Annotated in this window: 69 protein-coding genes (2 of these 69 only partly in view); 16 read left to right on the top strand and 53 right to left on the bottom strand. The window is 38.8% G+C overall.

Annotated elements, in window-relative coordinates; all coding sequences use genetic code 11:
- The 5 genes from odhB to AUO94_RS16405 all read right to left on the bottom strand — a co-directional run.
- On the bottom strand, positions 1–414 hold the 5' portion of the coding sequence (gene odhB / locus AUO94_RS16425) for a 2-oxoglutarate dehydrogenase complex dihydrolipoyllysine-residue succinyltransferase (protein ID WP_058385248.1). Its footprint begins 846 nt before the window's first position; 414 of the gene's 1,260 nt are visible here — the first part of the coding sequence; the start codon lies at positions 412–414; its stop codon lies beyond the left edge, outside the window.
- A gap of 24 nt (positions 415–438) precedes the next feature.
- Entirely contained in the window at positions 439–3,249 is a 2,811-nt protein-coding gene (locus AUO94_RS16420) for a 2-oxoglutarate dehydrogenase E1 component (RefSeq protein WP_058385247.1), read from the bottom strand.
- Positions 3,250–3,701: 452 nt separating this feature from the next.
- Positions 3,702–3,857: a PAS domain S-box protein gene (locus AUO94_RS17650; protein ID WP_237150223.1), complete on the bottom strand. Its 156-nt coding sequence runs from the start codon at positions 3,855–3,857 to the stop codon at positions 3,702–3,704.
- Between the two features lie 395 nt (positions 3,858–4,252).
- On the bottom strand, positions 4,253–5,206 hold the full coding sequence (gene dapF, locus AUO94_RS16410) for a diaminopimelate epimerase (protein WP_058385245.1): 954 nt from the start codon (positions 5,204–5,206) through the stop codon (positions 4,253–4,255).
- Between the two features lie 29 nt (positions 5,207–5,235).
- Entirely contained in the window at positions 5,236–6,312 is a 1,077-nt protein-coding gene (locus tag AUO94_RS16405; protein WP_058385244.1) for an undecaprenyldiphospho-muramoylpentapeptide beta-N-acetylglucosaminyltransferase, read from the bottom strand.
- Positions 6,313–6,585: 273 nt separating this feature from the next.
- Here AUO94_RS16405 and AUO94_RS16400 point away from each other — a divergent pair, with 273 nt between their 5' ends.
- Positions 6,586–7,962, top strand: a complete 1,377-nt coding sequence (locus AUO94_RS16400; protein WP_058385243.1) for an MATE family efflux transporter — start codon at positions 6,586–6,588, stop codon at positions 7,960–7,962.
- A gap of 60 nt (positions 7,963–8,022) precedes the next feature.
- Here the strand turns inward: AUO94_RS16400 and AUO94_RS16395 are convergent, their stop codons facing one another.
- From AUO94_RS16395 to AUO94_RS16285, 23 genes are all read right to left on the bottom strand, one after another.
- A complete protein-coding gene (locus tag AUO94_RS16395) occupies positions 8,023–8,262 on the bottom strand; it encodes a hypothetical protein (protein WP_058385242.1) in 240 nt (79 codons plus the stop codon).
- On the bottom strand, positions 8,259–9,140 hold the full coding sequence (locus tag AUO94_RS16390; protein WP_058385241.1) for a CobW family GTP-binding protein: 882 nt from the start codon (positions 9,138–9,140) through the stop codon (positions 8,259–8,261). The genes AUO94_RS16395 and AUO94_RS16390 overlap by 4 nt, the downstream gene beginning before the upstream one ends.
- Positions 9,141–9,195: 55 nt before the next feature.
- Positions 9,196–10,710, bottom strand: coding sequence for a lmo1851 family serine protease (locus AUO94_RS16385; RefSeq protein ID WP_058385240.1), 1,515 nt, complete (start codon positions 10,708–10,710; stop codon positions 9,196–9,198).
- 101 nt (positions 10,711–10,811) lie between these two features.
- The gene (gene deoD / locus AUO94_RS16380) at positions 10,812–11,516 is read right to left on the bottom strand and encodes a purine-nucleoside phosphorylase (RefSeq protein WP_058385239.1); all 705 of its coding nucleotides are present in this window, start codon (positions 11,514–11,516) and stop codon (positions 10,812–10,814) included.
- 69 nt (positions 11,517–11,585) lie between these two features.
- Positions 11,586–11,801, bottom strand: coding sequence for a YozE family protein (locus AUO94_RS16375; RefSeq protein WP_058385238.1), 216 nt, complete (start codon positions 11,799–11,801; stop codon positions 11,586–11,588).
- Between the two features lie 59 nt (positions 11,802–11,860).
- On the bottom strand, positions 11,861–12,286 hold the full coding sequence (gene msrB, locus AUO94_RS16370) for a peptide-methionine (R)-S-oxide reductase MsrB (protein ID WP_058385237.1): 426 nt from the start codon (positions 12,284–12,286) through the stop codon (positions 11,861–11,863).
- Positions 12,283–12,813, bottom strand: a complete 531-nt coding sequence (gene msrA, locus AUO94_RS16365; protein ID WP_058385236.1) for a peptide-methionine (S)-S-oxide reductase MsrA — start codon at positions 12,811–12,813, stop codon at positions 12,283–12,285. The genes msrB and msrA overlap by 4 nt, the downstream gene beginning before the upstream one ends.
- Before the next feature lie 16 nt (positions 12,814–12,829).
- The gene (locus AUO94_RS16360; protein ID WP_058385235.1) at positions 12,830–13,405 is read right to left on the bottom strand and encodes a YpmS family protein; all 576 of its coding nucleotides are present in this window, start codon (positions 13,403–13,405) and stop codon (positions 12,830–12,832) included.
- An 11-nt stretch (positions 13,406–13,416) separates the two neighbouring features.
- Positions 13,417–14,214 carry a GDSL-type esterase/lipase family protein gene (locus tag AUO94_RS16355; RefSeq protein ID WP_058385234.1) on the bottom strand — a complete coding sequence of 266 codons (798 nt, stop codon included), beginning with the start codon at positions 14,212–14,214 and terminating at the stop codon, positions 13,417–13,419.
- Between the two features lie 39 nt (positions 14,215–14,253).
- Positions 14,254–15,093, bottom strand: coding sequence for a DegV family protein (locus AUO94_RS16350; RefSeq protein WP_058385233.1), 840 nt, complete (start codon positions 15,091–15,093; stop codon positions 14,254–14,256).
- A 75-nt stretch (positions 15,094–15,168) separates the two neighbouring features.
- Positions 15,169–15,972: a lysophospholipid acyltransferase family protein gene (locus tag AUO94_RS16345; RefSeq protein WP_237150142.1), complete on the bottom strand. Its 804-nt coding sequence runs from the start codon at positions 15,970–15,972 to the stop codon at positions 15,169–15,171.
- Entirely contained in the window at positions 15,911–16,408 is a 498-nt protein-coding gene (locus AUO94_RS16340) for a dihydrofolate reductase (RefSeq protein WP_058385231.1), read from the bottom strand. Before AUO94_RS16340 ends, AUO94_RS16345 begins: the two co-directional genes overlap by 62 nt.
- 103 nt (positions 16,409–16,511) lie before the next feature.
- Positions 16,512–17,456: a thymidylate synthase gene (locus tag AUO94_RS16335; protein WP_058385230.1), complete on the bottom strand. Its 945-nt coding sequence runs from the start codon at positions 17,454–17,456 to the stop codon at positions 16,512–16,514.
- Positions 17,457–17,692: 236 nt separating this feature from the next.
- Positions 17,693–18,286, bottom strand: coding sequence for a YpjP family protein (locus tag AUO94_RS16330; RefSeq protein ID WP_058385229.1), 594 nt, complete (start codon positions 18,284–18,286; stop codon positions 17,693–17,695).
- A gap of 451 nt (positions 18,287–18,737) precedes the next feature.
- Positions 18,738–19,046 (bottom strand): rhodanese-like domain-containing protein, encoded by a 309-nt coding sequence (locus AUO94_RS16325; protein WP_058385228.1) that lies wholly within the window; start codon positions 19,044–19,046, stop codon positions 18,738–18,740.
- A gap of 78 nt (positions 19,047–19,124) precedes the next feature.
- Entirely contained in the window at positions 19,125–19,307 is a 183-nt protein-coding gene (locus AUO94_RS16320) for a glutaredoxin family protein (protein ID WP_237150141.1), read from the bottom strand.
- A gap of 244 nt (positions 19,308–19,551) precedes the next feature.
- Positions 19,552–20,340: a class I SAM-dependent methyltransferase gene (locus AUO94_RS16315; RefSeq protein WP_058385227.1), complete on the bottom strand. Its 789-nt coding sequence runs from the start codon at positions 20,338–20,340 to the stop codon at positions 19,552–19,554.
- A complete protein-coding gene (locus tag AUO94_RS16310) occupies positions 20,337–20,774 on the bottom strand; it encodes a BrxA/BrxB family bacilliredoxin (protein ID WP_058385226.1) in 438 nt (145 codons plus the stop codon). The genes AUO94_RS16315 and AUO94_RS16310 overlap by 4 nt, the downstream gene beginning before the upstream one ends.
- Positions 20,775–21,971: 1,197 nt before the next feature.
- A complete protein-coding gene (locus tag AUO94_RS16305) occupies positions 21,972–22,178 on the bottom strand; it encodes a hypothetical protein (protein ID WP_058385225.1) in 207 nt (68 codons plus the stop codon).
- A 426-nt stretch (positions 22,179–22,604) separates the two neighbouring features.
- The gene (locus AUO94_RS16300) at positions 22,605–22,907 is read right to left on the bottom strand and encodes a hypothetical protein (RefSeq protein WP_058385224.1); all 303 of its coding nucleotides are present in this window, start codon (positions 22,905–22,907) and stop codon (positions 22,605–22,607) included.
- Positions 22,908–23,058: 151 nt separating this feature from the next.
- Complete coding sequence (locus AUO94_RS16295; protein WP_058385223.1) at positions 23,059–24,189, bottom strand: conserved virulence factor C family protein; 1,131 nt, start codon at positions 24,187–24,189, stop codon at positions 23,059–23,061.
- Positions 24,190–24,214: 25 nt separating this feature from the next.
- Positions 24,215–26,092, bottom strand: coding sequence for an ABC-F family ATP-binding cassette domain-containing protein (locus AUO94_RS16290; protein WP_058385222.1), 1,878 nt, complete (start codon positions 26,090–26,092; stop codon positions 24,215–24,217).
- Positions 26,089–26,724: an HD domain-containing protein gene (locus AUO94_RS16285; RefSeq protein ID WP_058386891.1), complete on the bottom strand. Its 636-nt coding sequence runs from the start codon at positions 26,722–26,724 to the stop codon at positions 26,089–26,091. The genes AUO94_RS16290 and AUO94_RS16285 overlap by 4 nt, the downstream gene beginning before the upstream one ends.
- Positions 26,725–26,889: 165 nt before the next feature.
- Between AUO94_RS16285 and AUO94_RS16280 the strand changes: the two genes are divergently transcribed.
- Positions 26,890–27,099 (top strand): cold-shock protein, encoded by a 210-nt coding sequence (locus tag AUO94_RS16280; RefSeq protein ID WP_058385221.1) that lies wholly within the window; start codon positions 26,890–26,892, stop codon positions 27,097–27,099.
- Between the two features lie 68 nt (positions 27,100–27,167).
- Here the strand turns inward: AUO94_RS16280 and AUO94_RS16275 are convergent, their stop codons facing one another.
- Positions 27,168–27,359 carry a zinc-finger domain-containing protein gene (locus AUO94_RS16275; protein ID WP_410477408.1) on the bottom strand — a complete coding sequence of 64 codons (192 nt, stop codon included), beginning with the start codon at positions 27,357–27,359 and terminating at the stop codon, positions 27,168–27,170.
- A gap of 155 nt (positions 27,360–27,514) precedes the next feature.
- On the opposite strand from AUO94_RS16275, the gene AUO94_RS16270 reads away from it, so the two are divergent.
- The 4 genes from AUO94_RS16270 (at position 27,515) to AUO94_RS16255 (ending at position 29,259) form a co-directional block, all read left to right on the top strand.
- Positions 27,515–28,198: a queuosine precursor transporter gene (locus AUO94_RS16270; protein WP_058385219.1), complete on the top strand. Its 684-nt coding sequence runs from the start codon at positions 27,515–27,517 to the stop codon at positions 28,196–28,198.
- 8 nt (positions 28,199–28,206) lie between these two features.
- Positions 28,207–28,596, top strand: a complete 390-nt coding sequence (locus tag AUO94_RS16265; RefSeq protein ID WP_058385218.1) for a ribonuclease HI family protein — start codon at positions 28,207–28,209, stop codon at positions 28,594–28,596.
- 118 nt (positions 28,597–28,714) lie between these two features.
- Entirely contained in the window at positions 28,715–28,924 is a 210-nt protein-coding gene (locus tag AUO94_RS16260) for a hypothetical protein (protein WP_058385217.1), read from the top strand.
- Positions 28,925–28,944: 20 nt separating this feature from the next.
- Complete coding sequence (locus tag AUO94_RS16255) at positions 28,945–29,259, top strand: hypothetical protein (RefSeq protein ID WP_058385216.1); 315 nt, start codon at positions 28,945–28,947, stop codon at positions 29,257–29,259.
- Positions 29,260–29,341: 82 nt separating this feature from the next.
- On the opposite strand, the gene AUO94_RS17720 is transcribed toward AUO94_RS16255, so the two are convergent.
- Entirely contained in the window at positions 29,342–29,464 is a 123-nt protein-coding gene (locus AUO94_RS17720) for a hypothetical protein (RefSeq protein WP_257721244.1), read from the bottom strand.
- 75 nt (positions 29,465–29,539) lie between these two features.
- On the opposite strand from AUO94_RS17720, the gene AUO94_RS16250 reads away from it, so the two are divergent.
- The gene (locus AUO94_RS16250) at positions 29,540–30,550 is read left to right on the top strand and encodes a PQQ-dependent sugar dehydrogenase (RefSeq protein ID WP_058385215.1); all 1,011 of its coding nucleotides are present in this window, start codon (positions 29,540–29,542) and stop codon (positions 30,548–30,550) included.
- A 52-nt stretch (positions 30,551–30,602) separates the two neighbouring features.
- Here the strand turns inward: AUO94_RS16250 and AUO94_RS16245 are convergent, their stop codons facing one another.
- The 4 genes from AUO94_RS16245 to AUO94_RS16230 form a co-directional block, all read right to left on the bottom strand.
- Positions 30,603–31,100, bottom strand: a complete 498-nt coding sequence (locus AUO94_RS16245) for a GNAT family N-acetyltransferase (protein WP_058385214.1) — start codon at positions 31,098–31,100, stop codon at positions 30,603–30,605.
- A gap of 17 nt (positions 31,101–31,117) precedes the next feature.
- Positions 31,118–31,459: a hypothetical protein gene (locus AUO94_RS16240; RefSeq protein WP_058385213.1), complete on the bottom strand. Its 342-nt coding sequence runs from the start codon at positions 31,457–31,459 to the stop codon at positions 31,118–31,120.
- Between the two features lie 70 nt (positions 31,460–31,529).
- The gene (locus AUO94_RS16235) at positions 31,530–32,540 is read right to left on the bottom strand and encodes a S66 family peptidase (protein ID WP_058385212.1); all 1,011 of its coding nucleotides are present in this window, start codon (positions 32,538–32,540) and stop codon (positions 31,530–31,532) included.
- Positions 32,541–32,560: 20 nt separating this feature from the next.
- Positions 32,561–32,767 (bottom strand): hypothetical protein, encoded by a 207-nt coding sequence (locus AUO94_RS16230; RefSeq protein WP_058385211.1) that lies wholly within the window; start codon positions 32,765–32,767, stop codon positions 32,561–32,563.
- A gap of 193 nt (positions 32,768–32,960) precedes the next feature.
- On the opposite strand from AUO94_RS16230, the gene AUO94_RS16225 reads away from it, so the two are divergent.
- The gene (locus tag AUO94_RS16225) at positions 32,961–33,605 is read left to right on the top strand and encodes an SDR family oxidoreductase (RefSeq protein WP_058385210.1); all 645 of its coding nucleotides are present in this window, start codon (positions 32,961–32,963) and stop codon (positions 33,603–33,605) included.
- A gap of 61 nt (positions 33,606–33,666) precedes the next feature.
- On the opposite strand, the gene AUO94_RS16220 is transcribed toward AUO94_RS16225, so the two are convergent.
- Complete coding sequence (locus AUO94_RS16220) at positions 33,667–33,912, bottom strand: hypothetical protein (protein WP_058385209.1); 246 nt, start codon at positions 33,910–33,912, stop codon at positions 33,667–33,669.
- A 68-nt stretch (positions 33,913–33,980) separates the two neighbouring features.
- Positions 33,981–34,490 carry a cupin domain-containing protein gene (locus tag AUO94_RS16215; protein WP_058385208.1) on the bottom strand — a complete coding sequence of 170 codons (510 nt, stop codon included), beginning with the start codon at positions 34,488–34,490 and terminating at the stop codon, positions 33,981–33,983.
- 98 nt (positions 34,491–34,588) lie between these two features.
- On the opposite strand from AUO94_RS16215, the gene AUO94_RS16210 reads away from it, so the two are divergent.
- From AUO94_RS16210 to AUO94_RS16200, 3 genes are all read left to right on the top strand, one after another.
- Entirely contained in the window at positions 34,589–35,389 is an 801-nt protein-coding gene (locus AUO94_RS16210; RefSeq protein WP_058385207.1) for a TIGR00266 family protein, read from the top strand.
- A gap of 164 nt (positions 35,390–35,553) precedes the next feature.
- Complete coding sequence (locus tag AUO94_RS16205; RefSeq protein ID WP_058385206.1) at positions 35,554–36,132, top strand: TetR/AcrR family transcriptional regulator; 579 nt, start codon at positions 35,554–35,556, stop codon at positions 36,130–36,132.
- Positions 36,133–36,194: 62 nt separating this feature from the next.
- A complete protein-coding gene (locus AUO94_RS16200) occupies positions 36,195–37,373 on the top strand; it encodes an MFS transporter (protein WP_058385205.1) in 1,179 nt (392 codons plus the stop codon).
- Positions 37,374–37,492: 119 nt separating this feature from the next.
- Here AUO94_RS16200 and AUO94_RS16195 read toward each other — a convergent pair whose 3' ends face one another.
- The 6 genes from AUO94_RS16195 to AUO94_RS16175 all read right to left on the bottom strand — a co-directional run bounded on the left by AUO94_RS16195 (position 37,493) and on the right by AUO94_RS16175 (position 43,656).
- Positions 37,493–38,209, bottom strand: coding sequence for a MurR/RpiR family transcriptional regulator (locus AUO94_RS16195; protein WP_058385204.1), 717 nt, complete (start codon positions 38,207–38,209; stop codon positions 37,493–37,495).
- Between the two features lie 255 nt (positions 38,210–38,464).
- Positions 38,465–38,944 carry an MFS transporter gene (locus AUO94_RS17560; protein ID WP_218916862.1) on the bottom strand — a complete coding sequence of 160 codons (480 nt, stop codon included), beginning with the start codon at positions 38,942–38,944 and terminating at the stop codon, positions 38,465–38,467.
- 2 nt (positions 38,945–38,946) lie between these two features.
- Positions 38,947–39,762, bottom strand: a complete 816-nt coding sequence (locus tag AUO94_RS17555) for an MFS transporter (protein WP_218916861.1) — start codon at positions 39,760–39,762, stop codon at positions 38,947–38,949.
- Between the two features lie 16 nt (positions 39,763–39,778).
- Positions 39,779–41,212: an FGGY-family carbohydrate kinase gene (locus AUO94_RS16185; protein WP_058385202.1), complete on the bottom strand. Its 1,434-nt coding sequence runs from the start codon at positions 41,210–41,212 to the stop codon at positions 39,779–39,781.
- A gap of 135 nt (positions 41,213–41,347) precedes the next feature.
- The gene (locus tag AUO94_RS16180; protein WP_058385201.1) at positions 41,348–42,832 is read right to left on the bottom strand and encodes an FAD-binding oxidoreductase; all 1,485 of its coding nucleotides are present in this window, start codon (positions 42,830–42,832) and stop codon (positions 41,348–41,350) included.
- Between the two features lie 29 nt (positions 42,833–42,861).
- Positions 42,862–43,656 (bottom strand): SDR family oxidoreductase, encoded by a 795-nt coding sequence (locus tag AUO94_RS16175; RefSeq protein ID WP_316834440.1) that lies wholly within the window; start codon positions 43,654–43,656, stop codon positions 42,862–42,864.
- 252 nt (positions 43,657–43,908) lie between these two features.
- On the opposite strand from AUO94_RS16175, the gene AUO94_RS16170 reads away from it, so the two are divergent.
- Positions 43,909–44,430, top strand: coding sequence for a GNAT family N-acetyltransferase (locus tag AUO94_RS16170; RefSeq protein WP_058385200.1), 522 nt, complete (start codon positions 43,909–43,911; stop codon positions 44,428–44,430).
- A gap of 78 nt (positions 44,431–44,508) precedes the next feature.
- Here AUO94_RS16170 and AUO94_RS16165 read toward each other — a convergent pair whose 3' ends face one another.
- From AUO94_RS16165 to AUO94_RS16140, 6 genes are all read right to left on the bottom strand, one after another.
- Positions 44,509–44,961, bottom strand: coding sequence for a GNAT family N-acetyltransferase (locus tag AUO94_RS16165; protein WP_058385199.1), 453 nt, complete (start codon positions 44,959–44,961; stop codon positions 44,509–44,511).
- Between the two features lie 39 nt (positions 44,962–45,000).
- Entirely contained in the window at positions 45,001–46,263 is a 1,263-nt protein-coding gene (locus tag AUO94_RS16160) for an MFS transporter (RefSeq protein WP_156423952.1), read from the bottom strand.
- A 271-nt stretch (positions 46,264–46,534) separates the two neighbouring features.
- Positions 46,535–46,942 (bottom strand): HIT family protein, encoded by a 408-nt coding sequence (locus tag AUO94_RS16155; protein WP_058385197.1) that lies wholly within the window; start codon positions 46,940–46,942, stop codon positions 46,535–46,537.
- Between the two features lie 392 nt (positions 46,943–47,334).
- Positions 47,335–47,874: a PadR family transcriptional regulator gene (locus AUO94_RS16150; RefSeq protein WP_058385196.1), complete on the bottom strand. Its 540-nt coding sequence runs from the start codon at positions 47,872–47,874 to the stop codon at positions 47,335–47,337.
- A gap of 45 nt (positions 47,875–47,919) precedes the next feature.
- Complete coding sequence (locus tag AUO94_RS16145; protein ID WP_058385195.1) at positions 47,920–49,113, bottom strand: YhgE/Pip domain-containing protein; 1,194 nt, start codon at positions 49,111–49,113, stop codon at positions 47,920–47,922.
- Between the two features lie 186 nt (positions 49,114–49,299).
- Positions 49,300–50,685, bottom strand: coding sequence for a M1 family metallopeptidase (locus AUO94_RS16140; protein WP_237150140.1), 1,386 nt, complete (start codon positions 50,683–50,685; stop codon positions 49,300–49,302).
- A gap of 320 nt (positions 50,686–51,005) precedes the next feature.
- On the opposite strand from AUO94_RS16140, the gene AUO94_RS16135 reads away from it, so the two are divergent.
- The 3 genes from AUO94_RS16135 (at position 51,006) to AUO94_RS17835 (ending at position 51,921) form a co-directional block, all read left to right on the top strand.
- Complete coding sequence (locus AUO94_RS16135) at positions 51,006–51,212, top strand: helix-turn-helix transcriptional regulator (protein ID WP_058385193.1); 207 nt, start codon at positions 51,006–51,008, stop codon at positions 51,210–51,212.
- Positions 51,209–51,472, top strand: coding sequence for a hypothetical protein (locus AUO94_RS16130; RefSeq protein ID WP_058385192.1), 264 nt, complete (start codon positions 51,209–51,211; stop codon positions 51,470–51,472). Before AUO94_RS16135 ends, AUO94_RS16130 begins: the two co-directional genes overlap by 4 nt.
- Positions 51,473–51,555: 83 nt before the next feature.
- Complete coding sequence (locus AUO94_RS17835; RefSeq protein ID WP_082707563.1) at positions 51,556–51,921, top strand: DUF3169 family protein; 366 nt, start codon at positions 51,556–51,558, stop codon at positions 51,919–51,921.
- 33 nt (positions 51,922–51,954) lie between these two features.
- On the opposite strand, the gene AUO94_RS16125 is transcribed toward AUO94_RS17835, so the two are convergent.
- The 5 genes from AUO94_RS16125 to AUO94_RS16105 form a co-directional block, all read right to left on the bottom strand.
- Positions 51,955–52,170, bottom strand: a complete 216-nt coding sequence (locus tag AUO94_RS16125; RefSeq protein WP_058385191.1) for a hypothetical protein — start codon at positions 52,168–52,170, stop codon at positions 51,955–51,957.
- A gap of 295 nt (positions 52,171–52,465) precedes the next feature.
- On the bottom strand, positions 52,466–53,404 hold the full coding sequence (locus AUO94_RS16120; RefSeq protein WP_058385190.1) for a metal ABC transporter substrate-binding protein: 939 nt from the start codon (positions 53,402–53,404) through the stop codon (positions 52,466–52,468).
- Positions 53,405–53,430: 26 nt separating this feature from the next.
- The gene (locus tag AUO94_RS16115; RefSeq protein ID WP_058385189.1) at positions 53,431–54,288 is read right to left on the bottom strand and encodes a metal ABC transporter permease; all 858 of its coding nucleotides are present in this window, start codon (positions 54,286–54,288) and stop codon (positions 53,431–53,433) included.
- A gap of 2 nt (positions 54,289–54,290) precedes the next feature.
- Entirely contained in the window at positions 54,291–55,031 is a 741-nt protein-coding gene (locus tag AUO94_RS16110; RefSeq protein ID WP_058385188.1) for a metal ABC transporter ATP-binding protein, read from the bottom strand.
- A 300-nt stretch (positions 55,032–55,331) separates the two neighbouring features.
- Entirely contained in the window at positions 55,332–55,880 is a 549-nt protein-coding gene (locus AUO94_RS16105; protein ID WP_237150139.1) for a CGNR zinc finger domain-containing protein, read from the bottom strand.
- 126 nt (positions 55,881–56,006) lie between these two features.
- Here AUO94_RS16105 and trxA point away from each other — a divergent pair, with 126 nt between their 5' ends.
- Positions 56,007–56,182: the 5' portion of a thioredoxin gene (gene trxA, locus AUO94_RS16100; RefSeq protein WP_058385186.1), read on the top strand. 142 nt of this gene lie beyond the right edge of the window; 176 of the gene's 318 nt are visible here — the first part of the coding sequence; its start codon is at positions 56,007–56,009; the stop codon falls past the right edge of the window.

The raw sequence follows: 56,182 nt of genomic DNA, 5'->3' as shown, positions 1-56,182 counted from the left end.
GATTCCTTTTTCACGTGCCAATTTGCGAGCTGCTGGGCTTGCAATGGTACGGTCAGAAGAAGATTGCTCTTCAGCTGCTGGATCTTTTTCTACAGGTTCTTGAGTTGCAGGAGCTACTGTTTTAGCTGGCTCTTCCGATTTAGGAGCTTCTTCAGTTTTAGGTGCTGCAGCTTCGCCAGAACCTTCACCAACGATCGCGATCACTTGTCCAACTTCAACCGTATCGCCTTCTTGTGCTAAAAGTTCTTGAACCACTCCAGCTTCTTCAGAAATAACTTCAACGTTAACTTTATCTGTTTCTAGCTCAACGATGAATTCTCCTTTTTCAACTGTTTCGCCTGGCTGTTTAAGCCACTGAGCGATTGTTCCTTCTGTAATCGATTCTGCTAATTCTGGTACTTTGATCTCTGCCACAAAAAATTCCTCCTTAGATTATCCTTACAATTTAGCTAATGCTTCGTCAATAATACGTGTTTGTTCTACTTTATGCGCTTCTCCGTCACCTTCTGCCGGACTTTGACGCTGCGTGCGCCCGAAGTATTTCACTTCTTTACCGTCTGACAGTTCGCGTAAATACGGATCTGCAAATGTCCACGAACCCATGTTTTGTGGCTCTTCTTGTACCCAAGCTAATTCTTTAGCATTTGGATAACGATCGATAACCGCTTTAATCTTCTCAGCTGGGAATGGATACAATTGTTCTACGCGGACGATATGTGCCCATTCATAATCCGTTCCGTCTTTCACTCGTTCTGCTAAGTCAATCGCCATTTTACCGCTTGCAAAAAGAATACGTTCCACTTTTTTCACAGCTTTGCCCATATTCGGCTGTTCGATGATGGTCTCAAAATGACCTTCTGTTAAATCATCTACTGACGCACCTACTAGTGGATGACGCAGCAGTGATTTTGGTGAAACGATGATCAATGGACGTATCGAATCTTCCTCAAGCATTTTAGCCTGACGGCGCAAAATATGAAAATAGTTTGCTGCACTAGAAAGATTCGCGACTGTCCAGTTATTCTCAGCAGCCATTTGAAGATGTCTTTCTAGGCGTGCACTTGAGTGTTCTGGTCCTTGGCCTTCATAACCATGAGGCAGTAACATAACAAGGCCCGATTTCTGTCCCCATTTCGCGCGTCCCGCAGAAATGAATTGATCAAACATCATTTGTGCCATATTCGCGAAGTCGCCATATTGAGCTTCCCAAATAACTAATGCTTTATTATTTTCAACATTGTAACCATACTCAAAGCCTAATACAGATGCTTCACTGAGTGGACTGTTGTAAACGACAAATGATGCTTTAGCATCTGAAATGTGATGCAATGGAACGAGTTCATTGCCGTTTTTATCATCATGCAGAACAAGGTGACGATGAGCAAATGTGCCTCGCTGTGCATCTTGACCAGTCAATCGAATGGGGTTGCCGTCTTGCAAAATCGTACCGAATGCAAGTGTTTCAGCATGCGCCCAATCAATTTTCCCTTTTCCTTTAAAAGGCTCTTCACGACGCTTTAAAATTTTAGCTAATTTACCAAAAGTTGAAAAGTCGGTTGGCCAAGTCAATAATTCTTCGTTCATTTTAGTTAAGACAGCTTTATCAACGCCCGTTGGCACTTCAGGATAACCGTTTAAAACAGCTTCCGGAATTTCAAGTTTCGGGAATTCTGCAGACTTGTTTTCTTTCACTTTGTCATAAGCTTCTTGCATTTCTTTTTGAGTATCAGTATCAAGTTTCTTCACATCAGCCTCAGATAACACTTTTTCAGCTGCTAATTGTTTACCATACAGTTCACGAACTGTATCATGCTGATGAATGCCATGATACATGGTTGGATTCGTCACTAATGGCTCATCCATTTCGTTGTGTCCGTATCGACGATAACCGATTAAATCAATTAGTATATCTTTGCCAAATTTCGCACGGTATTCAAAGGCCAAACGAGCAACTGCAACTACTGCCTCAGGCTCATCCGCATTAACATGAATGACAGGCACTTCAAAACCTTTTGCAGGATCAGAAGAATAATGTGTTGATCTCGAATCAAATTGCTCTGTCGTGAAGCCGATCAAGTTATTGGCAATAATATGAATAGAACCACCTGTTTGATAGGCTTTAACACGACTGAAATTTAATGTTTCGGTTACGATACCTTGTCCTGGGAATGCCGCATCCCCGTGTACAAGTATCGCGTAGGATTTTTTAGGATCCATTTTTGCGATACCGGTTTCATCCGTTACTTCCTGCGCAGCACGTGTTTGCCCGACTACAACGGGACCGACAATTTCCAAATGAGAAGGGTTATACGCGAGTTTTACGCTTGTTCCATTTACAGACTTATAAGCTGCACCCATATGGTATTTCACATCGCCAAACCAACCTTTAGTGATTTGAAGTGAACCGTCTTCTGGTAGAAAAGCATCGTCTCCTACGTGCGCGAAACCGGCAAACATCATCTCATATGGTTTATTCAAAATATGCGTAAGCACATTTAAACGACCGCGATGCGCCATCCCGATCATGATGTCTTTCGTGCCTGCTGATTCAGATAACTGAACTAGCTCATCCATTAAGACAACTAATGAATCGACACCTTCAATAGAAAAGCGTTTTTGTCCGACGAATGTGCGGTGAACGAATTTTTCAAAACCTTCAACGCGAGTTAACAAATCAAGAACTTGTTTTTTCTTATCTGCATCGAGTGTTGGTTTAACTTCTCCTGCTTCGATTTTCTCCTGCAACCAGCTGCGTTCTTGTGGCTGAATTACGTGTGAAAATTCAAAAGCAACTTTATCTGTATAAAGAGATTTCAAATAATTAATCGCTTCCAAGCCATTTGTTACATTGCTTGGTGCATTATTTAAAATTAACGCTACAGGTACTTCTGTTAAATCTTGTTCGTTCAAGCCATATGTTGATGGTTCCATACGACTCGTATCTTTTGGTTGATCATTTAACGGATAAATATCTGATGCCAAATGACCATGTGCACGAATTGCTTCTGCTAGATGAACAGTAGCCAAAACCTTTTCAAAATTATTCGGATCTACAGCTGTTGTAGCTGAAGATTGGTGGCCTACAGTAACTTCAATAGGTGATCCGTATTGCTTAAAAAGTTCAACGTATTCTGGATCAAGCAATTCCGGGGATTCTTGATACAGGTCATACATTTCCATTATGTATCCCAAGTTAGGACCCGTAATGGAGCTCCACGGTGATTTTGCATCTGAATAATTGCTAGACATTAAAAAACCTCCAACTAGTTGTTTGACGGCAGTCACTTTATTTGTATATGTCTTGCCTATTTTATCACGCATCCCATTAGACTTAAAGCAGAAGGCGCTTAGGCAGGACAAGTTTAAAATTCCCTATCAATCTTACTACTTCCTCGTTGAAAAACAAAGCATTTTCGTGAAAAGATTCACATAACAGGATTTAAAGTGATTTTATCCATTTTCTTACTCTCGTCTGACCAATTTACAGGGATTTAGTCAGTAGTTTGAATAGAAATGACAAGTTCCCTTGCCTTTGGCTTTCGCCATATAATGAAGCTGCTCTTCTAGCAGTTTTCGATCTGTCACATCGAATAAGATTGATAAACTTGATAAATCTTTCCGTCTGCATTCACTAAAGGAATGATTGTACTATCTACCCAAAAAAAGTTACCGCTTTTCTTCAAGCTTTTAATTTGTCCAGGCTAAATCACTTTGTGAATTTCGTCGTATTGTTCTGCAGAAATTTTTGTATTTCCTATTTTAGAGATAGTTAAGCCACTTAATTCTTCAGACTCATAGCCCGTTAATTCATTAAAATCATCATTGACGAATTCTATCGTACCAGAGACGTCCCATATTGCGACAAGCGCTGCGTAATTAAGAGTATCCTCGTAGCTTTCCAGAATATTCTCCGTTTTTTCAGCTCATTTTTTACTAACAGTTCGCTCGTTAATTCCCTAAAGACCCTATTTTTGGACCAAGGACTCATAAAACAAATAGTCTTCTTCTGAGCGGCGACGTTTTTCGTTACCGCTAGCACAAATGTTTCACCTTCAAACACGATTGGCGTCAATTCGGTTTCTATTGCCACACCCAGGTCACTAAACAAATTATAATCACGGTAAGTATGTGTCATACCTACTTTTAAGGCAATTAGATATTACTTTTTACATTTCCTTCTAAAGCTCAATTTGTAAAGCGAATCCAGTTGTTCTGTAGTAAAAGGCAATCGCATCTAACGCACCGCTTTCCGTTACACAAATTGACTTGAAAGCGTTGTAACTTGTTCGATAAATTCTTTGTAATCTGTTTGCTCATCCAAAGGTTCAGTAGATAAAATGCAGCTATTTTCCCCACTGCTAGACCAGTTAAATTTAACAACTGATAAATACGTCGCATTACCAGTTAGTTGAAGACGAATAGTATCTTCTGTTTTAGAGACAGCACATTTCACCATGCCACCTGGATTGTATACAGTTACGTCGCCATAAGGCACGAGCCCTGCTAGACAGCTGATTAGTGCCGAAGCTGTCATTGCTGTACCACAAGCATTTGTAAACCCAACACCCCGCTCATACGTCCGTACGAAGATTCCGTTTTCTATTGGCGTTACATAGCTAACGTTAACACCATCTGAAAAATAATTGTTTTCTTCATTAAAATAGTGTGCCCATTTTTGCTGATGGCTTGTATCTTTCTGTAATGCTGCTGGAACGATGCCAATTAAATGTGGATTGGGGACAGATACCGCTGAAAATGGAATTTCTTCCGATATAAAAGGCAATGGTTTGTGAAGCCATTCACTGTTACTTAAGTAACTCATTGGTAAACTGTTTAATGCAAATGATATCGGGGAGATTTCCACGGCGTAAGTTTCGATTTTATCGTTCAAGGTTTCTTCTTTTTTAACATGAAGAGAAGCTTTCATCGTTTCGATCACCGCTTCGGTCACACCGTCACGTTCACACACAAACCGAGCAACGCAACGGAGACCATTTCCACACATGGAAGCTTCCGAACCGTCAGTATTGAAAACTCGCATTTTTGCATGAGCAATCGTTGATGGCAAAATCACTAAAATTCCATCGATGTCTTGATCTATTGAAGAAAGCTGAATTGCCAATTGTGCATAATCCTCATGTTCCTCACCTTCAAACATATAAAAAGTGTTCATAGAGCCGTGGACTTTTAGCAACGTCATTTCCATTTTGATCACCTCTTTAAATTAGTTAGGTATTATTTTGTATGAACTGCTACTAATTTAGCCATTTCTGCCGCCGTAATCGGGGCTTCTGCTTGTGTCATTGCTGTAATTAGCTGCTCTTTATCCGTTTGTAAACGCTCTAGTTCTTCCATGAAACGATCTGCAGACAGCTGTCCTTCTTCCACAACATGTGCAAATCCTTGTTTTTCAAATAAATTCGCATTCAGAATTTGATCGCCGCGGCTTTTTTGCATAGATAATGGAACGAGTAGCATTGGTTTTTTCAAAGCCAAAAATTCAAATATGGAATTAGAACCAGCTCGCGATACGACAAAATCTGTCAGATGTAATAGATGTGGCAATTCATGCGTGACATACTCAAATTGACGATAATTTGAATGATGATCTAATTCTGTCATGTAATTTCCTTTACCACATAGGTGGATGATATTAACTTGCTTTAGCAAACGCTCTAGGTTGTTGCGGACGGCCGAGTTAATCATAGCCGATCCTTGACTACCTCCCATGATCAGTAGAACCGGTAAGTCGTTGTCGAGTGAACAAATTTCCTGTCCTTTTATTGCAGAGCCTTCCATAAGTTCACTACGAATAAGTGATCCCGTGCAAGTCGATTTGCTGCTTGGCACATGCGCCAAAGTTTCCTTGAATACAGTAAAGATATGATCAGCAAAAGGTAAGGCAATTTTATTTGCCAATCCAGGTGTAACGTCCGATTCGTGAATAATGACCGGAATTGACATCATACGCCCTGCCATTACGACTGGTACAGAAACAAATCCACCTTTAGAAAAGATAGCTACTGGCTTAGTTTTACGAATAATAGCAACTGCTTGCATAAGTCCCGCTCCTACGCGAAATGGATCCGAGAAATTTTTAGTTGAAAAATAGCGTCTCAATTTACCACTAGAAATTGCATGGTAAGGAACGGAAGGGAAGGACTCCCGGATTAGCTCATTTTCGATACCGTCTTTAGAACCGATATATTCAACGTTAAAGCCTAAATTTTTTAATTCTGGAATCAATGCCTGATTCAAGGAAACATGTCCTGCTGTTCCGCCTCCGGTTAATAAAATTGTTTTGTTGTTCATTTCTTGTCCTACTCTCATCTGTTAATTTGGCTTAGAGGATATGCCTGAAGCATACTTATCTATGCTATACTGGATTTTATTTGCTAAATTGTAATTGAGTAAGTTTATCTCATGATAACGTTTTCTGGGCAGTTGGCGCTGTAACGTTTTTACATCCCGACTGTGTGCTAGAAATCGTCCGTCCAAAATAGTATAAAATTTGCTGCGCTTTGATCGATAACATTTGATGCATAAGTTTGACTTACTAAAGGTAAATTGCGGGAGGAACGAGATATGTACCAGACAAGAACCAAAAAAGAAAAGCTACTGCTTTTAGTGAAAATTGTTTTCCCGATTCTCGTCACACAAATAGCGATGTACATGGTGACGTTTTTTGATATTTATATGACTTCCCGCTACGGAACAGAAGACTTAGCCGGCGTTTCCATCGGGTCCTCATTTTGGGTTCCCGTCTACATCGGACTTGCCGGTATCCTCATGTCCATTACTCCAATTGTAGCACAATTGATGGGAGCTAAGAAAAAAGATCAAGTAAAACAAGCTGTTCAACAAGGGATTTATTTGGCTATTTTGTTGGCTGCTATTGTCTTCGCTTTCTTCTATCTTGGCATTGATTACTTGATTGCCTTTATGGATCTCGAACCGACTGTTGCCGACGTTGCGAGCCGCTATATTTTCGCAATGACGATTGGGTTACTTCCGCTCTTTGTCTATAACGCTTTGCGTTCTTATATCGATGCACTTGGAGCTACACGCGTAACGATGGTTATTTCGCTTTTATCAGCACCTATCAATATTTTCTTTAACTACTTACTAATTTTCGGACACTTTGGTTTCCCAGAACTCGGAGGTCCGGGCGCTGGACTTGCATCAGCTATTACCTACTGGCTGATTTTAGTTATTGCAGTCTGGATCATCCACGCGAGAAGCCCGTTCAACTCCTATAATATCTTCCGGACTTGGCCGAAATTGTCATTAACTCGCTGGATGGAGATTAGTCGCATTGGCGTGCCGATTGGTATATCCATATTCGTAGAAACTAGTATTTTCTCTGCCGTCACGTTTATGCTGGCTGTTTACGGCACTGTCACTATTGCCGCACATCAAATTGCGTTAAATTTTGCATCTTTGCTATACATGTTACCGCTCAGCATTTCCATGGGTGCCACAATTCTTGTAGGCTATGAAGTCGGTGCCAAGCGTTTGCAGGATGCGAAGCAGTATAGCTGGCTGAGTGTTGGCACGGCTGTTTCGTTAAGTTTCCTGTCAGCTTGCGTATTGTTCTTTATGCGTAGTGAAATTGCAGCCTTGTATTCGGCAGATCCTGTAGTGGTCGAACTGGCTGTTCAGTTCCTACTGTTTGCTGCTTTGTTTCAATTGTCAGATGCTATTCAAGCGCCCGTCCAAGGGGCACTTAGAGGTTATAAAGACGTCAACATTACCTTCGTCATGGCGTTAATTTCTTACTGGGTTATTGGGCTACCTACAGGTTACTTACTCGCAAACTTCACTGATTATGGAGCTTTCGGTTATTGGATCGGCTTGATTGTTGGTTTAACAGCAGGAGCGATTACGTTATCACTCCGTTTACTACTGATCCAAAAAAAATTGCAGCATGTTCAACCTAAGATTATTAATTCCAAACCATAAAAAAGCAGGAGACGAAAAATCATTGATTTTTCGTCTCCTGCTTTTTTAATAGCGTTCTCTTTATGGGTTCGCAAGCTTATTATACAGTGTGATTAATTCACTTTTTTCTGAATCTGACAAATCCGATTGCTCGATTCGCTCTAAAGCCAACGCCAGCTTTTGCTGCTTGGTTTTGCGAACACGTGGATGAGTCAGTTCGTCATTCAGTTCGATAAGTACGTATTTTTCGAGTTCTTGTTGAGTGGTGATTTGTTGTACAGCTACTCGTTGTGGCCAGAGCTTACGATATGATTCAATCATGGAAGCTCGACTCCTTCCAGCCCTTCTCCAATAATCACAATTTGATTCTGCATTTTCATGTACTCGGGAAGCCATTGCGCCATTCCGTAAGCAAACTGAAAAGCATGAGGGTATTTATCGCCTTCAAGCGGTACATAGCCTTTGATTCGAAAAACCGTATCTGGTAGCGCACGTAGCCATTCTTCAAATAGCTCTCTTCGAACTGGCGCCTCAAATTTCAACACCTTAGCATTTAAATTCAATTTTGAAACAGGTGCTTTGACGACCTCTTCATTTTGTAATGGCGACAATTTTTCTAATGCCGAGAATGGTATTTTAGCGTGTATCGTTTGGATGATTTGTGCTTTTGGATTGAGTGATTGGATTTCATATACGACAGTGGCCTGCTGTCCTTCTGTCAACAAATCCATTTTATTGGCCAGTAGTAGGTCAGCATGGCGAATCTGCTCTAAAAACAGCGAACGAATTTGTGGAGATAAGCTGTTGCGATCCATCCATCTTTTGCTGTCTGCTACTGTTACAATGCCTTTAAAGTTTAGTTGTTCAGCAAATAGTGGGGAAAAAATAGCATCCAGTGCTTCTACGGGGTGTGCTGCACCTGTTGTTTCAATGAGTAGGACATCAAAATCTTCTTCTGCCAATAATGTTTGAATTTGCGCTTCTGATTTCTCTGATCCCGAACAACAGATGCATCCATCAAGAATTTCTTTCAGTGGAATGCCCTCTTCTACTGCATCCGAATCCATGTTCATTTGGCCTAGTTCGTTCATGAAAACTGCCGGTTTTAACCCTTTATCTTTCATTTGACTAATCATTGTTTTTAATAATGTTGTTTTGCCACTTCCTAAAAACCCACTAAATAAATATACATCTTTCATCGTCTCATCCTTTCAATTTTGAAGAAGAAAAGGCCCGCATAAGCGGACCTCCAAATCATTCATCAGTTTTTTTAGATGCAGAAGCTTTGATTCCAGCTTCTTCCATTATAATTGTTTTAGCTTTCTGTAATTGCGGATCATCATTTTCAATTTTCTCACGCAATGCATCCATTACTGCGAATGTACTTTCTCCAGTCAAGATACCTGTCACTTCCAATTCGTTTTCTTCTTGGAAAGTTTCTACAGCTTCTTGCATCTGCTCTTCGAATACGCCATCTACTTTTCCAACTTTAAAGCCAAGCGCTTCAAGCATTTGTTCAGCGGTTTTGACTTGTTCGGAAATAGTGCCGTCTTTTAGCTCCAGTGAAGTATCCAAAAGCGGAAGCGACGCATATGCGGGATACGCAACTTCTACGTCTGGTTCGATTCCTTTTTCATGAATCCAATTGCCGTCTGGCGTTAGCCATTTAGCCGTTGTAAACTTCAGGTTCGAACCATCTTGAAGATCGTTAGCTGTTTGTACAGTCCCTTTTCCGAAAGTCTTTTCTCCGACCAATTTGATATCTGCTGACTCATTCATTGCACCGGCCAAAATTTCAGATGCCGAAGCACTTCCACCATCAATCAATAAAGTAACGGGTACTTTGATTTTCGTACCTGGTGAAGACATATAAACTTCAGGTTCAGCGCCTTTTGCCTGAACTTCAAACAATGGTTTCCCTTCTTCAATAAACAAGTCAGAAATATCAAGCGCTACATCAAGTAAGCCACCCGGATTTCCACGAACGTCCATAACGACGGCTTTCATTCCTTCAGCTTCCATTTCTTTAATGGCATCAAGCAATTCTTGATACGTATTTTCAGAAAAACTAGTAATTTGAATATGAGCTACATTGTTTCCAATCATTTCTGCGTACACAGTTTCAATCGGTATTTCATCACGAGTGATGGTAATATCAATTGGATCTGCATTTTTACCACGCATAATGCTCAGCTTGACGTCAGTTCCTTTTTCGCCACGGATCAGCATGACAGCTTCAGTTGTTGTAAAGCCTTGTATGCTTTCACCATCAACTGCTATAATTTGGTCATTTGGCAATACGCCTGCTTTTTCAGCAGGTGAATTTTTGATCGGTGAAACTACCGTGATATAACCTTCACGCTCTTGCACTTCTGCGCCAATGCCTTGGAAGCTTGATGAAATTCCTTCCAGAAATTGAGAAGCTTCTTCTTCGTTTAAATAATCGGAATAAGGATCTTCCAAAGAATCGACCATCCCATTGATGGCTCCATTAACTAGAACATCTCTGTCGACATCTTCAAAATATTGATCCTGTATTTGATCATAAGCTGTATAGAGTTTCTCGAATTCGCGACGCTCTGGAGAATTTACTTCTACAGCTTTATCGTCGCCGAATGTCAATGCAAAAACAGTTAATCCCGCCGTTGTCAAGATTAAGAGGAATCCAAGCATAATAAAAGTGAATGTTTTCATCTTAATAATATGTGACGGTGATTCTTCTACCGGCGGAATTTGTTGCTGCTCGTCTTCCGGGCGTTTATCATCCATCTATTTCACCACTTTCGTAATTGCCTTTAGAACCGTAGGATATGAAAAGAAAAAGACTGTCAAGACAGTCTTTTTCTAATTTGAGAAAGAACGGCTTTTTTCTACTCTTGAATTGCTGCCTCTAAAGCTACAACAATCATGTCGTTAAACGTCGTTTGACGTTCTTCAGAAGTTGTCACTTCACCCGTCAGTAAGTGATCGCTTACTGTTAAAATAGACAACGCTTGGCAACCGAATTTGGCAGCCAATGTGTATAGAGCTGAAGATTCCATTTCAAGACCAAGTACTCCGTATTGCGCCCATTTTTCGTGTTCTGCAAATTCGTTGTAGAAAACATCTTCAGTAAAGACATTCCCAACACGCAAGTTTAATCCTTTTTCCATACCTGCATTATATGCTTTCAATAATAATTCAAAATCAGCAGTCGGTGCATAAGTAATGCCTTTAAAAATGATATCATTCATTTTTGAATCGGTTGATGCACTTTGAGCCAAAATTACGTCACGTACTTTTACGTCTTTATGGATAGAACCACATGTTCCAACACGGATCAATTTTTTCACATCGTATTCTTGCATTAATTCTGTTACATAAATTGAAATTGATGGTACACCCATTCCAGTTCCTTGAACAGAAATACGTTTGCCTTTATATGTTCCGGTATAACCAAACATATTACGAACTTCATTGTACATCGTTACATCTTCTAAAAAAGTTTCCGCTATATATTTTGCGCGAAGCGGGTCTCCTGGTAGTAAAATTGTTTCGGCAATATCGCCTTTTTTCGCATTAATATGAACGCTCATCTAAAAAACCTCACTTTTATATAGTAGATTTAATCATACTGTTTTTTTAACTATAGTGCAACGACAAGCCTATTCACTTATGTAGTCTTCCCATATTTCATCAAAGATTGAGGCTTTCATAACGGGATGCGCTTTTTCTTCAATGTATTTAGAAAGCAGTTCAAAGTCTGTTGCTGTTTTAGGAAATGAATGATCCAAAAATAACGCATCGGCAAAACTTGAATAGTCATCTGGATCAATTTTCCCACGATATTTTAATGCAAATTGATAAAAAGAACGTTCCATAACGGTCTCCTTTCCTATTTTGGGCAAAAAAAACCGGACTTAGTTGTCCGGTTAACCCATTATTCAAATAGTTTGTTGTATTCGGATAGACCTTCTGCATCCAATTGCTCTTTAGGAACAAAACGTAGTGCTGCAGAATTGATGCAATAGCGAAGGCCTCCCATAGACGATGGTCCATCTGGGAATAGGTGCCCTAGGTGAGAGTCAGCGGTTGAGGAACGGACTTCTGTTCTTCTCATGCCATGACTGGTATCTAGATTTTCTTTTACTTCTGTACCTTCGATTGGTTTTGCAAAGCTCGGCCATCCGCAATGAGCGTCGAACTTATCTTTAGAACTAAATAGCGGTTTGCCGGAGACAATATCTACGTAAATGCCGTCTTCAAAATGCTGATCAAATTCACCTTGAAAAGGTGGTTCTGTCCCACTTTCCTGGGTTACATGATATTGCATTGGCGTTAATTTTGCTTTTAACTCTTCTTTCATGCTTGTCCACCCCAATTCTTTTCGATAAACGCAGTCCGCCCAGAACCAACTGAATAACGGTTGTAATGAGCAGGATTTTTCTTATAGTAATCTTGATGATGCGTTTCTGCTAAATAAAATGGTTTTGCTTCTAGTATCGGCGTTGCAACAATTTTTTCAAACCTTCCCGAGTTGTCCAATTCTTGCTTAGACTTTTCTGCAGCTAGACGCTGTTCTTCGGAATGAAAGAAAATCGCGGTTTGGTAAGATTCGCCACGGTCAAAAAATTGACCACCAGCATCTGTCGGATCTATTTGTGTCCAGAAAACATCCAATAATTTCTCATATGGGAAGACGTCTGGCTGAAATGTAATTTGGACTGCTTCCACATGACCAGTCGCATTCGAACAAACCTGTTCGTAAGTTGGGTTTTTTAACTCTCCACCTGTATAGCCACTTACTACTTCTTCAATGCCGTCTAATGAATCAAAAGGCTTGACCATACACCAAAAACAGCCTCCTGCAAATGTAGCTTTTTCCGTATTCATATACCCACTCCATTCTTTATGGTTCAATTGTCACCAATAATCGAATATTGTCTTCTTCCAAATTGAACGATGCCGCTCGCACTGAAATTCCTCCATCTAACGGAATATCCGTTAACTTTAACAACACTTCTTCATCCGCAGGCATGACTTCCATAAATTCTGGAAGTTCTACTGAGTCTCTAAGCAATTTTAACGCAGCTTCAGGAGGAATATCCAGCATACCGACTTCTACTGACTTTTGTTCTAACAGCAAATTGCCATCTTCTTGCACAAGTGGTTCGAATTTCATTAAAATAGGCAAAGTTACTGAAAAAACGGTAAGTTCCGTTGATATACTAACGTCATCATCAACTGATAAAGCCAAAGGAATTGGCTGGTCTTTCATAGCTTCTTGTATATAGGTGTTGGCAATTCCTTCAAAATCTGCTTTTGTAGCGTTGACGACTACTGTGTTTCCTTCCGTAGAGGTATTTTTCAAAGCCTCATAAGACGTAAAATCTTTGGAAGGAGTCGTAACAAAAAGTACCACTCCCACAAGCGCCAACACATTTATTGCGAGTAAAACAAAAAATGCAACGCGCCATTTTTTCATCAGTTCACCACCTATCCTTCATAAGTCATGCCACATTCATTCATCCGTTTTAAAATACGTTCTGTCATTAAATCATAGCCCTTGCTATTCGGGTGAAAAAAATCAGAATGGTAAACCAAATTCTGATTGCCAACAAATAAATCACTGACAGGCACGAAGCATGCTTGTGGATCTGATTCTGCTCTTTTTTGCATCGCCTGATTATAGGAATCAATAATTTGATCAAACTCTTCTACTTCATCCGTTACAAGTGAAAACGGGTTATAGATGCCCATGATGATGATAGGCGCATTCGGATTAATATCTCGAATGGCTGTCAAAATATGATCAAATCTACTTTCATAAAATACCAATTCGTCTTCAAAGGCTTCTGTATTCAATGAAAACAAGTCACGTTTGACGACTCGCATAACATCATTTCCACCAATGGTCAGCGTTAAGTAATCGGCATCTGCTATAGGACTCGTTAGTTTTCCTTGTTGGAACATGGCCAGCAGCTGATCACTACGACGTCCACGTTTTGCTGTATTTTCAACAGCCACGCCTTTAATTCCTTGCCAGGTCTTAACCTCTGCTGCCACTCTGCCTGTGTAGCCGCCTAACTCCTCTTCATCGCCAACACCTTGAGATAAGGAATCCCCAAGAGCGGTAATAACCACTGCTTGAGGAATGAAGTTTGGCGGTATGGTATAAGAGTCGATAGCCGGTTCATTTCTCGGTTCTGCTTTTTCATTGCCAAAGTTAAAAGATGGACTGCACCCCGCTAGTATACCCATAGACAAGATGATGATAAACAGGATGACTTTCACGATTGTCTCTCCTTTTTCAACTAGACCTTGCTAATTCGTTTAATCCGTATAGTACATAAAACCAATTGCCCCAATACCTGTATGAGTAGAAATAACTGGCGTTGTAAAATCAAATTGGATATCGCTAAAGCCTGTTTCTTTAATTTTTTCACGCAGTGGCTCAGCCATTGCCAATCCATTCGCATGAGCAATGCCAACCCCTTTAACAATTTTGCCTGCTGTCCGCTCTATAAAATCCTTCATCAAGTAATCGACTACTTGCTTATGGCTTCTGACTTTAGCAACCGGAGTATACGATCCATCATCTAAAGAAGCAATTGGCTTGATTTTCATTAAAGATCCTAACAAAGCACGGCCTTTCCCAATGCGGCCTCCCTTCACCAAGTTATCAAGGGTATCTACAACGACGAACAATTTTGTATTGAGACGAATCTGCTCTACTCGTTTAACGATTTCTTCCATTGATTTTCCCGCTTTTGACATCTCTGCCGCTTCAAATACTTGGAAAGTTAAGGCGTGAGAAATATAACGAGAATCGATGACAGTAACGTCTGATTCAGTCAATTGAGCTGCTGTTTTTGCTGACTCCACAGTACCACTCATCCCACCTGTCATATGAATAGACAAGACTTGGTCACCGTTTCTACCTAAGTTATCGTACAACTCTTTGAATACGCCTGGTGCTGGTTGAGAACTTTTTGGCATTTCATCGGTATTTTTCATCAATTCAAGGAAAGATGCCGGCTCTAAGTCAACGCGGTCCAAATAGGTTTTTCCACCAATTTGAATACTTAGAGGAACCACATGCAAATCATATTTTTCAATGATCTCTGGCTTTAAATCAGCGGTCGAATCCGTGACGATGTGAATCTTTGACATGAAATCACTTCCTTTTTACCTTAGTCTAAGCAATTATTTAATATCTAACAACTACAAAGCAGATTGTTTTACCGGTTAGTTGTCATTATTTCTTTGTTTTTCCGCAGACATAGCAGAAACAGCTTCTTCAATTTGCGTATGGATCACCGCAATTGCTTCTTTTGGCTTCATGTCCTTAAGAACATCAACAGAAACAGGATCCAAAAGTTGTACGGTGACCGTAGCTGCCTTTACTTTATTGTTGTTTTTTTCCATTATGTCTGAAGTTCCGTGAATCGCAACCGGTAAAATAGGGACATCTGCATCTTTTGCAATACGCATAAATCCTGCTTTAAATTCACCCATACTTTGACCTTTACTTCTTGTGCCTTCCGGAAAAATCAAAATCGAATGACCTTCTTTTAATTTTTCTATAGTGTCAGTAATGGATTTCAATGCACTCCGACGATCTGTGCGGTCTAAAAAGACACAATTCATTTCTTTCATATACATCGGAATAATCGGGAATTTATTTACTTCTTTTTTGGAAATAAAACCAAAAGGCTTCGGAATGGTCGAAAGCAATGTTGGGATATCGAAATTCCCTTCATGATTGCTGACAAACAATACCGGTCCATCAGGTAATTTATCCAGTCCTGCAATCGTAACGGTGCTTTTTGTCCGTTTCATAATACCGGCTGCCCATTTTTGAGGTTCTGTATGAATCAGCTGGTCGTACTCTTTTACGCTTAATGTTGATTTTTGCTTGATATTTTTTTTCAAATTCACAGCGCTAATCGGTAAATAACCAAATAAAAAAGAGAACGTGCGAATGGTATTAAACATTGGCCGTTTTCTTTCGCCGTCTTTCGTATACCAAGTACGAAAAAGGCACTTCATTTGAAATTTGCTGCTCAGATTCAGAAACGAGTTTCCACTCACGTCCATATTCCGGGAAATACGTATCACCATCAAAAGCTTGATGAACCAGTGTTATGTAAAGACGGTCAGCATCTGGTAAAATTGATTCAAAAATCTGTTCTCCACCGATAATCATTACTTCTTCATGAAATTCTGTCGCTAACTTTATAGCATCTTGCACATTATGAACGACATCTACTCCATCTGCCTGATAATCATCGTTGCGCGTAACTACAATATTGCGGCGCTTCGGAAGCGGTCGCCCAATAGATTCATACGTATTACGGCCCATAACAATCCCTTTTCCGATTGTCTGTTTTTTAAAATATGCCAAGTCCGCTGGAATATGCCAAGGCAGTTCGTTATCTTTTCCGATAACTCGGTTCGGATCATGCGCGACCATTAATGAAATCATGTATCTTCCTCCTATCCCGCTTTTCGCGGGTATTACGTATTATTTAAAGTATTTTGAAGTTCAAACTAATTGATACACTGAAGATGAAAGTTAGTACTTGCTATTAAACTGCAACAGGCGCTTTAATCCGAGGATGTGGATCGTAGCCTTCGATCGTAATGTCTTCTAGTTTCAAGTCGAAAATTGATTTGACTTCCTCGTTAATTTTTAAGGTTGGCAGTGGTTTTGGTTGTCTAGCTAATTGTTCTTGCACTTGAGACAGGTGATTTGAGTATAAATGTGTATCGCCTGTTGTGTGAACAAAATCACCGACTTTTAAGTTACATTCTCTGGCAATTAGCTGTGTTAATAGCGCGTAAGATGCGATATTAAAAGGCACGCCTAGAAAGACATCTGCACTGCGTTGATAAAGTTGGCACGACAATTTGCCATCCGCTACATAAAATTGAAACATAATGTGGCATGGTGGTAAAGCCATGTCATCAATAAATTCCGGATTCCACGCGGTCACTAAGTGACGTCTGGAATCCGGATTTTTTTTAATCGATTCAATGACATTTTTCAATTGGTCGATGGTACCACCTTCTGTTGTCGCCCATGAACGCCATTGCTTGCCATAAACGGGACCGAGGTCTCCGTATTTTTCAGCAAACTCTGGACTTTCAATTACCTTGCGCTGAAAGCTTTGCATCTCAATCTTATATACTTCCGCAAATTCCGGATCTGTTTGTGCACGGCGACCGAAATCAGACATGTCAGGTCCCGCGTATTCGTCGCTTGCTACCCACTGTGCAAACGCCCACTCATCCCAGATGTGATTATTATCTTGCAATAAAGATCGGATATTGGTATCACCTTTAAGAAACCAAAGAAGTTCCGAGACAATCAAGCGGAACGCCGTTTTTTTTGTTGTCATTAAAGGGAACCCTTCCGTTAAATCGAATCGCATTTGATGGCCAAAGACACTCAAAGTACCTGTACCGGTCCGATCTTCTTTTGTTGCTCCGTTATGTAGAATGTGTTCGCATAAGTCTAAATATTGCTTCATATAATTCGCCTCCGTTGTTAGTTTAATCATAACAATACTACCGGTGTTAATAAAGATTTTAGACATCTTAAATTATACGGAAAATTTGTATTTACTAAAACCTCATCGGTCTCACTATGGTTCACTCGATAAACTGAGAAATTCACACACTCTCTCTTTCTCCTTTGGACGCACCAGTTACGCTAGTTTGGCAAAAAAATCGAGCACACATAAAAAAACCGCCAAAATTGGGCGGTTTAAGAAAGCCATTTCGGCGGTGTATTTTTAGACCAGTAGATGTCTCCTAGCGTAATATGCTTTTGGAAATCATCTTCAGCTAAATGATAGTGAAAATTAAAAGAATAGCCTAGCTGTGGTTTGTTCTCCGTCCTAACGTGGAAACGGATTTCGTCTTTGTTGGTTTCAGTGTTATATACATGGAAGATTTTTTCAGCATAATCACCAGATGGCTTTTCAGAAATGGCTAATTTTTTTAATTTGCCGGTATCTAGGGTTGCCAAATGGACATCAATCGCTCGTTGAATGTTTGGCAAAATCATGGTTTGGAACTGGTCTCCAATAACAGGTCCAATTCGCGAACCAAATTTCAAATACGATTGCTCTTCTGCAGATTGATACACAGAATGGATAAAAGAGTCACCGGTGTCGTAGAACTCACTGGGGTCGACCCAATCGTAGATATATTGTTTGTTATCACTTTCCGCTGCATGTGATTTCGGTTGACCTTTTTCGTCTAGAAGCGACTCCCAGATTAAATGGTTCGGAGAGATTGCTCCCAATGTTAAAACGGCAACAGTAATCATCAGCGACTTTTGCCACCAATTTTTCATCAACATCACCTTTTCTTTTATGAACATTTTTGTCATAACGTTTGCTTATTTATACGAATTTCGCGGGTAAAGGTTTCATCTTCTTGAAATTCATTGTACAATAAAGTCATTAACAACGCCTTGTTTTTTTATTGAAAAGGAGGAATTTTTGTGGATGCATCATTATTAATCGGACTGGGTCTCCTGTTTATGCTTGGATACTTGACTTCACTTTCATTTACAGACTAATAAACACTAAAAAAACTCCCTGAATTTCAGGGAGTTTTTTGTTTCAGATGGTCGATAAATCAGACTTTTTATATCATTATGCAATAAAAGAACTGTCAATTCAATTGTCCATTGACAGTTCTTTTGCTATTTATCTTCAGTTTTTGCATAAACCAACTCTTACTCTTCAGTGTCTTTTCACAAAGACTTGCCTTGAGCTCCATTGCTGAACTCATAAGCTTTTTCAATCATCAATCCGCTCGATGTCACCTGCCCATGCGTTCATGCCACCTTCGACATTTATCACTTTATAGCCCTGATAGTCTAAGAATTTACATGCCGAACCGCTACGTCCGCCAGCTTGGCAATTAACATAGTATTCTTCTGATTTGTCCAATTCATTCATCTTAAATTCCAATAATCCTAAAGGCATATTGACAGCTCCAGGAATTTTCCCACCGGCTACTTCTGACGCTTCACGCACGTCGATTATATTCACTTGTTTGCCTAGTTCTAGTAATGTTTGCAATTCTTGCGTCGAAATCACTTTCACTTGTTATTCCTCCTGGTAATTTAGTTTTCGTTGAATTTTACTCAATGTGGGTTTCACATTTGTTGTTTTAGGCGTTCACTAATTCCGTGGCACGGTTTGGATCAAATCCAAGCACCCATTTGGTCGTTTGTCTGCACAAGGCGCTTGGTCTCGCTGTACGTTTACTTTCGTATAAGGGACATCACTTGCCGCTAGAAGTTTTTTCATCATGATGCAATGTGGGCAGGTATCCGTTGAATAAACTGTTACTTGGTTTGACATAACGGCTCACCCCCTCAAAAAAGAACTCTTTTGAATACATCCAAAACATACCACAGGGGGTATATTTTGCACAAGAAATCAGCTTGCTTTGAAAATAGATTCACACTACAAAACACATGCAGATAAATTGAATCCGCATGTGTTTCATAAGTGAAACCAAATGTACTCCAGAACACTGTCAGCTTGAGATCACGAACCTGAACCATAGCTATACTTTAAATTCCCAACTAACGAGCATCCGTTTTTATTGTTTACTCTCTGGTTCAATTGAAATGACACCATAGTGGAACTTGGTATTGGGCCGCATGCGCCTAATAAATCCAAAACGTTCGAAATCCTGAGAACGAAAATGTGCTTTTAAAACGACAGTTTTTCGTGCTACACGCTTTGCCTCAGCTACCCACTGCACTGTTAATTGCCCTCGGTCAGCAGTTCCTCTGAGTGGCGTAAAATTTGAAGCTTCTGTTATTTCTTCTGTAAACATCGGATCCATGTAAATTACATCTATCGAATCTGCAGGCAAAGTTTGCAAAAATGAAACTGCTTGGCATGACACTACCTCAATACGCCTCATCGCCTCTTCTAAATGTGGCATGTTGCTATATTGCTGCAACCCTTGCGCCACCACGTAAGCGAGCACTGGATGGCTTTCACAGCCCACCACTCGTCCTCTTTGACCAACACGCTGTGATGCCACAATTGAGTCAGATGCTAACCCTAATGTACAATCTAAAAATGAGTCGCCTGGAACTAAACCTGCCACTTCAATCAGCGGATCTTGTTCAAGAGGTCTTTTTGTTCGAAAAGCTGCTGAGTTCGGATGAAAAAAGAACGGCTCGGTTTTACCCATTGGGTAAAACTCAAGTCGTTCTTTTAAGCACACCAACAAATCAGCTTGTTCATCTTCTTGCATCCGGTCAATGGAACGCTTATTGCGCGGAACTTGTAAAATTTCCAGTTCTGCTGAAACGCGATTTGCCCATGCCAATGCAGACGAAGTTGGCCGGTATGCTGTGGTGACTATTGTTTTCACTGAGCTGCCACCTGTTCAAGAACTTGCGACAAATGATCGCGAATCTGTTCCATTGGGTAGCCTTCAATTTGTTCACGTGGAATAAAATGAGCCAATTCACCGTCTTTTAATACGGCAATCGATGGAGACGATGGTAGCACTTCTTCAAAGTAATTGCGCATCTGTGCAGTTGCTTCTTTATCTTGACCTGCAAATACGGTCACTAAATGATCTGGTTTTGCTTCCACAGCTTGAATGGCTCCAATAGCTGCTGGACGCGCTAAACCTGCTGCACAACCACAAACAGAGTTAATCACAACAAGACTCGTTCCTTTAGCACTGCTCATATGTTCATTGACTTCTTCTGCTGTCAATAATTCTTTAAATCCTGCTCCAGTCAACTCCTGGCGCATAGGCACGACAATGCCTTTCATGTACTCATCATATGCGTTCATGCTTTCGCCTCTTTTCTTTAAAATCGATTTTCTCAATATATTGTTTCCTATCTATTTCAGTGTAACCTAGTTTGTTGGTAATTTCATCGTGAAAGGATTTGAATAGGAGTTTACTTAAAAGGAATAGATAATGGAACATTCATTAAAGGAGACTAGAGTCGTATTATTGAAAAGACAGATTACACCAAACTCAACAAAGAGCCGAGCTTTCCTAAAGAAGCGATCGGTGAAGTGGTCTCATTTTACAAATGCTCAAACATTGTCCCTGGATTTCACTTAGATAATGTTCGGTCTCTAACAACGTTTATAACTCAGTTGCAGAAAAAAGACTTTCGGTTTGAACGTCTTTACAGCCTATTCAGCCATGGAATCAGAAAACACCCCTGCTCCCTTTACGTAAAGATGCGATAATAGAAAGAGTAACTTCCGAGAATTATTACGAAGCACTATGGATAGGATGTCAGATTAAAGAATTCGGAGGAAAAGCAGTTCGCGAAAAGGCACTTGAATCTGAATTTGCCGATAATCGCTACTGTCATTACCTAATTAAGATACAAAGGAGTACTATGTCCGATTGCCTGCTTATTTGCTCATGGCAGTCAAGGGAAACTAGAAAATTTCGCCTCAATCGAAGAAGGCAGAGGAAAAGGATTAATCGATTTGCTGCAACAGATACAAAAAGAAGCGTAAAATCTCCAACCGGAAAAACTATCGGTTTACCCAATCAACGACCCCGTTGAAAAAGTTTACAGTTGTTACGGCATTACAACGCTCTTTACAGTCGGTCCATGCTTTTTAAGCGACAAAAGGATTACGTATACAAAGACACGCCTTGCCGAATTAGAAGAACATGACAAGGAGACCACCAATGAAGAAGAAAAAGAACAAGCAGAAGAGAGAAAACTGTTTTACTGATTTATTTATGGACCTTAGTATAGGGGTAATTTTTGAAATTGTTTTTTCATTGGTTTGGAATACCTTAATCGCCATTCCTAGATCAATCATTCGTTTTTTTAACACATAATTTTTTTAAAATCACTTAACCATCAGTGAACTCTTAAACAAAATCAAGAGTATGCTCATTTTTCTGAACGCTAAGCAGTCATTAAAAACGCCTTGCCTATCTAGTTTTCTAAGATTTACCTACACTAAAATAGCAGATAGCTTCTTTTTCCACACAATATAAAAAGCCACCCCTCAGGATGACTTGAATAATGAAATTTGAATTCCTTCAATTGACGGCGGACGAAGAATAATCGAACTTCCTAAGTCTTCTACCTGATAATCCTTTAAATACTCTTCTACGTCTTTCGCATGTTCTGCGACAGACTCTCTTATTAATTCTCTAACGATAAGTGCACTTCTTTTTTGACTCAATACTACTCCATTGACCGTAAGATTCACCTGTAACCCTCCTATGTATACTTACAAGATATCATAAATTTAACAACAACAAACGTATACATGGACCTAATATTTTTTATTTTTTTTATTAAAAATAAATAACTTTATGCCTTTTGTTATATAAAGTGATTTTAAATACCTATTCTGCTCTATATTTATGATAACCCGAAATAGCCTATCACATATTTCTAGCAATAAAAAAACTACCCGAATTGGGTAGTTTTAGATATTTTCAGTATGCTCTGACTATTTATCGGCATCGTTTTAACTCATTAATTCTTTAGTACTAGCTTTGTAAGTCTAAGTAAAAAAAGCAATAGCTTTTTAAAAAATATTCAAAAGACATCTTTATTCACCGAGTCTTTGTACTTCTACACTTTATCATTTTATATTTGATTGCATTTAAAAATTTATTTTCTAACAAACTTACTCGCTTTGGTTATACTTGTTGTTAATAAAGTCCAACATTTGGCTAAATACATCGTACTCAAACCATTCATACGTTGTATCCTGAGCGTATTCTCCATTTTCTTGGATTTTCAGATTGTTAGAAGACAGTTGGACAATGCGTGTATCATCGATCCCTTCCTCTTGACCATTTATTTTTTGATCAGCAAACTGCTGAACGACTTGCTCATAAAAAACATCGCGTTTTTGTCGATTTTCAAACTCCCATGATTCATATTTTCCGCTGTATAAAATCTCCATTGAAAAAACATTGTTTGACATATTTATTTCCTCCTCGTATAGCAACTATTATAATTAGTTTGATTACCAGCACTTTACCTCTTAACAGCAATGAGGAAACATTTAATGCAGTTCCAAGCAGCCAATAAGCAAAAAAAAAGGCCAGTGACTGTTTAGTCACGGGTCTTTTCTACTATTCCTCTTTTATCGCTTGACGCGCTTCGGTCATTTGTTTCCAAACCGACCCTTTTGCATCTTCGCCTTCTTCAATACGTGCAATTGCCATTTTGATTTGTAGTTTCACTTCAAACTCCGGATCATTTTCGGCTTGCTTCAGACTTGGTAAAGCGGCTTCTGTTCCTGTTTCATAGAGGAACATCGCTGCTCTCCAACGAACCAATTTGTTTTTATCACGTAAGGTTTCAAGCATAACCGGCTCAAATTCCTCAAAACCGAGATCGCTGATGGTATCGCCTGCTGTTCTGCGGACAGCCCAGCTCTTGTCTTTCATCGCACGTTCAACATAGGGCACAACAGCTTTGTCTTTAACGTCGCCTAGGAAAATAGCGGCTTGACGACGAATCGACATTTTTTCATCGTTTAATGCCGCTGCCAGTAACGGTAAATCATCAACATCTGCCTCAATCATTTGATCAAGTAGCTGAAAGCGAGTTTCCCAGTCGGGTGCATCAAAGTCTTCTACTGACACTCTTTGACCACGAGGGGCTGACTCAGCTTGAGCTGCATCTTCTTTCGTCGTCATTGCAACTAATCGTTCTTGTGGATACGCAGCTTCGATTTCTTCCATCAGGCTTTTGCCAATTTCACTTTTATCCCCATAGCGAACGCCATAATCTACCCATTTACGCTGCATGAGGTAGTTTTCTTCTGTCGGGTCCAAAATTTGCTTCATCGCCGCGACAAAACGTTCTGGCATACCAAAGCGTTGTTCTGAACTATTATCGAACACTTTGACTTGCAGTGGAATTCCTTTGAATTGTTGCACATGGACATAAATTTCCCCAAAATGCTCGTCTAATTGGACTTCTTCTCCACTATGCTGACGGTCTTCGCCAAAAACATTCCGGACCTGCGTCAAAATAATTTCCCAATCGAATTTAGAGATGCGCTCGACTGCCAAAAAATCAGCTACGTGGTAAACGCCTTTTACACCGTCAATCGCTAGCAACTGCTGCACTTCTTCAGATGCACCTTCTAACTTATCTTTCGTGTAGTTATGACTTTTGCCAAATGGCAATTCCTGGTCGATGATCACTTTCATCGTATTCGGGCTTGGTGTCGGTTCAATCGTTAAAATTTTCACAAAAATCCCTCCTGCAATTAATAGATCATGTTTCTGCTATTTCTTGAAGATAAGTCCAACGTTCAATTAACGCGTCATACTCAGCAGTTAATCCATTGACTTCTTCGGTCAATTTCTGCAATTTATCGTAATCGGCCCCAGCTAAAGCCATTTCTTCCTCACGAGCTTCAATCTTCGCTTCTGTTTGTGCAACTTTATCAAGAATACCGTTGTATTCCTGCTGCTCCTTGTAGGTCATTTTCTTTTTAACTTTGGCTGGTTGTGCGACTTCCGTTTCAACAAGCTGTTGTTCAGCTAATTCAACCGGATTATTTTTTTCTTTAATAAACTCAGAGTAAAGACCTTGATATTCTTCGATTTTTCCTGTTCCTGTTGTCCACAATTTCTGGGCAATGCGGTCAAGGAAAAAGCGATCATGCGAAATTGTAATAACTACGCCTGGGAAGTTTTCTAAGAAATCTTCCAAAACAGATAGTGTTTGGATATCCAAATCGTTTGTCGGCTCATCGAGGAATAAGATATTCGGCTGTTCCATCAATAATTTCAATAAATACAGACGCTTTCGCTCGCCGCCTGATAATTTACCAATTTGCGTGCCGTGACCATTTGACGGGAATAGGAAACGTTCAAGCATTTGAGTTGCCGATAAACGAACACCTTTTTCTGCTTCAAAATCACTCGACGTTTCTTGAATGTATTCAATCATGCGCTGCGATTCATCCATTTCAGGCAAATGCTGTGTAAAGTGAGCAATTTTCACGGTACTGCCGTATTCCATTTTTCCTGAAGTTGGTTCTAATTCTCCGGCAAGCATTTTCATCAACGTCGATTTCCCGGCACCATTTGGTCCAACAATTCCAATGCGATCTCCACCTTGCAACAGGAAATCAAAGCCGCTGAAGATTTGTTTGTCCCCATAAGCAACGCCCATGTCTTGGCCTTCAATGATTTTCTTGCCAAGTCGCTGGCTTTGCATGGATAGTTCAAGCGATGTATTGTCGTTTTCTTTTTGCACGTTTTCTTTGATTTCATCGAAACGCTGAATCCGCGCTTTTTGTTTAGTCGAACGAGCTTTTGCACCGCGGCGAATCCATTTTAACTCAGAACGGAAACGGTTTTCTAATTTTTGCTGAGACGATGCATTCATTTCATCACGAATCGCTTTGTTTTCCAAATAATCGCCGTAGTTGCCTTTGTGCGTGTACATGGTTTGGTCTGCTATTTCGAAAATATGTGTAGAAACCGCATCCAAGAAATACCGATCATGCGTGACAAAAAGCATAGCTGAACCCATGCGCAACAGGGTTTCTTGCAGCCATTCAGTTGACACCGCGTCCAAATGGTTTGTTGGCTCATCCAGAAGAATCAAATCTGCTGGTTCAATCAATGCTTTCGCAAGAGCCACACGTTTACGCTGACCGCCTGATAATTCACGTACTACTTGGTCATACATATCGATCCCTAGTTTTGACAGTGCGGTTTTGGCCAAGGCATTAATATCCCATGCATTTTCTTGTTCCATTTTTTCTTGAATATCCATCAACTCGTCTTGTAATTGTGTAGAACTTGAATCGACCATCATATTTTTCAAGGCATTTTCATAAGCACGGTTTAATGCTAAAATCGGGGATTTCCCTGAGAAAACTGTTTCGAGTACAGTCAATGATTCATCAAATTCAGGTTCTTGCATTAAATACGTAATTTGATATTTTTTCGGGTGGTCCATGACAACATTATCTGCATCCATTGATCCCGCTAGTATTGACATTAAAGTCGATTTCCCTGTACCGTTTACGCCGATTAAACCTGCGCGTTCTCCTGGATATAATGAAAATTCGACATCCTTGAATAATGTTTTTGCTCCAACAGTTTTCGTTAACTTCGTAATATTTAAGTGGCTCATTTATTCCCATCCGTTTCTGTTTGTAGTTGCTTTAAAAAGATTAGCATAAATTCATGGCGCTCTTCAGCCATGTGCTTACCCGTTTCCGTAGTCATTTGGTCTTTCAACAATAAAAGCTTTTCATAAAAATGTGTGACGCTACTGGTTTGCGCTTCGCGGTATTCATTTTCCGTCATTTTTGTACGTGCCTGTTCGTTCCAGTCGTACAACTTACGTCCCTTTGCCCCACCGTAAGCAAATGCTCGCGCGATCCCGATTGCACCAATAGCATCTAATCGGTCAGCGTCTTGGACGATTTTCGCTTCGATGCTCGTTGCCGGTTTGCCATTGCCGCCTTTAAAAGAAACCGATTCAATAACTTTCTGAATCTCTTGGCGCTGAGCATCTGAAAGTTCTAAACGATTCAGAATATCACGCTCCAAGTCTTCCTCGGGCTTTTTATACTTCGGGTCCGAAACGTCATGTAAAAGTACGGCCAATTCGACTATAAATGCATCTGCTGTTTCTTGTTGCAAAATCATTTTGGCGTTTTTCATGACCCGTTCGATATGCTGCCAATCATGGCTAGCATCAAACTGTTCATAGATTTTCTTAACCTCATTGCGACATTGCTTGATTTTTTCCTGGTCCATACTTCCGCTCCAATCGCTTGTTTCTTCTATTATAACCTGAAGTTGAAGCAAAATGCCTGTATTCCCAACGATTATTGACGTTTCCATAGGCTTCATGTATAGTATACCCATCCATAACATGGCGTCTATAGGTCCATGACATACTCAATAATAGGGGGAACTCGCATGCACCAGGGAACAGTGAAATGGTTTAACTCAGAAAAAGGTTACGGATTTATTGAGTATAATGACGGTGATGATGTATTTGTTCATTTTACCGGCATCCAAGGTGAAGGATTTCGAACATTGAATGAAGGCAAAACTGTATCGTTCGATATTATTGATGGCAACCGTGGACCTCAGGCTGCAAATGTTATCCAAATTGATTCAGAATAAACTAATAGAAAAAAGCAGGGGCGGGAATTCCGTCTCTGCTTTTTATAGTTTTGAAGAACAACCAGTCGTTACGCTTTGCTGCCGGTTCCGACTTTATTCAGTTCGTTTCCAAGGAATTGCAGTTGACTTCCAACTGTACAATTGCTAATACAAAATCTATGAGCAGCGGTCTTTCCTTCATCTTTGCGAAGCTGAGATTTCACAAAGCAACCTTCACAGTATGTGGTCATCATTTCATCAATTTCGTTAATAATAGACATTTTTTTCACTTTGTCACCTCACTGCAAATCGTCATTTCTTCATTCTACTACGCATTTGTTTTTTATTCCAACAATAGTTATACTAACTGAGGACATTTTTACGGTACCAAGCGGTTCGCAAATTCCCGCTTTACCAAAACTAAGGAGGACGTATTTTGTTTAATGAATTTTGGGGACTTGGCTTTGCCTTGTTCAATTTTGTTCTGTTAGTAATCATGTATAAATTTTTCGGAAAGACTGGATTGTTTGCGTGGGTAGCTATTTCGACCGTTTTGGCTAATATCCAAGTAACGAAGACGATCGAAATCATAGGATTGACAGCAACTTTAGGCAACAGCCTTTATGCTTCGACTTTTCTCGCGACCGATATATTGAACGAGAAATATGGCAAAAAAGAAGCCAAAAAAGCTGTCTGGCTTGGTTTTTCTTCTTTGCTCATTATGGTACTAGTCATGCAGTTCGGGATTAAGTTCATACCGGATGACAGTGATTTCGCACAAGATTCGTTGGAAACCATTTTTGGTTTAATTCCGCAAATTGCTATTGGTAGCATGGTAGCTTATCTCGCCAGTCAGCATCTGGATGTCATCATCTTCAGTGCACTGCGCAAAATGTTTCCAAAAGACAGCCAGTTTTGGATCCGCAATAACGGCTCTACGTTGATTAGTCAGTTGTTGGATACGTTAATTTTTACATCCATTGCATTTTGGGGAGTTTTTCCGTTTGATGTGTGGATTCAAATTTTCATCTCGACATATGTATTGAAGTTTATTGTTTCTGTCATGGCTACGCCTTTCGGCTATTTGGCAAAAATCATCAAACCCATTGACGAAAAGTAGGTGATCAGATGCTTGAAGTGTTTGTGGATGCGGCGACTGCGGGTTCACCTCAAGTAAGTGCAGTCGGTGTTTTTATTCGAGGGGAAGGCCATTTGATTCACTGGAGCGAATATGTGGGTGAAATGGACAACCATACTGCGGAATTCACCGCGCTCGTAAAGGGATTGGAACTAGCAATAGGGTTAACATCTGGAATGGTATCGATTAAATCTGATTCCCAAGTAGCGGTAAACGCTTTTGAAAAAAGAGGCATCAAAAATGCTAAGTTTAAGCCATTGCTTTTACACGCGCTTGAACTCGGCGACCAATTTGATTTTTGTTTTATCAAATGGATTCCAGATTCTCAAAATCGGGCAGCCGACGCCTTAGCCAGAACTGAACTTCGCGCACATAAATAATCTGTCCAAACTGTGTCAGCCGCCCTTATCTTTTCAGGGTGGCTGTTTTGGTTTCTGTGCATACTCTTCAGCGAAAGTCTGATAAGATAAATGTATTATCTTTTATTGGAGGAACCTCATGAGAACAAAACTTGGTACTGCACTCGATATTTTCATTTTGGTCATTGGACCATGGATCGTCTATTCCCGCATTATTGAAATGATGCAAAGTGGAGTTTCTGTTTATCCGATGATTTCGGTCGTTATCGTTACCGTCGCGGTTATTTTTTCCATTTACAATCTTTATTTGCTGGCAGTTCGCAGACAGCAAAATAACATGAAAAAATAAGGAGAAATGAGGCTTTTAACGTGAAATCGCTATTGTTTTATCTTATACCGCTGTTGATTTTCGCAGTGATCAATAATACGATCGCTGTTTTAACGTGGCCCTATTATTTAGTTTTACTACTGGCTTTCCTTGTTTTTCAATTAGGCCGCACGCGCTATCCGAAAGACGCATTACCGGCAGTTGCAAAAACTTCACAAGTGGCTTTTTACATACTGACAGTTGCAACTATTTTCCGCGATCAATTTTTAAGTCCTTTGCTTATTAATGTGCTATTGGGTATCACGATTGGTGTCGTTATCGCAGAAATAATTCAAACGAAAAAAAAGTCCTCTTAAGACAGTAAAACCACAGTCAGCTCGAACAATTCGAGTTAACCGTGGTTTTTTTGTGTATTGCAGTTGAATTTATGCCGCCTTTTTAGCTAGTAAAATACCAAATAACTACGAGCGCAATCGCTATAAACACCCATGTCATGACGCGAATCAAGTTCTGTTTTTTACGAATTTCTCCTTGTTCTTTAACGTCTTTTAATAATGGCATAAGTTCACCTCTCTCATTAGATTATTGCCTATAGGCAGTTTGTTCAATTATGATAGAAAAAAGGAGGTTTTCTGAATGAGAAAAATTTTAGTTTCTTCACTTTCCCTACTGCTTTTAGCAGCTTGCGCTAACGAGGCTCCTAATCCAGACAAAGCGAACGCCCCTTTTGAAGAAATTGCGTCAGGGCTTGAAGCTCCATGGGCGATCAATAAAATAAATGATGAATTTTATATTTCGGAACGACCAGGAAAAGTTGTTCATATAGACAAAGAAGGGGTCATGACACGGCAAAGCGTCAATTTTTCTGATAGTTTATCTGAAGCTTCAGAAGCTGGATTTTTAGGCTTTGTTTTGGCACAAGATTTTGAAGAAAGTCAAACTGCATACGGCTATTACGTCTACGAACAAGACGACGAAGATTACAATAAAATCGTCACACTTGTTTTAGAAAATGGAACTTGGCAAGAACAAGATGTCTTGTTAGCAGGTATTCCAACAGGGAATGTGCATCATGGTGGCCGCTTAGAATTGGACGATGATGGGACACTTTTTGCAACAATTGGTGATGCTTCCACTCCTGAACTTGCACAAGACTTAGGTTCAGTAAACGGCAAAATATTGAAACTCAATACAGCCAACGAGTTTGAAATTTATTCGTCCGGTCATCGCAATCCACAAGGAATGACTTGGGACAATGACACGATGTTCGCGTCTGAACATGGTCAATCCGCCAATGATGAAATCAATATTATTGAACAAGGCAATAACTACGGTTGGCCTACAATCGAAGGCGATCAGTCAAAAGACGGCATGGAGGCTCCTTTTTACACAACAGACTCTAGCGATACTTGGGCGCCAAGTGGAATCGACATGCATAATGGTCTGCTTTACGTAGCTGCGCTTCGAGGAACCGCAATTAAAGTGGTGGATCCTAAGAGTGCTGAAGTGACAGATTCAATTGAAGGGTTTGGCCGTGTCCGAGATGTTTTTTCTGATGGCGACTCGCTCTATTTTATCACGAACAACACGGACGGTCGCGGCACACCTGCAGACGGTGACGATAAACTTTATAAATTGAATGAATAGCCGTGTACAAACTAAAAGGTGTATTGGACAAGTCCAATACACCTTTTAGTTACTAAATAAATTTGACCATCAGATTTTCATCAATGTATTTCTCTGGCGTTTTCATTGCTTGTTTATCCGTTCCATACTTTTCGAATCCCAGTTGTTCATAAAGTGCAATAGCTGGTTTGTTTTCACTGGCGACTGCCAAGTCTAGCCGTTCGAGTCCTGGCAAACTTTCAGCGAGTTGAACGACTTCCTGCATCAATCGTTTAGCGTGGCCTTTGCCCCGTTCACCAGGCGTCACATAAACTGCTACTACCGATGCTCGGTGGTTAAGTTTCGGTGCCATGTCTCGTACGAATGTCACATTTCCGATTAGTTTTCCAGAGGTAAATGCACCGTACGTGATAGCATTTTCTAGTGCCAAATTTTGCGCAGTTTTCTCGATAGGCCGTTGAATTGCTTCTTCTAATCTTGTACTGAAGGCGTCCGGACTATCCGTTAGCGCCTCGATTCGCAAATCGTAATAAGCCTGCGCATCATGTCCGCCTAATTTCCGAATTTTCATAGCCACTCATCCTTTTTTCAAATTAAGCACAAGAGAAAGAAGTACTCAATTAAATTTTTTGTTACTGTGAAATTACTTCTGAAGCAAGGACGTAGGGGAAACTCTGAAGGTGTATCAAAAGGTACGACAAGGACCGAATCTCCTACTTCTAACTCTTCAAAAAGAATAGCGGTTCCACTAAATATCGTTTCATCTGTCAGGTGTATTTCGTGAACAATGGACTCTTGTTTCGTGTCGTCATTTGTCCCGACTTCTATTTTAAAGCTAGAATCTGTTTTTTCGGTGATATTCCCTTTATAATTTCCACAGCCTGTCAAAAAAAGTGTTGCGCTCATAACTAAGACAAACAATCTTTTCACCCTCGTTCACTCCATTCTTGAAGCATTCGATTAAAAGAAAGATGTTAAGTCTAGCAGGTCATCAACGCTTTTATATGAATTTCTGTATCACAGTTCCTTTACCGTCTGCGACTCGTACTTCTGCATGTGCGCCATTGATAAATGTGATCTGTGGTGGCATATGACCTAAATCGATATCGTACGCAATCGGTAACTCTAATTCTTTTGTTAAATCTTGGTACATTCTATCGATAGTGTATCCACCGACCGGCTCATTTGCCATACTTCGCCCAAAGAGAATACCTGAGCAATTGTCAAACCATCCCGCGTATTTCATTTGCGTTAGCGACCTTTTTAAATCCGCCACTGACATTTCGCAGTTTTCTAAGTACCAAATGACCTGTTCGCCCGGAATGTGCTTGTCCCTAAATGGTTGAACTTCTCCGAATGGTGTTCCAATTAGGTGATGGATCACATCAATGCAGCCTCCAAGCAAGCGGCCTGAGAATATTTCCTCGGTTCCCGAAACCGTTTGCCATTTAGTCGGTTCTGTCAAATGAAAGACGACTGGTGAAGCAATGGAATGGTCCCACTCTTTCTGATAGAGTTTAGAAGAAATTTGCTTTACAGTTTCTCCTTTTGCTGTTTTTAAAATATCTAGCCAGCGCGCTGTTGTTTCATCGCTTTTTTCACCACGCAAATCAATAATGTTCGTACCATGTGCCGTGGCAATACCGGTTTTCAACGTGATAGCCAACAACAACACGCTGATATCAGAATAACCAAGTACCCATTTCGTTTGTATCTTTGTGAAGTCTACATATTCCAACATCTCAATCAATAATTCCCCACCCCAGGGCGGGAAGATCAACTCAATTTCTGTGCTGGTCATCATTTCCATAAATTCTTCTGCACGCTTTTTAGCAGGAGCTGATTTAGCCAACTCTTGAGTCCAAGCCGTGTCCTCTGTCACAACAGTAAACCCCTTCTGCTCTTGCCGTTCAATCGTCAGTTTGAGAAGATCGTGGTGCTCAGTTCCCACTCCTGAAGACGGTGCGGTAATGCCCATTGTTTTAAAGGTAGTAGTAGGATAACGAATCATTCAATAGTCCCCCTTTTTGTTTAAACAAAATAAAAAAGCGAAAAAATCATTGCGATTAAAATACTAGCACCTACACAAAACCAAAGTGCTTGTTTGACCATTTCGAAAAACCGACTCGGTTCCTTATCCAATCTTTCCCCTTTAAATTGTGAAAAGTCAGGCGGTGTTTCTCTCTTTGGCTTGGTTTTTTGCAATTTTGTCGTTTTCGTTTCTGTCATCGGGTTCATTGTGTTCCTCCTAAAATCAGTAGCAATAGAATCTGTAAGATACCTTCCATTATACTAAACTTAACTTGAGAATATAGTCCCCTTTTTGGCTAATTGTCATTTTTCAGAACAAATAAACAGAAGTACTTCTTGAAATGACTTTTTTGAGGTATATGATAGGAGAGAATAGAAAAATTCTGGAGAGGTGATTGGGATGAAAGTGTTGGTAGTTGGGGCAAATGGACAAATCGGACGGCAGTTTGTCAAAATGCTTGCTGATAGTGATAAATACACACCTAAAGCGATGATCCGTAAAGAAGAACAAATCAGCTATTTCAATGGTCTCGGAGTAGAATCCGTATTAAGTAGCCTCGAAGGCAGTGTTGAAGAAATTACTGAAGCGATGAAAGATTGTGACGCTGTGGTCTTTGCAGCTGGTAGCGGTGGCAAAACCGGAGCCGATCAAACCTTACTGATTGATTTGGACGGTGCTGCAAAAACCATTGAAGCCGCCGAACAAACGGGGACAGAACGCTTTCTCATGATCAGTGCCATCAATGCCGACAAACGGCAAATGTGGAAAGAAGATATGGCTCATTATTATGTCGCAAAACATCATGCCGATAACATTCTACGCGCAAGCGGTCTAGTCTATACCATCATTCGCCCAGGTCTTTTAACAAACGATGCCGGTACCGGTAAAATACTAGCGGTAGAGGACTTGGAATCGGGACAAATTTCTCGCGAAGATGTAGCGCGTGTCCTTTTGCATTCGCTTGATAACGAACATGTCTTCAACAAAACGTTTGCCATTATTTCTGGTGAAGACGACATTGACCATGCGCTCAATCAGCTGTAAATATGTTTATGATGTAAAAAAACAGGCCAGATGATTTAAGATCATCTGGCCTGTTTTTTGATTATTCAACTGTTTTTAAATTTCTAATACCTATCACGACTTGGAACAAAAATGCAATCGAACAAAGAATAATAGCGGCATAGCCGAGTCCGCCAATTGGTGTCATTTGAAATGTCTGTATAACCAATAAAGCCATCATTACAGCAATCCCAAAATTCATAATATAGGGCTTGTCGTAAAATTTCTTAGAAGCAATCCCTACAAATATCGCAACCGCAATAATAGATATCAATAAAAAATTCCCCATTACTTTCCCTCACCCTTTGCTTCGTCTTTCATAAGTCTAGCATGTATCCTTTAGCTCTGATAGTTTAATTAGAATTTTTCATAAGCCATTTTCTTAATAATTTGCTCGTGTTCAGGATAGAGTGCAAGCAGTTCCGCCTGCAGCAATAATTCAAAATCCTCAAAATCAAAACCTGGTGAAACCATGCAGCCCACTAGTGAAAATGTATCTGCCGCTTCTACTGTTGAACCGAAAATACTGCCTTTTTTAACCAATACTTGTGGCCTTTCCCCTGCCGCTAAATCCAGTCCCAGTTTTTCAGCACGATAATTTCCATTCGCATCTAAAATATGCACTGTAACGGCATGACCTGCGTGAAAATACCACAGCTCGTCTGATTTCAATCGGTGAAAATGAGAGATATCTTGCGATCGCAACAAAAAATAAATACTGGTGTACAAATTTCGTTCTACCGGATGTTCAGTGGTCCTGATTTTTTCAGGAGAAACGAACGATTGTTTGTAATATCCTCCCTCGGGATGCGCCGTCATGTCTAAATAGGTAATCCAATCTTCAGCATTCACTATATCCAACTCCATTCCTTCTCTTCTAACCGCTTGTTTATATGAAACTTTCTATCTCTATAGACGTATTCATTATATAACATAAGTCCATAAACAAACGAGGAGGAATAATAATGAATAACCACGAAATTGATTTTAAGTTGCACGGAGACGATATGCAGTTTGTGGAAGTAGAACTAGACCCAGCTGAAACGGTTGTTGCAGAAGCAGGAGCTTTAATGATGATGGAAGACGGTATTGTGATGGAAACGATTTTCGGAGACGGTTCTACAAGTTCAGGTGGCAGCGGCTTGATGGGCAAACTAATGGGCGCAGGAAAACGAATTATCACAGGTGAAAGTTTGTTTATGACGGCATTCACTAATAATGGAACAGGTAAACGCCATGTGTCATTTGCTGCGCCTTATCCTGGCAAGATTATTCCTATGGACTTGAGCATGCTAAACGGCAAGATTATTTGTCAAAAAGATTCTTTCCTAGCTGCTGCCAAAGGAGTTTCAATTGGCATTGAATTTCAGCGCAAATTGGGTGCAGGATTTTTTGGCGGTGAAGGCTTTATTATGCAGAAACTGGAAGGAGATGGCTTGGCGTTTGTACATGCTGGCGGTACGATTTACCGAAAAAACCTTCAAAAAGGAGAAGTATTGCGTGTGGATACGGGTTGTTTAGTCGCCATGACCGGAGATGTTGATTACAATATTGAAACAGTCCCGGGCATTAAAACAGCATTGTTCGGTGGTGAAGGTTTATTCTTTGCAACTTTGCGTGGTCCCGGAAGTGTCTGGATTCAATCGATGCCATTCAGCCGATTAGCGAGTCGTGTATTTGCAGCCGCTCCACAAAACCCTGCTGGTCGTTCGAAAGGGGAAGGCAGTGCCGCTGGTGGATTATTTGACTTACTCGGTGGAAGATGATTAATTGACTTATTAAAATAAAAGACGCCTATTCATTTCCTTACAGGGTTTGAATAGGCGTCTTTTATTGTTCTATTAGAGAGATTTGATAAAAAGCTTGAAAAATTGACAAACCTCTATTAATCATGAGATTATTACCTAACGACCGTTAGGAAGGTGAAAAAGTGAAAGCAGATCTTATTCTCCAAACCGCTGTCAGCCATTTTGCAAAAGAAGGCTTTGAAGGCGCATCTCTCAGTAAAATCGCTGAAGAAGTTGGAATCAAAAAACCATCTATCTATGCCCATTACAAAGGAAAAGATGATTTATTTATTTCTGCACTTCAGTATTCACTCAATACTCAAAAAGCTCAGTTAGCTAGTTATTTTAATTCTACGAAAAATGAATCGTTAGAAACTCTTCTTTTCGGTTATTTTGATTGGTTGGCAAAAGAAAGCAGAGACAACGAACGAATGAAGTTTATCTTGCGTGTTGCTTATTTCCCTCCACTCAAATTAGAAAAAGAAGTCGGCGAGTTGTTTAATCCGTTTTTTGACCTGATGCACCAGCATCTTACTCGTTTATTACGAGAAAGACATCGCTATGAAAACGTATTACACTCTGTAGATTTTTCAAATACAGCGTTAGCTTATCTGACTGTAATTGAAGGAACGATGTCTGAACTTGTCTATAGCGGCATCGAAAGATATGAAAAGCGACTTCAAGCAGTTTGGCCAATTTTTTGGCGTGGCTTAATCCATTAATACACGAATCACAGCAGACCAGAAACACCTATTAAGCACGAAGATTATAAGGAGATCACTGCATGAAAACAAATAAATTAGTTCTTTCAACTTTACTACTCAATCTATTTATCGCATTTCTAGGGATTGGACTGGTCATTCCAGTAACTCCGACCATTATGAACGAATTAAGCATCTCAGGAACTGTCGTGGGCTATATGGTTTCTGCTTTTGCGCTAGCTCAGCTCATTGTTTCTCCTATTGCCGGACGATGGGTAGATAATATTGGTCGTAAACCCATGATCATTATCGGCCTGTCAATCTTCAGTATTTCCGAATTTCTATTCGGTATTGGTGAAACAGTAGAAGTGCTGTTTGCCTCTCGTATTCTCGGGGGTGTCAGCGCAGCCTTTATTATGCCGGCTGTTACGGCTTATATTGCTGACATTACGACCAGTAGCACACGACCAAAAGCTTTAGGTTATATGTCTGCGGCGATTTCTACCGGTTTTATTATCGGTCCAGGAATCGGTGGGTTTTTAGCCGATATCAGCACGCGACTTCCCTTCTTCTTTGCAGCAGGATTCGGTTTGTTTGCAACGATTTTGTCACTTATCACATTAAAAGAACCCAATCGCAGCTACGAAGTTGAGGAAAAACACCAACCCCTGCCAAAATCAGGATGGAAACGAATTTTTTCACCGATGTATGTTATCGCTTTTATGGTTATTCTCATATCATCATTTGGTCTGGCCGCATTCGAATCGCTTTTCGCGTTATTCGTTGATCACAAATTCGGCTTTACGGCAAAAGATATTGCCGTGATTATCTCACTCGGCGCAATTGTCGGAGTCATTTTCCAAGTCGGTTTGTTTGATAAACTAACGCGACGGTTCGGTGAAATCCGATTGATTCGTTACAGTCTTTTTGTGTCAACCGTTTTAGTATTTATTATGACTTTCGTTACGAGTTACTGGTCGATTTTGCTTGTTACCATGGTCGTGTTTGTCGGCTTTGACTTGATGCGTCCAGCCGTTACTACTTATCTGTCACGAATCGCCGGCAATGAACAAGGATTCGCCGGGGGCATGAACTCCATGTTCACAAGTATCGGTAATATTTTCGGTCCGATTATTGGCGGTATTCTTTTCGACATTGATTTAAACTATCCGTTCTATTTTGCTACTGTCGTCTTAGCAGTAGGAATTGCATTAACGTATTTATGGAAGCGCCCAGCGTTTTCAGAACCAACAAGAATATAGTATTCAAAAAATATCTGTACGTATTTAAATCCCCCTAGCGAAAACAGTTTTCACTTGTTTTCGCTAGGGGGTTCTTGTTTTCTAAACATATTAGTCGTATTTGAGTTTATTTTTTTAACCTACAGTTGTGCCCTCTTTTTTAATCTAGTAATTACTTCCTCTATAAATATAAAAAACACTGTTCTAGTTTTTTCGAACGCTAATAATTCATCACTTTGAGTATATTTTGTTAAAAAAATTATGTAATCTACCGCAGAATCCTTTACATCAATATGTTCCTCTAATACCAACATCGTTTCGGCATCTTTTTTCTTCATTTCTACAAACAAGTTTTCAAAAGATGCAAATGTTCCTGTTACTGATAATACTATTAATAATGTCTCTTTATCAGCTAATCGTATAGCATATTCCTCATTTTGAGTAACAAACACATTTTTGTCTGTTACAGTAGAAAGTTTGTATGAAAAATACTCTCCACTTATGTAGGAAGGACCTAAACCGTATATAATTATTTTATTAAAATTTTCAAATACCGCTGTAAATTCATCCACAATTTTTGGATCATAATCCACTAAAAAGGATATCAATCGCTCAATTTCACTGGATTTTTTTTTAACTTTCATTTCTTCTTGTTGGCCACTAAAGTATAATTTATACTGTTTAAAATTATCAAAGCCTAATTTACGAACCATCTTTGAAACTTTCGAAGGTGAAACTCCGCATAGTTCAGCTGACTCTACTATTTTTAATTTGCTATTTTTAGAAGCTTCTTCCGATAACAAACGATGTATTTTCTTTTCTAAATCAGTCAAGTCGCTCGTATGTAATTTCAACATTTCATATCACCCATTTCCAGATACTTCACTACATAGAAGCTAAAGGTAGCACTAGTTATTAACTAAAGCTTTTATAACTAAGGATACCTTATTTCAATTAATAATAAACTGAATTCCTCGATATTCTTATATTATGTATTCAAACAGAACATTGGATATTACTTTTAACCCCTAATTTTGCTAAAGATAAATAAAAACAATGAGAATTGGCTTGAAGCCAACTCTCATCGTATTCTGAATATCCATTTTATTATTTCAAGAACTTACTTCCTTTATTTGTGCAGCTAATCTCGTTTTCCTAACATTCCTGCTAAAGAGGATTGTGAACGCAATTGCCATAATACCAGCGCTTGCACTGAATATGAAATACGCATTATACCCACCAGTATCCCCATAACTACTCATTAAACCGCTGACAATGAGTGGTAATACAATATCAGGTAAATACCCAATAAACGAGATCAACCCAATTGATAATCCTAAAACTTCCTCTTCTACGTCACAATCACCTAGAAGTGACCAATACAGTCCACGTATCGAATATACTGACAAGCCGATTAAAAGAACTAAGATATTAAAATAGACCTGTGGTATTCCTGTAGGAAGCAGTGCTATTACGAATAAAACAATAACAGCCATTAATAACGAAATTATTAGAATTAAATTTTTACCGAATTTATCTCCGAGAAATCCGCCTAATACTCCACCAATAGGACGCATCCACAACATCATCACCGTTATCGTTCCTGCCGCTGCAGCTGTAATACCAATATTAGTTTGTAAAAATCCGCCCACATAATAAACTGTCCATGCGACAATATAGGACGTAAAGATAATCCCCCGAGTAGCAATACAGATTTATTTGTAAACACCTTTTTAAAAGCGTTTAAATTCACCGTCGATTTTTCTCTGGTTTTCTTTTCTTCTTTTCTTTTTTCTAAACCAGGATCATCCACTTGCACAAATATCATTATTAAAATAGAAACTAAAATTAAGACACCAGAATACATATAAATAACAGAAACTAATGCATCTGTTTTACTTGACAACGCATCGCTGTTTCCCAGTACTACCGAAAATATATAAACTGCAATACTAGCAAGTACGGCCTCAATTACACCCTTACCCCCGTCTAATATCCCAAAAAATCTACCTTCCTCTTCTTTTTTAGAAATTAATTTAACTAATTTAAGATGGGCTGACCAAAATGTCAATACGGAGAAAATACCCCAAATGATAAATATTATAATAATGTACGGATAACTTGGAACTTGCGCAAACCATATACCTGCTAATCCTACAGCTAGTAGAGATATAGACAATAATTTTTTTGCCGAAAATCTATCCGCAATCCATCCACTAGGGAAATAACCAACAACATACGCAACTCCTAATGCCGATAAAATAATGTTTAAATCGGATAAGCTGATGCCATATACCTCTAAAATTGTTTCTTGATAATTGGTTCTTAAATAGATTAATGGAAATATAGATCCTCCCGCTAATACAATGAGTGCAAATTGGAAGTATCTTTTCAAATTACTAGATCCCACAAAAATCCCTCTCTTCTTATTGAAATATAGGATAAGTTAATTTTAGAATTTCATCTGTATGCATTCTGACATTCTTGACAACTTTTTCATTTACCTCAGAATAAAACGCATGATTCTTAGATTCAGGAACGAAGAGTGCATCTGTTTTAACCATATGATCGATTGCATCTTGGAAATTTTGATAAATCTTTAGATTTACACAAACACTTATTGCTGCTCCTAAACTAGAACTACTGCTCCCTTTACGTCTATGTGTTGGTAGGCCAAACACATCTGATATTATTTTCATCAACACATCACTTTTCGCCCCCCCACCAGTAACAATAATTTCTTTTATATTGGCATTCGTCTCGTTTAACATATCTTCAGTATTGTTTTTAATGTTATAAGCAATTGCCTCTAATATAGATCGGTAAATATGATATCTGGTATGCCTTTGGTCAAAGCCGATCATGATGCCTTTTCTATATGGAATCGTAGGGCTGGCTAACCAATCTAAAATTGTAATTAACCCTTCGGAGCCTAGAGGTATTTCTTCAGCTTTCAAATTTAAAAAATCTTCTTCTGAAATATCTAAGTTTGAAGCGTTTGTTTCTAATTCTTCGCCAATCAGTTTCTTAAACCAACTAACAGTCCACATTCCACGTCGAATGCCATTCGATTCATACGTATACTTAAAGGGCATGGCCGCTAAAGTAGGGAAGAAATTGGAAGCGTTCTCAAAGTTCTCATCTTTTAATAACATGGATGAAATATATGTGCCAAGCGATACCATCAACGTATGATCATCTTTTATCCCTGCACCTAGTACTTCAACAGCTTTATCATTCGATGTTGCAACAACTGGAATCTCTTCCTTAAAGCCAAATTTTTCAACAATGTCACTTCTCAATTGACCAAGAGTTTCTCCAGGTTTCACCAAATTAAATAACATGTCTCTTTTTAACCCTTCAGCTGCAATTACGCGATCATCTGTTGACCAATCTAAAGTTTCACGATTTAAAGGCCAATTCACCTCATAGTTTCCAGCTGTATCATTGTATTCTCCCGTTAATTTAAATCCTAAATACCCTGAAGTGGTCGTAACATACTTCACTTGGTCATTTTCATGTTGATAGGGTTTTGACAACCTCTGATCCATCCAACTTAGAACAGGGTATGCAAGTGATCCATCCTCTTTTAGCAAGACTCTGCAACTTCTAATAGTGCATAATCCAATTCCTTCGATTGCCTTTCTATCTCCAGTGAAACTATTTAAACAATTTTCTATAGCCACACTCACACTATCCCACAAATCATCATCTGGATGAACCACGATACCAGGTTCAGGTGTTAAATATTCCTTTAATGCGCATGAACCAATTGACACCTCATTACCATGTAGATCAAAAAGTACTACTTTTGTGCTTTGTGACCCATTATCAATTCCCATAATGTATCTGTCATTCATAATACTAGTCCTACCTTTCTATTCATTATCATAACGATAAAAATCCCCTTGTTAGAATGATAATTTACTACAATACCTTCTAATCAAGGAGACTTTTATCAACCACTTTTTAAAAATTTACCTAGTAAAAGTTAATTATTCTTTAGATCTAATATATTTCTTAATTTCATTTTCTTGCGGAAAGATAGTGCCATGATTCATAATCCCGTTCGGATCAAATGCTTCTTTCAATTTTTCTAACATATAGTAGGCTGAGCCATGTTCTTGTTTCGTCCATTCAGAACGGTATTTACCAATACCATGATGGTGGCACATAGACCCACCCATTTTCAAAGTTTCTTCAATAATAATTTCGTGAATTGGATGATGATAAGTCAACATTTCATCTTTCGGTTCACAGTTAATCGTGTAATTATATACAAAATACATATTCGTTCCATTTAAATAACTATGTGAAGAATGACCACCTAACATTGTTAAATCTTCAACTCTGTTAAATTCCTCTTTTATTCTGTGCATAACGTTATTATAAATTTTGATAACATTTTCCCAATCCGCTGATATTTCTGTTGTAAATCCGTCATGAGCATTATTACGAATCATATCTTGAATTTCTTCATCGATACGACTTTGTTCCCAATTCAAGTTATTGAACCAATTTTCAATATGTGAAGCATCCACTTTTTCAATAATACCTGACTTGTATTTTTCAACGGCTTCAACAATGCCTTCGTTTGTTGCCTTTACAATTCCAGCAGGTCCTTCAGTCATAAAAATCAAAACGCATTTATTTTTATAAAAATGTCTGAAATGTTGCCTAGCATCTTCTTCAGAATAAAGTCTAGCTACAGATGGTCTATACCCATTAACCATAACTTCTCTCAAAATCTTTAAACCTGATTCCATATCTTCTACAAGATATCCGTGGAATGTATTGTTTTCTGGATAAAATTTGAATATCTTCACAGTTACTTCAGTGATATAACATAAAGACCCTTCGTTGCCAATGGCAATATGGCGAATATCTGGACCACCCGAACGTCTCGGTACATTCTTGATATTTGAAATATGACCATCTGGAAATACACATTCCAGTCCAACAACCATGTCCTCAATTGCACCATATAATGTTGAAAATTGTCCTATGCTCCGTGTTGCTACTAACCCGCCCATTTGCGCGACTGGTTTGGATTGTGGAGAATGGCCAGTTGTATAACCCAATTTACGCAATTTATCCTCTAAATCTTGTAATTTCACACCAGATTCTGTAGTTGCTTGCATATTATAAGTGTCTATTTTAAGAATTTTATTCATTTTAGATCCATCTATGACTATCGTTTTTTCTTTCCAGTTTTCTAAGCCGCCTTCTGTAGCGGTTTTACCACTTCGCGGAATGACGTTGATTTGGTTCTCGTTACAATAGCTGAGTAAAGCTTTTACCTCCTCTTTTGTATATGGATAAACAATTGCGAGTGGCAATGGCACTTCTAATACATTTTTTGTTTTTGCGTATTTTTTATATCTATCTGCAGATGCATCGTATAATTCAGCTTGATCCGTAATAATCTGCTCTTGAGCTACAATTGATTTTAGTTCTTCTACGTTTTTTTGAACACTCATCTTAATATCAATCTCCTTTTAATTTATATTTATCTAACTAGATACCCACCATCTACTGTTACTAGTGTTCCATTAACATAATTAGATGAATCTGAGGCCAAATAAACAATCGTGCCCATCAAATCAACAATATTGCCCCATCTGTTAGCAGGAATATGATCTAAAATGCGTTGATTTGATTCAGGATTCGATCTAGTTTCTTTTGTCACATCCGTTGCAAAGTACCCTGGCGCTATTCCATTTACTTGAATATTAAATTGTGCTAATTCGTCACAATAAGCTTTTGTAAAACCAGCTAAGCCATGTTTTGTTGCAGCGTATGCTGGAGACCACTGTCCACCTAAGAAAGAAAATAAAGAACAAGTATTAATTATTTTCCCGCTTTTCCTTGGAATCATATGCTTGGCCACTTCACTGGCCAACTCAAACGGTGCAGTCAAATTAACAGAAACCATTTTATCCCATTGTATACGCGTAAATTTTGTAACGTCTGGCTCGTTTATGCCTATACCAGCATTGTTCATCAAAATATCAATCTGGCCGAATGTCTGCAAACATTCTTCAACTAATTTTTTACAGACACCATCTTTTGTAATATCTGCGATTGATAAATGATAGTTTACCCCTTCTGCTTCAACTAAATTTTTGGTTACATCATTATCTTCGGCCATACTTACAACAAAAACATCTGCTCCTGCCTTAGCCAATGCCAATGCAAAACCTTGTCCTAAACCAGAATTCCCTCCTGTTACCATTGCTACTTTCCCCGCTAAATTGAAAAAGTTCATATTAAAATCTGTAATCTTATCTTTGAGTACCTCCACTTAAATTCCACCTTTCAGATATTTCTGTATTTATTATTATCTTAATCTTAAATATATTTAAAATCAAGAAAAATATTAGTTATTTTCCTTTTTTATTTATTTTATTAGTTTTAAAGAGAAATTTTCCTATTGATATTTAAAATTATACTTTACTTTTAAAGTTGCCACTATGCTATTATTTAAAAATATAGAACTTATACATGAAAGCCAATTCCAATAAATTAATCATTAAATCACAAAAGGAGTGAGCACATGCATATACGCAAAGCAGAACAAAAGGATGCATCCGCTATTGCAAAAGTCCACGTGGACAGCTGGAGAACCACATACAAAGAAATTATGTCAAGTGATTTCCTTAACGGCCTTTCTTATGAAAAACGGACAGAGCTGTGGGAAGAAAACCTCTTAGAAAAAGAAAATCATATAATTGTTGCAGAAACTAGCGACGGCATCATCGTTGGATTTGGTACGGCTGCAAAGAGAAAAAGCAATACTGTGGAAAGATCTGGCGATTTGACTTCCATTTACTTATTTGAAGACTATCAAGGTCAAGGCATTGGAAAAATGTTATTGAAAGACCTTTTCTTGTTTTTCAAACACCTGGATTACGAAAGAGTTTTTGTTGAAGTATTAGAAGACAATAAAACACGATTTTTCTATGAATATTATGGTGCCAAGCTAATCGATACTGTTCAACTCAAAATTGGTGGAACGGTTCTGAACGAATTGATTTATGAATGGGAGAACATAGATCAGGTATTAGAGAAACTTTGAGCCGAGACGAGTCAAGAATTGGGGTTGTATAGGAAAAGACCGGAAGCATCGGCTTCCGGTCTTTTCCTCGTTCTGATGCTATTGCTTCGTTAATTCCCAATAGATTCTATCACTCGTATTTTTTGTTTTTTCCATTCCTACTTTTTCTAATATGCGTATAGAACCAATATTGTCTATGTCTGTTTCTGCGATTACGGTTTTTACAGTCATCGTACTAAAAGCCCAATCTATAAGACCTCGTACTGCCTCAGTTCCATAACCCATACGCCAAAAAGTTTCTAAAAATCCATAACCGATTTCCACTTCTTGTTTAGCGTTCGGCTTGCCTTTGAAACCTGCATCTCCAAGAATCACGTCATCGGATTTTCGTAAAACCAGCCAGCTTCCCCATCCATATAAAGTTGAATCGTTTGTTAGCGCTTCTATATGATCGGCAATTTGAGGGCCATTTCTATAATTTTGAGCAGCTATCATTATTGCCGAATGGCTATCACTCGGTATCATTTTTAGTCGTTTTGTTTCTATTTGCATCTTTTATTTCTCCTTTTATTTACTGATTCTTAAAATTTATTACTTAATTACTGATGCTTTTTGCTGACTAGTCTGACTTTCTCGAGACTCATTTCCCTCCTCAGCGTACCAATCTGAATATTTCGGAGTTAACACCGCGATTGTGAACAATACAGCAGTTATCAGCATAAGGATTGCGAGAGAGCCGATTGTCAGCTTTAGCGAAACAAAATCTGCGAGTAAACCAATTACTAAGATGAAAAAAAGTTGCAAAATACTTTGGATGAGTCCAAAGATGCTCGTCACTCTGCCCATCACAGATACTGGCACATTATTTTGATAGAATGTCGTAATTCCGGCGTTCAAGAACACATTAAAGAAACCGAGGATAATAAAGCCGACAGTAACGGGTGCAAAAGACCAGGAGAACGCATAAATAAGATAACCGGTTGTCATCATCAACATGCCAATAATCATCATTACCCGAATCGAAACTTTATTGGCAAATAAGGAAAGCAATATTGCGCCACTCACTGAACCGATGCCCGTAATGCTAATTAACAAGCTGTATTCGATTTCAGAAAGACCAATTACTTGTTGAGTGAAAACAACCTCCTGAACATCCATCGCAAATGAAAATAGCATAACTACGAGAAACCCTAGGTAAATTGCAGAAACGTACTTTCTGCTACCAATAAAATCAACAACGACAGTGAAATCTTTGGCTACTTGTGAAAAAGTCAAAGCAGGAATCTTTTCGTGTTTGACTTTTTCTGTGTCCGGTAAAAGGCTCAACAAAACGGCAGCAACCAAAAAGAATCCAGCATTTAACCATAAAGTCACCGAAATATTAGTTAGTAGTATAAGTGTCCCTCCTAAAGCCGGTCCAATAATAAAAGCGCTAGAAGAGGTAAACGAACGCAGTGAATTAAACCGTTTTCGCTTTTGCTGAGGAACAAGCATTGTGACATAGGTCATGGAGGCTGGTCCAAAAAATGATTTGGCAACGCTTAACAGAACAAGAATCGCGTATATCGCAAAAAGGCTTGGTGCAAAAGGAATTATGGCGATAAAAGTCGCTCTTAACACCATCGTCACCAACACGATTTTTCGCTTACTTCGGTAATCTATAAAACTGCCCGTCCAAAACTTTGTCAAGATATTGGTTAAAGGACTGACCATCCATAAACCCGCTACAGCAGCTGCAGAACCCGTCATCTGATAAACAATGATATTGATAGCAACTAGGTAGAGGAAATCTCCAATATTGGCAATACCTAAAGATCCTAGTAGGATCGCGGGAATCTTCCATTGTTTTAAAATCTGCTTCCCCTCCAGAAACTTCGATGCTATTGATGCATCTTGTCGTATCAGCTCATATGGATCATTTTATATTGAATTAAAAGTGGTGTATCTATATAATTGTCTTTGTTTGCGGAAGAGTAAGAGTAAGAGTTGTTTGCGTAATTCTCTCGTTTGTTTGCGGTGTCACTTTGTTTGGTTGCAGAAAATCACGCTTTTTGCAGCACTCAAAATTACAGTCTGCGTGGCTTGAGATGATCACTCCACAGCATCCCCTTTTATAACTCAAGCTTTAGTTATCCCTAACTCTTCTATTTTCTGGTTGTTTCAACCAATGGCGTAACCCTTTGCCTGCAAGTGGTTCGTCGTTAAACCGAGGGATTACGTGAAGATGACTGTGCTTGATCGACTGATTTGATGCCTCCCCTACGTTCCAGCCAAGGGTGTAACCATCTGGAGAAAGTTCACTTTCCATGTAATCTTTGGCTTGTTGGAGAAGTTCGTATGTGTCACCCCACTCTTCTTTTGTTAAATCAAACGTATTGGTACGATGCTGCTTTGGAACAATTACACCACTGCCTTGTAGTACCTCTTGTTGCTCTGTGTGCTGCAGATAATAACAACTGTTATTTTCAAAGATGATTTTTTGATTAAAATCGATACTCGGATTGCAAAACGGACATTCTGCGTCATGAGACATGGTAATTCCCCTTTCAAATTCTTCTTACCTTCTTTCTGAGTTGTTATTCCCAGCAATTGAAATCTTTTTTTAATACGAGTGTGACAACGCTGATTAAAGCTAGTCTTTTCTCTTGTTTGAAGTCTAAATTCACGGTAACTCCAACCGCTTTATGGAAGTATTCGCGTTTATTTTCGGAAATTAGCAACTTGTTTGCGCAATTTCACACGTTATTTGCAGAATCTAAAATTTCTTCCCTAGACAATCGGAGAACACAAAATCTCCTCTCGACTTAAGGTTATATTCTCCATTTATTCAAATAATCCCTTCATTTATCGTCTCAAAAAATTTCTCTTCAAAGCAATAAAAAAAGAAGGAACTTTGAAAAAGTTCCTTCCCTTTAACTAAATCAATCACAGCACACCTTGCTTGATTTTATTAATTAATTCTTCTAGCCATTGAACATTATGGTCAGTTCTTGCCGTAATGTATCCTCTAACAAAGTTTCGTAATTCCTTATCTTCTTCAGTTACTTGGACTTTTCCTTCCATCCCGCTCAATTGATTCCAGCGTTCCTTGATTTCGTTCACGTTATTTTCCAATATGTCGACGACTTTTTTCTTATCCACATATTGCAAACCAATTAAGCCTACTATCATATCTTTGACGATATCCGTGTTTTCAAACAGTTTGTAAATAAGTTTGGGTAACTCTTCACGTCCTTTAGCCGTAATCGCAAACACTTGTTTATCTGGACGATGTTCTTCTTTGATAATTTCAACGATTTCAATTAATCCTTTTTTGGCTAAAGTTTCAAAATGATAATACAATTTACTTTCGGTCAATCCACCCAATTGATCCAGTGGGATAGGCTCTGACAACTGCTTTTTCAATTTATAAGGATAGCTGTTTTCTTTCATCAGATTACTTAAAATAAAGACTTGAATCGACATGTTAAAACTCCTTCAAGATAGATCGTATTCCAATTGTACCAGAAATTACACAGAAACCTCAGATGGGTTGAGCCGTTTATTGGTTTTCTTATCCGCATTATTGTTTTCTAGTTCAACTGGCTTATGGAGAAATGCGACGATACAAATGTTGATGAGCATAGCTACTCCACCAACAGCCACCATCGACCATATAAATGGAGCCGTGCTAATATGCCCGTATAGATTCGCAGTATATGCTTGCACCGAATAATACATAGGCGAAATATAACTCATCCATTCGTAGGGCAAGTACATCATTTCGCGGGGCATAATTGCACCGTTTGATAATGTTTGAAAAAATAAAATTGGCAAGTTTAGCATCATGCCTCCTTCACCGATTAAGAAAATGACGATTGCGGCAAAGTTAAAACACACCATATAGTTTAAAATTTGCTGACCCGCGAGCTCAAAAAACAAATTACCACTTGGTCCATTGATCAAATACGTTACTCCTAAAGCAACTACCGTCGAAAGAACGGCTATGATTAGAGCAGTCAGTTGAACATAACTGAATAATCGTGTCTTGCTTGCTTTTGTTCGATTTTCTCTATATGCACCAACTAGTTGCATGGCGCCTATCATTGCACCTACATAACACGCCATTGATAAGAACATGGGCAGCATACCATTATTCATACCATCTGGCACTTTGTTGATTGCTACGATGTTTCCTGCATAAGCTGCTTCAATCTTTTCAGCTAACGCTGCAGCTTGATCTTCTGGGACATTACTTTTCATTAACACAGTTTGAGCTGTTTGCTGTGAGAATTGTGTACTCAATTGGTTATTAATTTCCGCTACGACTGAATTCATCGCAGAAGAAACTGATTGTGCGCCAGCTTCATTGATTGTAAAGTCAATCGTTGAAGTTATTTCTCCTGTTTGGAGATTTTCAGAAAATTTTTCTGGAATGTGCACAACTAACGCGACTTTGTTGTGTTCTAACTCCTCTAAAGCCTGTTGATTTGTTAGATTGGTTTCGATTTTTTTAAATGGTAGGTTTTCTGTTAACTGATCTGCAATTCCTACACCATAATCGCCATTGTCGTCATTAATAATGGCGATTGGTAACTTATCAATATTTGCAGGAATGGCTGAATAGCCTGGCAGGAAGATGCCTAGCATCGCAATGGCGTAAAATATCCCCATAACAATAGCGCCGGTTGCGCCTTTTGTTTTTAAAAACTGTACAAATTTCATTTAACTTATCCTACTCTCTGTCAAAATAACTTCAAACAAACTATTTTAATAAAAGCACTTTGTTATAACTACTTTGTATCATAATTCTATTTCGAACGAAAGTCAATGGCTATGTTATATAAACCTACAAATAGAAAAATAGGAGCTGCTGTAAATCCAGCTGCTCCTATTTCTTCTTTAACTATTTTATTTCAACCAATTATTTAAAAATTCACTTTGATCACCTTCAAAATATTCTTCAAAAAATGTTTTAAATTGTTGGGTGTTTACTTGTTTGAATTGAAACTCCGCATAATAAGCCGATAGAAATTCAAGTGCACTTTCTCTTCCACCGTTCTCATCAAAATATTCTTTTAGCACCATTGGAACTTTGCCATAGATCGTAGAATAATACGTCTCATTACCAAACTTAGAGAGTGGTAAATTGACATATTTTTCTGGCCGGTAATACTGCTCTGCTGAAGAGGCACCCCAAAATCCAAATTCATCATCATCGTAACGATCGCTGATGAATAACGAGCTACTAAATTCTGTTACGCCTTCATCTAACCAGGATTCATAATAGGGATCATTGGTAACAAGGTAATAAAACCATTGATGCGCAATTTCATGCACTAAAACTGACTCCTGAGATTGCTGATCTGCCGCCACTTCAATAATGTTTGGGTATTCCATGTAGCCATCGTTTCCAATAATATCGAGTTCATCAAAAGGATTATCGCCTATTTTTTCTTCAAAATATTCATAAGCGTCAACTGCAAGTGAAGAAGTTTCTTCTAGCATATTTTGTGACGCCGGTGTAAATACACGAAGCGTCGTGTCGTTAGCTTGTACAGTTTCTGCTTGCCATTCATCAGGATTCATAATAGCCATATAAAAATCTTTAATGTTTTCACCTGTTACCGTCCCTTTTGATGTAGGTTGGATTTCTCCATCATTTGCGGAAGTTGCAACTAAATAGTTCTTCGGTAAAGCATAGTTTACTGTAAAGTCGCCATAATCCGTGTTGTAAGATTCGCCGTTTGAATTGTAATCTTCGATGTTCCAACCATCTTGGTACTGCCCGAGCATCGGATACCAATGCGCTAAGTAAAAATTATCGTCTACTTGAGACAAGCGCATACCGCCTTTAGGTAAAGTCATCGAATAGTCGACTGTTACGTTTACTAAATCGTCCGTATCTAAAGCTTTTTCTAGCTCGACCATTAACTCGTTGTTATCAAGTGTATACGCAGCTTCTTTACCATTAACCACAACCGAAGAAATCGCAATAACCGCTTCGTCACCTTCATAAACGTTTGTTTCATCAGAATTCATCGCATTGGGTATTAAATAAAAGCCGATATCTGACCACGATTCAGCCGAATCATTTGTAACATCAATTGAAGCCTCAATGTGAAAGTCGTCTTTAGGACTCAACTTCACTTTTAAGTTATAAACTGCATTAGTAGTATCCTCATAAGGCTCAGTTATCACCATATTGTCATCTTCACGAAGAGCAATGGCCATGATTCCCCCAATAATTACGATGCCTATAAGTAAGGCTATACCCCATCCTTTTAACTTCATCATACATCTCTCATCTCTACTATTTTAATGGATAGCTAGTCAACCAGTTTAAGCTGCTAAAATAAGATTTAGTGCCATCTAATAGAACATGCAAAATGTCTTATTTGGAATTGGATTTAACTCGAGAGAACCAGAAAATCCTTTCACGTCCTAGGCTAATTTGATTGTACCTTATTTCAAGAAGATAGGTGATATAGAATTTCTTTGTTTTCCTTTAATCATTCTTACCAAAAAAATTTCAAAGACTCGTTATTCTTTCTGACTAACATACTTGTCATTTCTGAAACATATCGTTTGCACTTTAGCTTTAAAGAGGTGTAGACATGAAAACAAGATTAAAAGAGTTAAGCACGAATTTAGGGATAAACCAAACAGAATTGGCAAAATGCACAAAGACTTCGCGCCAAACCGTCAGTTTGATCGAAGGCGAAGAATTTATGCCTTCATGGCTCGTTGCAACGAAAATTGCGCGTATTTTTGATAAACCGGTTCAAGAAATCTTTCAGTTCGATGAGGAGGAATTAGCATGAGGAAACTGTTTAAAACAAGTGGTCAATTGATTATTGGCGCATTAGTTGGATTTTTCGGAATGCCAGTTTTGCTGGAAGCCGATTTTCGTATTGATTTGTCTGGCTATGCATTTATTGGCAATACCATTCTTCTAACACTCGCAGCACTACTGACTTTGTTTCACTATATCGTTATTTCAGCATTTTGTCTCTTACCAATCAAAATTTTACTGGAGATGAAGAAGATGCTGCGTAAGGACGTGTGTACAGACAGTATTTAGATGCCCGTCTTTGTTCTAAGCTTGCCACGTTGATCGGTTTAGCATCTTTAAGTGCAACTGCTATAACTGCTCAAGCTTTTTAGATGCTTGTGACAGGTATCGCTTTAGTGTTTACGAGCGCTTCACTGTCTTTCATACTCCCTGGTCTTACACAGAAAATGTATTCAGAGCGTCAACCTCCCTCAATTAACGACAAAAATTACACTAAAAAATCACTAAAAATTTCCGCTGATGGAGAAAAACATGTCATGCTCGGTGGTTTATACAAAACCTACCTTACAATGCATTCTCTTTTAGTCAGAGCGATAATCCTGCTGTTATTTTATTCGATTGTCTCAGATTCATCACAACTTTTCAGTATTTTTACGATTGTCATTATCTTACACTTACCAACACACAGTATCAAATTCACGTTCGGAACAACTAAATTCTCTATTAAAAAACACTGATTTCTGTTTAAAGAAATCAGTGTTTTTAATTCATTATTCGCCACGTGGCGCTTTTGGTGGTTGGCACACGTCACATTTACGTTGGTTTTTTGTATTGAATTTCGTAAATGTTTTTTCAAAGTTATTGCCACATGCGCATTTGAACAGTAGCTTTTGAGAAAATCCGTGGTATTCAGTCGACAGTAATTTACTGTCCGAATTTTTCTCGACAAATGCTTTAATTTCTTTAAAGGTCCATCGTTTGTTCATTTTGTTACACCTCCATATTCTATCGGTAAGCGGAGGCTTTTTGGCATCCGTTCAATTACGAGCAAAAAGCTTAGCTGCCTTAAGTTCTTTAGTATAACACGAGCTGCTCACTATTTATAAAAAATGTAGTTGTAAGCTTAGGTTTCTTATGAACCGCAAGATTTTTACGGTTCACTTGTTATCGCTATCTTGACGAAATACCTCCATATTTCCATGCTATTAACCATGTGTTACCTTCTTAAAAAAAGCCGACGTTTGTCGGCTTTTTGGATACTTGTAAATCGCTTCTCACAAATCAGTCGATCAATCCTGATAAAATTGTATCAATATTCCACTGCATCATTTTGATATACGTATCGCCATCTTCTCCTGGCTTACCAATTGAATCCGTAAAGACTTTTCCTTTAATGTCCATACCGGTTTCTCTTGCAACTGTTTCCATGCTGCGGGCATCAATACTTGTTTCTAAAAACAATCCTTGAATTTGTTGATCATTTATTTTGTCTACAACTTGTGTAATTTGTGACGGTGTCCCTTGGTTTTCTTGATTGATCTCCCAAATATATTCTGCTTGGAAATCATAGGCTTTACTAAAATATTTAAACGCTCCTTCACTTGTTACAAAAACGCGTTTTTCTTTTGGAATTTTGCTGTATTGATCAAGAGCTTCCTGGTGAAGTACTTCCAATTGACTAGTGTATTCTTCTGCGTTTTTTTTGTATTCTTCTGCGTTCTCTGGATCTACTTCAATCAATGCATCTCTTGCATTTTCTGCATATTTAATCCCATTTTGCAGGTCTAACCATGCGTGAGGATCTTCTTCCCCTTCTTTTCCTTCAGTTGTTAAAAACATAGGTTCAACACCTTTACTCATCTTATAAACAGGTGCTGATTCGCCACTTTTACCAGCGGTATCCATTAATTTTTCGAACCATGAATTGCCAGCTTCTAAATTTAAGCCGTTGTAGAAAACCACATCAGCATCTGTTGCTTTTTGCGCATCTAATGGCAACGTTTCGTATTCATGAGGGTTAGAGCCAATCGGTGCTAAGCTGTGTAATTCGATTTTGTCACCGCCTACATTTTTAACAATGTCGTAAAGGATGGAGTACGTCGTTACGACCTGTAACTTATCATGACTGGTTTTTTCATCACTGTTGTCATTGTTTGAACATCCAGCTAAAATAAACAGCAAAACGATACTTATCATAAAAAACTTAGTACTTTTACGCATAAACATTCTCCTTTTTCTTTACAAGTTCAATTAGCTAGTTGTCTTTTTTTCATTATGCTTATTTTCCGCCATAAAATTCCTTGTTTTGGTGAAAAAAGAAAAGCTACGATGAAAAGAGCTGTCGCGGCAAGCACTATCGTTGCACCTGAGGCCAAATTGTAAGTAAAACTGAAATACAAACCAATTACAGCTGCACTTGCTCCTATTGAAGCCGATAAGAAAATCATTGTCGATAAACGATCGGTCAGGAGATAAGCTGTTGCTGCAGGTGTAATCAGCATGGCAACTACAAGGATAATACCCACGGTCTGAAGTGAAGCAACTGTAACCATCGTCAGTAAGGTCATTAAAAAGTAATGAATCAGTCTCACTGGTAGTCCGTATACTTGTGCCATTGTTTCGTCAAAAGACGTAACAAGAAGTTCTTTGTAAAAAACAAAAACAGAAACCAGTACAACCAACCCTGTACCTAACGTAATCCACATATCTGAAGGCCGTACAGCCAATACGTTACCAAATAAGATATGGTACAAATCTGTACTGCTTTCAAGCACCGTTATGAGAATAACACCTAGTGCAAATGCTGCAGAAAATACTATGCCGATTGACGTATCTTGTTTGATTCGGCTATTTTGACTAACAAAACCGATACCAATCGCTGTTAATACGCCTGTAAACACAGCACCGAAGAAAAAGCTGATGCCAAGTGCGTAAGAGATTGCCACTCCCGGTAAAACAGCATGTGAAATAGCATCTCCCATAAGCGCCATTCCTCTTAAGATGATAAAACAACCGATGACTCCGCAAATGACACCGACCATAATCGATGTAAGCAATGCTTTTTGCAAAAAGTCATATTCAATCAGTCCTTCAATAAAAGCCATAATTAGTTCACCCCAACTTCAAATAGAAAAGATAATTCACTTTCATACGCTTTGCGCATAACTTCTGGACGCAATACTTGCTGTGGGTTACCAAATTGAATGACTTGTTTGTTCAATAACAATAACTCATCAAAGTATTCATTTGCCTTACTTAAATCGTGGTGAACGACTACTACTGTTTTGCCTTGATCGCGTAAGTCTTTCAAGAGTTTAACGATCATTTCTTCACTAGAGACATCAATTCCGACAAATGGCTCGTCTAAAAAGAAAATGTCTGCTTTTTGCGCAAGTGCTCTGGCAAGAAAGACACGCTGTTGCTGCCCACCGGATAATTCGCCTATTTGACGATTAGAAAACTCTTCCATCCCCACTTTTTTCAGGCATTCATAAGCCCATTCTTTGTCTTTTTTCTTTGGACGCTTGAATATGCCCAAATTCGGATAAGTGCCAATCAACACAGTATCAAGAACATGAATTGGAAAATCCCAGTCATACTGATTTCTTTGAGGTACATATGCGATTCGCTTGCGATTTTCCTTTAATGTCTCTCCAAATATTTCAATACTACCTTGATCAATGGAGACAAGATTTAATAATGCTTTTAATAGCGTTGATTTACCCGCGCCGTTAGGACCAATAATTCCTAAGACTTTTCCTTGTTCAAGCGTCAAATCAATTGCATCAATTGCTGGTCTGCCAAAATAAGAGACCTGGATATTTTGCACTTTAATTGCAGGAACCATTTTACTTCCCCTCCGCCATTTATTTTCCGTTGTGAAATATTTTTCCTACAGGAAACTTTTTCTTTATCTTATACTTTTTGAGTAGGATTGTAAATAGGAAAAGCTTGTGTATGTCTATATTTTCAATGTAGTGAAAGTATAGAGTGTTAAGCATAGTCGTCAGAAAAAATGAATGAAGGAAGCTATTTGCTCTTTGTCTCTTTCATTTCAAACTGCATAGAACGCAAAAATTGGTAGAGAAAAATCAAACCTTTTCTCTACCAATCTTATTTTAGAAACTTATGACGCAGTCTATGAAAATCATTCTTTGATTTTTTTCGAGTAATGTCTCCTTGCTTTTTCTCGATTCCCACAAATTTCCATCGAACACCATTTACGTTTTCCACTTATGTCTACAAAAAAAGCATAGCAAAGCGAACTCTCGCATTTCTTTATTTTTTCGAAAACTCCGCTTTGTAATGCCAGCAGCATGTCATACGACAAGAGCGCTAACAATCCTTCTGTTCCGCCTTTACTCGGAATAGGCTCACATGCTTTGTTGAAATACAAAGGAACTTTTGTTGTATGTGCTACCAAAGAGTTCAAAGAACTTTTGTCTCTTTGATCAGTGGAGAAATAATTTCTCCACTGATCGCGAAAAACTTTCAGCTCTTTAGCTTCAACTGGCGAGCTTTTAAGTTTTTCTACTTGCTGCAGATTTAGTACTTCCTGACTTTCCAAAAATGCTAGCCAGTCATCTATGCCTCTTTTTTCTTCAAGAAAGTCTATCGCTGTAATTTTTTTGATATTAATCGTATTTAAAAAATTAATGAAAAGATACTGACTTACGAAAGAATATTTTGTTTCCATATTGTTCTCCATTCGGAACACTCCTTAAAACTGATTGATTGACTTACATACTATCATACCGTAAAGTTTAATTCTAACCACAAGAAGTTAATTAAATGGTTATAAAATAAGAAGAGGAGAGATACTATGTCGATTAAAGACGTTACGGATTCAACATTTGTTCAAGCAACCGAAAAAGGGTTTGTCATTGCCGAACTCGGCGCAGCTTGGTGTGCCCCCTGTAAGATGATCGCTCCTGCATTAGAAGAAATTAATGAGGACCAACATAACCGAATAAGCGTCGTTCAATTAGATGTTGATAA

It is taken from the genome of Planococcus kocurii (assembly GCF_001465835.2).
GTDB lineage: Bacteria > Bacillota > Bacilli > Bacillales_A > Planococcaceae > Planococcus > Planococcus kocurii.
Note: the sequence above shows the minus strand (reverse complement) of the source record. Positions and strands in the feature narration are given on the sequence as shown.

Excerpts from the sequence above, each read along its gene's own strand:
- AUO94_RS16420 (WP_058385247.1), bottom strand. The coding sequence starts at position 3,249 with ATGTCTAGCAATTATTCAGATGCAAAATCACCGTGGAGCTCCATTACG.
- dapF (WP_058385245.1), bottom strand. The coding sequence starts at position 5,206 with ATGGAAATGACGTTGCTAAAAGTCCACGGCTCTATGAACACTTTTTAT.
- AUO94_RS16405 (WP_058385244.1), bottom strand. The coding sequence starts at position 6,312 with ATGAACAACAAAACAATTTTATTAACCGGAGGCGGAACAGCAGGACAT.
- AUO94_RS16400 (WP_058385243.1), top strand. The coding sequence starts at position 6,586 with ATGTACCAGACAAGAACCAAAAAAGAAAAGCTACTGCTTTTAGTGAAA.
- AUO94_RS16395 (WP_058385242.1), bottom strand. The coding sequence starts at position 8,262 with ATGATTGAATCATATCGTAAGCTCTGGCCACAACGAGTAGCTGTACAA.
- AUO94_RS16390 (WP_058385241.1), bottom strand. The coding sequence starts at position 9,140 with ATGAAAGATGTATATTTATTTAGTGGGTTTTTAGGAAGTGGCAAAACA.
- AUO94_RS16385 (WP_058385240.1), bottom strand. The coding sequence starts at position 10,710 with ATGGATGATAAACGCCCGGAAGACGAGCAGCAACAAATTCCGCCGGTA.
- deoD (WP_058385239.1), bottom strand. The coding sequence starts at position 11,516 with ATGAGCGTTCATATTAATGCGAAAAAAGGCGATATTGCCGAAACAATT.
- AUO94_RS16375 (WP_058385238.1), bottom strand. The coding sequence starts at position 11,801 with ATGGAACGTTCTTTTTATCAATTTGCATTAAAATATCGTGGGAAAATT.
- msrB (WP_058385237.1), bottom strand. The coding sequence starts at position 12,286 with ATGAAAGAAGAGTTAAAAGCAAAATTAACGCCAATGCAATATCATGTA.
- msrA (WP_058385236.1), bottom strand. The coding sequence starts at position 12,813 with ATGAATACGGAAAAAGCTACATTTGCAGGAGGCTGTTTTTGGTGTATG.
- AUO94_RS16360 (WP_058385235.1), bottom strand. The coding sequence starts at position 13,405 with ATGAAAAAATGGCGCGTTGCATTTTTTGTTTTACTCGCAATAAATGTG.
- AUO94_RS16350 (WP_058385233.1), bottom strand. The coding sequence starts at position 15,093 with ATGTCAAAGATTCACATCGTCACGGATTCGACCGCTGATTTAAAGCCA.
- AUO94_RS16345 (WP_237150142.1), bottom strand. The coding sequence starts at position 15,972 with ATGAAGTGCCTTTTTCGTACTTGGTATACGAAAGACGGCGAAAGAAAA.
- AUO94_RS16340 (WP_058385231.1), bottom strand. The coding sequence starts at position 16,408 with ATGATTTCATTAATGGTCGCGCATGATCCGAACCGAGTTATCGGAAAA.
- AUO94_RS16335 (WP_058385230.1), bottom strand. The coding sequence starts at position 17,456 with ATGAAGCAATATTTAGACTTATGCGAACACATTCTACATAACGGAGCA.
- AUO94_RS16330 (WP_058385229.1), bottom strand. The coding sequence starts at position 18,286 with ATGAAAAATTGGTGGCAAAAGTCGCTGATGATTACTGTTGCCGTTTTA.
- AUO94_RS16320 (WP_237150141.1), bottom strand. The coding sequence starts at position 19,307 with ATGTCAAACCAAGTAACAGTTTATTCAACGGATACCTGCCCACATTGC.
- AUO94_RS16310 (WP_058385226.1), bottom strand. The coding sequence starts at position 20,774 with ATGAACGCATATGATGAGTACATGAAAGGCATTGTCGTGCCTATGCGC.
- AUO94_RS16300 (WP_058385224.1), bottom strand. The coding sequence starts at position 22,907 with ATGTCAAACAATGTTTTTTCAATGGAGATTTTATACAGCGGAAAATAT.
- AUO94_RS16290 (WP_058385222.1), bottom strand. The coding sequence starts at position 26,092 with ATGAGCCACTTAAATATTACGAAGTTAACGAAAACTGTTGGAGCAAAA.
- AUO94_RS16285 (WP_058386891.1), bottom strand. The coding sequence starts at position 26,724 with ATGGACCAGGAAAAAATCAAGCAATGTCGCAATGAGGTTAAGAAAATC.
- AUO94_RS16280 (WP_058385221.1), top strand. The coding sequence starts at position 26,890 with ATGCACCAGGGAACAGTGAAATGGTTTAACTCAGAAAAAGGTTACGGA.
- AUO94_RS16275 (WP_410477408.1), bottom strand. The coding sequence starts at position 27,359 with ATGTCTATTATTAACGAAATTGATGAAATGATGACCACATACTGTGAA.
- AUO94_RS16265 (WP_058385218.1), top strand. The coding sequence starts at position 28,207 with ATGCTTGAAGTGTTTGTGGATGCGGCGACTGCGGGTTCACCTCAAGTA.
- AUO94_RS16260 (WP_058385217.1), top strand. The coding sequence starts at position 28,715 with ATGAGAACAAAACTTGGTACTGCACTCGATATTTTCATTTTGGTCATT.
- AUO94_RS17720 (WP_257721244.1), bottom strand. The coding sequence starts at position 29,464 with ATGCCATTATTAAAAGACGTTAAAGAACAAGGAGAAATTCGTAAAAAA.
- AUO94_RS16250 (WP_058385215.1), top strand. The coding sequence starts at position 29,540 with ATGAGAAAAATTTTAGTTTCTTCACTTTCCCTACTGCTTTTAGCAGCT.
- AUO94_RS16245 (WP_058385214.1), bottom strand. The coding sequence starts at position 31,100 with ATGAAAATTCGGAAATTAGGCGGACATGATGCGCAGGCTTATTACGAT.
- AUO94_RS16235 (WP_058385212.1), bottom strand. The coding sequence starts at position 32,540 with ATGATTCGTTATCCTACTACTACCTTTAAAACAATGGGCATTACCGCA.
- AUO94_RS16230 (WP_058385211.1), bottom strand. The coding sequence starts at position 32,767 with ATGAACCCGATGACAGAAACGAAAACGACAAAATTGCAAAAAACCAAG.
- AUO94_RS16225 (WP_058385210.1), top strand. The coding sequence starts at position 32,961 with ATGAAAGTGTTGGTAGTTGGGGCAAATGGACAAATCGGACGGCAGTTT.
- AUO94_RS16220 (WP_058385209.1), bottom strand. The coding sequence starts at position 33,912 with ATGGGGAATTTTTTATTGATATCTATTATTGCGGTTGCGATATTTGTA.
- AUO94_RS16215 (WP_058385208.1), bottom strand. The coding sequence starts at position 34,490 with ATGGAGTTGGATATAGTGAATGCTGAAGATTGGATTACCTATTTAGAC.
- AUO94_RS16210 (WP_058385207.1), top strand. The coding sequence starts at position 34,589 with ATGAATAACCACGAAATTGATTTTAAGTTGCACGGAGACGATATGCAG.
- AUO94_RS16200 (WP_058385205.1), top strand. The coding sequence starts at position 36,195 with ATGAAAACAAATAAATTAGTTCTTTCAACTTTACTACTCAATCTATTT.
- AUO94_RS16195 (WP_058385204.1), bottom strand. The coding sequence starts at position 38,209 with ATGTTGAAATTACATACGAGCGACTTGACTGATTTAGAAAAGAAAATA.
- AUO94_RS16185 (WP_058385202.1), bottom strand. The coding sequence starts at position 41,212 with ATGAATGACAGATACATTATGGGAATTGATAATGGGTCACAAAGCACA.
- AUO94_RS16180 (WP_058385201.1), bottom strand. The coding sequence starts at position 42,832 with ATGAGTGTTCAAAAAAACGTAGAAGAACTAAAATCAATTGTAGCTCAA.
- AUO94_RS16170 (WP_058385200.1), top strand. The coding sequence starts at position 43,909 with ATGCATATACGCAAAGCAGAACAAAAGGATGCATCCGCTATTGCAAAA.
- AUO94_RS16165 (WP_058385199.1), bottom strand. The coding sequence starts at position 44,961 with ATGCAAATAGAAACAAAACGACTAAAAATGATACCGAGTGATAGCCAT.
- AUO94_RS16155 (WP_058385197.1), bottom strand. The coding sequence starts at position 46,942 with ATGTCTCATGACGCAGAATGTCCGTTTTGCAATCCGAGTATCGATTTT.
- AUO94_RS16150 (WP_058385196.1), bottom strand. The coding sequence starts at position 47,874 with ATGTCGATTCAAGTCTTTATTTTAAGTAATCTGATGAAAGAAAACAGC.
- AUO94_RS16145 (WP_058385195.1), bottom strand. The coding sequence starts at position 49,113 with ATGAAATTTGTACAGTTTTTAAAAACAAAAGGCGCAACCGGCGCTATT.
- AUO94_RS16140 (WP_237150140.1), bottom strand. The coding sequence starts at position 50,685 with ATGATGAAGTTAAAAGGATGGGGTATAGCCTTACTTATAGGCATCGTA.
- AUO94_RS16135 (WP_058385193.1), top strand. The coding sequence starts at position 51,006 with ATGAAAACAAGATTAAAAGAGTTAAGCACGAATTTAGGGATAAACCAA.
- AUO94_RS16130 (WP_058385192.1), top strand. The coding sequence starts at position 51,209 with ATGAGGAAACTGTTTAAAACAAGTGGTCAATTGATTATTGGCGCATTA.
- AUO94_RS17835 (WP_082707563.1), top strand. The coding sequence starts at position 51,556 with ATGCTTGTGACAGGTATCGCTTTAGTGTTTACGAGCGCTTCACTGTCT.
- AUO94_RS16125 (WP_058385191.1), bottom strand. The coding sequence starts at position 52,170 with ATGAACAAACGATGGACCTTTAAAGAAATTAAAGCATTTGTCGAGAAA.
- AUO94_RS16120 (WP_058385190.1), bottom strand. The coding sequence starts at position 53,404 with ATGCGTAAAAGTACTAAGTTTTTTATGATAAGTATCGTTTTGCTGTTT.
- AUO94_RS16115 (WP_058385189.1), bottom strand. The coding sequence starts at position 54,288 with ATGGCTTTTATTGAAGGACTGATTGAATATGACTTTTTGCAAAAAGCA.
- AUO94_RS16110 (WP_058385188.1), bottom strand. The coding sequence starts at position 55,031 with ATGGTTCCTGCAATTAAAGTGCAAAATATCCAGGTCTCTTATTTTGGC.
- AUO94_RS16105 (WP_237150139.1), bottom strand. The coding sequence starts at position 55,880 with ATGGAAACAAAATATTCTTTCGTAAGTCAGTATCTTTTCATTAATTTT.